A 48,094-nucleotide genomic window follows, 5' to 3' on the forward strand; every position below is an offset into this window, starting at 1 on the left:
ACCCCCCGCCCACACCCCCGCGGGGCCCGCCCCGCCGAAACAGCACACACCGGCGAACCCGCCGCCCCACCCGTGGGCGGGCCGTGTGACTGTGGTGGTGGGGGGTTGTCCCGGACCCCACCACCCCCCCCAACTCCCAATTACCTAGACGCTTCGACCATCTGCTTCATCAACTCGACCGGGTTCTTCTCCGGCTCCGGCTGGGCCAACCGGTTCGCCGCGATCCGCGACTGAGGTGCCTCAGCGGTTTGTAGTGCTGCTGTGTAGCCCGTCAGCGGAAGTGTTAGTGACGAGCGGGTTGGGTCGAGGGTGATCGTCGCGCCCGTGAACGGGACCGACGGGTTGTCGGGCTCGACCGTGAGGACGAGGCCCAGGCGGTGGCCGGCGGCGAACACCACGTCGTCCGCGTTCAGCTCGAACGATAGGTCGTACCAACGATCCGATCGCAGCGATTCCTTGGTGTACAGGGATTTGTAGTGCCCGACATCCGCCAGTGTCCGTACGGCGACGGACGTGTCGGAGACCGCGGTGTTGATCTGGGTCTTCGCGTAGCACCCGGTGTCGAGCGCGTTCCCGTCACCCCAGCACACCCGCGTGTCCGGCACGTTGGTGACGTTCGCGTACCGGTTCGCCGTACCGTAGTCGACCAGCCGGGCTTTGATGCCTGCGGCAATCTTGTCGACCTTGACCCGGACCGACACCTTCCCGGTACCGCTCACCCGGACCGCCTTCGACAACGCATCACTCAGGAACACGGCCCGATCGGATCGCGGTGTCGTCGGGTCGAGTACGACGGTGTCCTCGGACTCCTTCGACGTACCGGTGAAGCTGATCGGGTCGCTCGACGCGGCCGCGATCGACAACCCACCGGCCTTCGCGCCGGACGCCTTGCTCAGCTTCAGCGTCGTCTGCCGAGCACCCGCGGCCGGCCAGCGCGCCTCGTCCACGAACGACCCGTCCTCCCGCTGGATCGTTGCCTGCGGCGTCTTCATCACGTCGTTGTCCAGACCCTGCAGCCAGTAGTCGAACCACGGGTGCAGCTTGTTCACCCACTCGTCGCGGAAGCTGAACCCGTCCAGGTGCACGCCCTGGTGCAGGAAGATCTTCCGCGGCACGTCTCGTTTCGCGAGCTCGTCCCACCACTCGCCGAACTGCCGGGTCTTGACGTTCTCGTCGCCCAGACCGTGCACGACGTACACACTCGCCCGGACCTTCGAGGCGTCGAGGCGGTAGTTCCGGGGATTCCACCAACTGCTGTACGAACCGGTCGGGGTGTCCGAGGCCTTCTCGATCTCGTCGGTCAGCGCGACGCAGCGCGGTGACGCGTCGTTGCTGACGTAGTCGTGCAGGAAGCCCATGTACTCGTCGTAGAACGGCACGCCGAAGCCGCGGGTGTAGTCGTACCAGCTGGAGATCGCGGCGATCGGCACGATCGTCTCCAGCCCGCGGACGCCCGTACTGGCGACCGAGTTCGCGATCGTCCCGTTCCAGGACACGCCGATCATGCCGGTCTTGCCGGTGGACCAGTCGGCCTTCGCCGGGCTGCCGTCCGGCGTGTGTCCGGCGGTTCGGTTGTTCAGCCAGTCGACGACCGCCTTCGTGCCGAGCACCTCGAGGTTTGCGCCGACGTCGCTGCACCCGGTGGAGCGGAAGGTCCCGGGCATGTCCACGAACGCGACGGCGTACCCGCGTGGGACGAAGTAGTTGTCCAGCCAGCTCCCGTACACCTGTCGGACCCCGGCCCCGTCGAAGGAGCTCGCCGGATCGCTCGCGTAGTACGGCGAGGCCTGGATGATCACCGGGACGTCGATGCCGGCCTGGGCTGCCTCACCCGGCCGGATGATGTCGACCGTGACCTGGTCGGTGACACCGTTCGCGTCCCCGTCCAGCTTCGGTACGTCGACCTGCACCTTCTCGTGGATCGCGTTGTCATAGTCGTACGCCGGCACTGTGGTGGTGCCCTGGACGAACGGTTTCTGAGGCGGGCCGGCGGTCGGGCCCGCGGTGGCTGTCAGGGTGGCGGCCGGCGCCAGGACGGCGGCGGCCAGGAGCGTGAGCCCGGCCCGTAACCGAGTTGTGCGCATACGTGTCTCCCCTAGGGCGGTAGGTGAACGACTATTTTGTACACAGAACTCACTCGCCCGCTCACTTTCGTGAAGTGCACGGGTAATACTTCACTCGCAACTTTCCGTGTCCGCCCCGTATCAAGAGTTCTGAAAGGGGGCCGACATGAACCTACGACTCACCGCCCTTGCCGGAAGCGCCGTCCTCGCACTGACCGCGCTGCTGCCTGCGGCCGCGCACGCCCAGGGGGCGGCCAAGCCCGACCCGACCAAGCCGGGGGCCACGGTGCCCGGGACCAGCAAGAAGATCACGGCCGCGCAGGCCGCCGCCTGCTTCGTGTGGAACGGCGGGGTCACCGCCGCGGGAGCGCATCGCTTCGCGGACCCGACCGCCACCACTCCGCCGACGGTGCCGGACGACTGGAGCACCGCCGGCGTGTACAAGCCCGGCCAGGTCCGGTTGAGCGCCCGGCAGACCACCGAGCCGGACATCTCCGGCACCGACCGCTCCGGGTACGTCGTGATCGGCGACGCGCTGTACTACAGCTACTACCAGGGCTACGAGGACGGCACCATCGACAACCGGAGTCTGAGCCGGGTCGGCGGCGGCTGGGGCAGCTTCACCTACCTCGAGACCTCGGACTACGAGAGCCCGGACAACGGCAAGCCCAAGGTCTACCGCTCGGCGGCGTACGCGCTGCGCAACGACGGGGTGCTGTTCCGCTGGAACACCGGCAGTAAGGGCTGGAAGGCATCCGGTTCGTACCCCGGCTTCTCGGCCGTCAAGACGATGACGCTGATCGCGAAGACGCCGACGTACGACACCTTCCTGGCGAACACCAAGGGCGGTGCGCTCTACACGATCCGGATCCCGGCCGCGGCGTCGGCGAAGCCGGTCGTGAAGCAGGTCCGGACCCGCACCTGGCAGGGCTTCGAGACGCTGTCCGCGATGGGCTGCGGCCAATACGGCACGCTGCTGTTCGCGATCGACAAGGACACCAAGAAGGGCTACCTGTACGCCATCGGGCACGCCAACGGCCTGTCCACGGTGATCCAGTCGCGCGGTGAGGTGCCGGGCACGTACGGGGACCCGGTCGACTTCCGCTGGGTGCCGATCCCGGTGTACGACACAGCCAACGGGGAATGAGGTTCTCGATGTTCCGTCAGGCCATCGGTCTGGCCGCTGCCGCCGGACTCACCCTCGCGGTGGGTCCGGCGCCGCAGCCGGCCGCCGCAGCACCCACAGCAGTCAACTCGCCCACGGCCGTCGCCGCGGCATGTGCGCTCGGGCTCGGTTCGTTCTCCGACAGCTGGGGTGTCAACAGTCGCGTCCTGTCGGCGACGTCACCACCGACCACGAGTCCGGTGCTCAACACGCCGAACGTCTACCAGTCGCCGTACGCCGTCACTAACCCGACGGCGTTCACCGCGACGCCGGCCGGCAACGGGCGGACGACGCGGACCGGCAAGGTGGTCTGGGGTTCGGGTTACCTGATGGAGAGCTCGTACACCATCGGGCCGGACGGCAAAGTCGTCGGTACGCCGGTGTTCCGGCGGATCGGCAACGGGTGGGGCGGCCGGTTCCTGATCCAGTCGCAGTACAAGGCGTCCGCGAGCAGCAAGCCGACCCGGACGACGCTGTACTCGCAGGACATGTACGGGAAGTTCGGGCGCTGGACCGATGTCGGGAAGGGATTCCGGAACACCGGGTACGTGACCGGGATGAGCACGATGAAGTCGTTCGCGCTGATCGCCACGACCCCGACGTACGACATGTTCCTGGCGAACAACCGCGCCGGTGGGCTGTACACGGTGAAGATCCCGGCGAGTGTGCCGCTGAAGCCGATCATCACGCCGGTGCGGACGTCCAGCTGGCAGATCTTCGAGCAACTGGTCGCGGCGCCATGCGGCCGGACCGGGTCGCTCCTGCTCGGCATCGACAGGGACACCCACAACGGCTACCTGTACGCCGTCGGCCACGCGAACGGTGGCGCCACCGTGATCAAGTCCCTCGGCAAGGCGCCCACCACCTTCACCAACTGGGACTACTTCCGCTTCGCTCCCGCGTACGACCCGCTCAACGGCGGCTGACGTCCGACTGTCGCTGTCAGCGTCGGCCGGTGATCCTGGCGTAGTAGGCGCGGGCGTCCTGGGTGCGGCCGGCACCCAGGACGCGTAGCGCCTCGGCCAGCTCGGGGTAGTCGGCGTCCAGGAGTTCGGATGCTCCTTGGAGATCGCTTGCGGAGGCGATGTCGCGCAGCAGGGACTGAATGGCTGCGACGGGGTCCGGGGCGACCGCTGGTGCAGCCGCGGGCCCTGTGCCGTGGTCGACGGTGAGGGTCGATCGTTGAGCGCCACGAATCTCGTCGAGTCTGCGGGCCTGCTCGGCGGGCGGCAGGCGACTCCAGCCGGGATCGTTCACCGTCGCTTCCAGTTGGAGCAGGCGGGACAGGACGGCTGGGTTGCTGATCTTGGCGCGCTGTCCGGACATCAACTGCGACAGCATCGGCGCGGACAGGCCCAGCAAGCCGGCGAACTGGGCCTGGGAGAGGTTGAGAAGATCGAGTAACCGGCGGAACCGCTCACCGAGGGGCTCGCCGTACCACTCGAGCTGCAGCTTCAGGTTCCGGTCGTACAGGTCGTTCACAGAATCACCTCGATTTCTGTTTGCAAATTGCAAATGCAAACGGTAGGTTTCTCCATGTTCGCTCCCCTGAAACCTCTGGAGACGCCATGATACGACGCCTCGCCGCCCTGGCAGCGTTGCCCGTCCTGACGCTGACGTTCGCGTTCGGAAACGCCTCGACGGCCGCCGCCGAGGGCGAGTTGTCGCCGGTCATGGTCGTGCTCGACTCGTCCGGCTCGATGACCGCGAAGGATGTCGGCGGGACCAGTTCCCGGATGGACGCCGCCAAGCGCGCTGTCGGGTCGATGATCGACGGACTGCCGGCCCAGGCGCCGGTCGGTCTCGCGATCTACGGCGCGGGGACCGGATCGAGCGGCGCCGAGAAGGCCGCGGGCTGTCGCGACGTGAAGGTCGTCCAGCCGGTGAAGGCGGTCGACAAGGTCGCCCTCAAGAGCGCGGTGAGCGCGGCGAAGGCCAGCGGCTACACGCCCATCGGCCAGGCGCTGCGCGTCGCGGCCGCCCAGTTGCCGAAGGAGGGGCAGCGCTCGATCGTGCTGGTCTCCGACGGCGAGGACACCTGCGCGCCGCCGCAGCCGTGCGCGGTGGCCAAGGAGCTCCACAAGCAGGGCGTCGACCTGCACGTGCACGCGATCGGCTTCCGGGTCGACGCGAAGGCGCGCGCTCAACTCGCCTGCATCGCGCAGAACACGGGTGGGACGTACCACGACGCGGCCGATGCGGACTCACTGCTCGGCGTGCTGGGCCGGGTGACCGACCGGGCGCTGCGACACTACGAGCCGACCGGGCAGCCGATCACCGGCACCGCCGATCCGTTCACCGCGCCGACGGTGGTGCCCGGGCAGTACCTGGACACACTGAATCCGGTCGAGGAGCGCTTCTACGCGGCCGATCTGAAGGCCGGTGACACGGCGTACTTCGCCGCGACGGCAGTGTTCCCGCGCGGCAACCCGCGCGACGTCGAGGCCCTCGACATCAAGATCACCGGACCGGGCGGGGCGGACTGCTTCTTCCGCGATCGCCAGTTGCACACCCGGGCGAAGAGCGACGGCGGTGCGCTGACGTCGGTGCTCACCTGGGACGGCACGGTGTCCGGTTCGACGAAGCCCAAGGGGTGCAGCGTTCCCGGCAAGTACGTCTTCCGGGTCACCCGGGACGCCAAGGACGGTGTGGACCGCGTGCCGCTGGAGCTTCAGCTGCGGATCGAGCCGCCGGTGACGGGAAACCGCGGTGAGCCCACCACGGCCGCTCTCGTCCAGTTCGCGAAGGAGCCGGCCGGCGCGGTTCGGCCGGTGCACGGCGGCGGTTCCTTCAACGAGGCAACGACCTTGGCGGGGTCCGGCCGGTACGGCGAGACGATCTACAACGGCGAAGAGCTGTTCTATCGCGTGAAGCTCGAATGGGGGCAGGGGCTGGCCTACCGGGTCACCTTCGGCGGTGCGCCGGACGCGGAAACCACCAACATCAGGACCGGTCTGTTCAATCCGGTGCGGTCGGAGCTCAAGTTCGACACGACGGCGTACACCGGCGTGACGAAGATCCTGCCGCTCAGCGGCACCGCGATCGGGACACCGCGGGCGGCGTACCTGAATCGCACCGCGAGCGACCCGCTGGTCCGCAAGGCGAGTATCGACGGCTGGTACTACGTGGTGGTCAAGCTGGGCGCCCCGTTCGGCGGGCAGCAGACGGGCGGCGTACCGATGCGAATCGACCTGGCGGTCGCCGGAGACAAGGTCGCCGGTCCGGAGTACGGCGCTTCGGTCGAGGAGACCCCGAGCACGCCGTCGGCCACTCCGTCCGCCAGCGAGCCGACGCCGTCCGAGTCGGCCACCCCGGCTGCTCAGGGATCGGGCGATGACGACGCCAAGCCGGCGGCCGCGGAGACCACCGTGCCGATGCCCTGGATCATCGGCGGTGCGGTCGCGGTACTCGCGGTGGCGATCGTGGTCGCGGCGCTGATCCTCCGCCGCCGGAAGCCCGCGGTTCCGCCGACGTACCCGAACGGGCCTGGCTGGACTAACCGGCCTTGATCCACCGATAGGACGATCCTTGCTGACGGCACACGCTCCGGGTGCCGTCAGCAGCCGTTTCCAGATTGCCCGCTTCCTGCCAACCGCAGACTGCGCCCAGTTTCACGGCGGTGTTCGTGGGTGGCGTGACGGTCGCGCTGCCGACAGTCTCCGGTCCGGGCGACAGTGTCGTCGGCCGGCGGTTCTCGTCGGCCGGCTGCCCGTTGAAAGTCAGCGCGGTGACCACAGCAGCCGTCGCCGCCAGTGCGACACCGGACGCGGCCATCACGGCGGTACGGCGCCTGCGCGGCGTCCGGGTGCCCTCGGGCGGCGCGGACGACTCGGGCGGCACTAGTGGCGCGGGTGGCTCGGGTGACTTGGGTGACTCGGGTGACTTGGGTGACTTGGGTGACTCGGGCGGCGCTGGTGGCGCGGATGACTCGGGTGGCTTGGGGGACTCGGGGGATTCGGGCGACTCGGGTCTTGGGGTCGTGGGGGTGACGAGGGCGGCGCACGGGGTGGGGAGGGGCGGGAGGTGGTCGAAGACCTCGATCGTCTCGCCGTCCGGTGTGAAGGCGGGGAGCTCCAGTGGTTCCGCCAGGAGCGGTGCCAGCGCTGCCAGCGCGGCCTTTGCCGACGGAGTTCTCTCGGCGGCCTCGGGCTGGACGAGGTCTTCGACAACGCGCCAGAGGATGCCGTGCCCGCCAACGCCTGAAGGGCTGCTGAGGTCGAGGCCGGTGGTCGGGGGCTCTTCGCCGGTGAGGAGTTGCCAGCCGGTGACGCCGGCGGCGTACAGGTCCTGGCCGATGGACGGTGGCTCGCCGGCGAGCGCCTCGGGAGCGACGTAGCCCGGCGTACCGACCACCGCCCCGTCCTGGGTGAGACGTGGTTCACCCAGCGACAAGGCGATGCCGAAGTCGCTCAAACGCAGTACTGGCTCTTCGGTACCGGTGACCTCCAGCAGGAGGTTCGCCGGCTTGACGTCGCGGTGGACCAGACCGGCCGCGTGGACATGGTCGAGCGCGGCCAGCAACTGCGCCAGCAGCCCGGCGGCATAGCGATGCGGCAACGGACCGAAGTCGGCGACCAGGTTGCTCACCGAACCGCCGCCGACCAGATCCATCGCCAGTAACGCCTGATCGTCCTCGGCGGCCCAGCTGTAAGGACTCAGCACTTGCGGGTGATCCAGTCGAACCCGCTGCTCACGAACGAACCGCAGCAGAGCTCCGGCATGGCGCTGCCGAAGCACCTTCGCGGCGCAGAACCGTTCGAGCCGTCGGTCCCAGGCCCGCCACACCATGCTGTTGCCGCCGGAACCCACCGGGTCGATGAGCTCGAACCGTCCCGCGAAGGCATCGACCACAACGACCCCCTCTCGCCTGACCCGGAGCCCCCGACGATAGCCGGAGTAGCGTCAACCCCTGGCAGCAGAGGCTCGCCACAACCGGTGTCCTGGGACAGGAAATGGTGTGTGAACACCTGAAATACCGGGTCTCAACTCACCACAACCTGTGCTGACCCCCAGTCGTCGAGGGAGATCTAACGTTTGTTCACGAAGGCTTCGTAGCCTCGCGGGCATGATCACGACGCGACGTACGCTGTTGAAGGCCGGGGCTCTGGGGATCGGGCTCGCCGCGACGCCGGGATTGTCCGTGGCGGCGCGGCCGCGGCGGACTCGGGTGCTGTTGGCAACCAACGAGCCGTGGGGGACGTACCACGCGCAGCCGTTGCTGGCTGAGGCGCAGCGGCGCGGGTGGGAGCTGGTGCAGGTCGTTCCGGACCTGACGCAGATCAAGCCCGGCGACCCGGTGCCGGTCGCGACGTTGAACGACGTGCCGCGGGCCGATCTGCTGGTGGTGAACGGTGCCGAGGCGTGGCCGGCCGATGTGGCGGCAGCGCTGAAGCGGTTGCCGATGGCGGCGAGCTCGTTGGCCTACCTGAAGCCGGTGGAGGCACCACGGGCCAAGGAGTTCCGGTCGCGGTTGGAGCTCGTCACGGCCGCGTCGCCGGCCGAGTCCGACGTGTTCGCGACGTACCTCGGGTGGAAGCGGCACGTGCGGATGGTGGGTTCGGCGCAGACAGACAACCTGCCGAAGTACGCGCCGCAGAAGGATCGGGTGCTCGTGCTGACCAGCGTGACGCACCCGGACCAGACCGGGAACGCGGCGCCGGGTACGCAACTGCTGCTCGACGCGGCAGCGAAGCTGGAGGCGGCGGGCAAGCACATCGTGGTCGGTCTGCACCCGCGGGAGGACCGCACGTTGTGGGACCGGTACGAGATCAGCGCGCTCGGTTCGGTGCCGGAGTCGGCGACGGTCGAGTGTGCGATCGGAATCCCGGGCACGGTGTTCCCGATCGTCGCGGCGGTCGGCGTACCGCTGGTCGGGTGCGTGGACCCGAAGCTGCAGGTGCCGGACTACATCCTCAGTGTCTGCTCCTCGACGATCGACACCCCGGAGCAGGCCGTCGCCGCGATCGAGAAGGCGAAGCCGGCCAGCCGCGGCGCGGTGTTCGACGCGGTCGGCCCGATCGGAGGCTCGGCCCGGCGGCTGTACTCCGCCTGGCACGCGACGATTCAGACCACCAAGCGCAACGTCACCGCGGCGACGCCGATCTCGACCCGCTGACCCCAGCCGATGCTCAGGGTGTCGGACTCCATCCCGTCGCCGAAGACCACCAGGTCGGACTCGGCGGTGATCGTCAGTGAATCCGGCGCCTTGAGCAGCCCTTCGGTGTTGTCGGTCCCGGTCGCCGGTGACGGCCACGCCTCGCGGACGAACCAGCACAACACCGGATCGGTCGGTCCGGGCAGGGCGAGCTGACTCCGCCGTTCCTGCCAGGCGGAGCGACACCAGCCGGTCGATCCGGTGCCGGTGCCGACCAGGATCCCGGACGACGACTGCCGCTCGGGCAGTCCGTCGGGGGAGCTCAGCCGGTAGCGCGCGGACTGGTGGCTGTGGTGACCGACGTACACCTCGTTCAGCGCGATCAGCTGCTGACCGTCATCGGTGCTCGCGGCAACCATCGTGCGCTCGGCGACGTCCCGCGTGGCCAACAGGCCGGCGATCGCGGACGGTTCGTGCGGCACCAGTACGCCGGGATTGCGCGACGGCTCGGGATTGATCCCGATCACCGGCTGTCCGTCGAGGTACTTCGCGACGTTCGCGACCAGCCCGTCCTGGCCGACCGCGATCACCACGTCCTCCGGGCCGAACCCGAACCGGTCGAGATCGTTGCGCTCAGCAACCGTACGCCGCCAGTCCAGCGGGATCGCGGCGGAGACCGTGGCGAGCGCGTCCTGCTGGGCCTGGTGCCGCGCGTCGAGCTCGGCCAGGTCGCGGCCCCGCCCGGCGAGGAAGAAGCCGGCCTGCTGCCGGGTCCCGTGCCGGGCGACGAGCTCGGTCAGCTCGGTCGCCCGGTGCACGATCACCGCCCGCGGCGGGAGGCTCACGACGGGGTCCCGGAGGTGAGCTTGGCCAGCAGTGGGGTGAGCAGGTCGGGCGTCACGTTCAGTGTGCCGATCTCCGGCAGCGCGCCCTGCTTGATCGCTAGCGCGAGGATCGTCGACTGGTCCAGCTCGGCGTACGCGTCCAGCAGCGCGTGCTCGGCCGCAGCCTCCGCCGCGCCGATCACCCGCTTCGAGTCCGCCTCCGCCTCGGCCAGTGCGCGCTGCCGTCCAGCGGCGGCTTGCGTCTCGATCTGACCCGCGGCAGCAGCCTCGGTCGCCCGCATCCGCTCGTTCTGACCGCGCTGGTTCACCAGCTGCTCCTCGCGGCGCGCGAGCTCGATCTGGTTCTGCAGCTCGTTCTCCGCAATCGACCGCTCCCGCTCGACCGCCAGCGCCCGCCGCTCGTACGTCGCCTTGTCGGCCGCCTGCTGCACCATCTCCCGCGTCGGCGTCTGCAGCGCCTTCTCGACGTCTCGCTCGGCCCGTACTGCGACCACCCGGACGTCCTCGACGCCGATCCCGAGCCCGGTCAGCCGCTGATCCTCCCGCAGTCCGGTGCCGACCGCCTGGCGGAGCGCGGGCATGCCCTCGGACAGCGCTTCGGTGAGCGTCATCCGGGCGAGCAGGTCCAGCGCGGTCTGCTGGGCCAGCTCGGTCAGCAGCCCGCCGAGTTGCTCCAGTGGAGTCGACCGCCACAGCCCGGTGTTCGGGTCGATCCCGAAGTCCAGCCGGCTGGCGGCCAGCGCGGGATCGGTCACGCGGTACGTCACGGTCGCCTGGACCGCCACGTCCTGGAAGTCCTGCGTCCGGCCGTGGAACAGCAGCGGCTGCTCGCGGTCGTCGATCGGGATCTCGCTCAGCGACGAGTTCAGGGCCCGGAACCAGAACGCCTGGCCGGCGCCGTCGTGCGCGACCCGGCCGTTGCGCAGGTGCAGCACGTGGGTGGTCGGGTTGGCCCGCGGGTGGCTGATGAAGCGGAACCGGCTGATGTCTGCCATCTCTTCGATCTCCTTGTCGTCACTATGACGATAAGACCCGGGATGACTTCTCGTCAAGGTGACGATTAGAGTGGTGGCATGGACTTCGAGCCGCTCGGCCTGGCCACCGACCTGGTCATCCTGACCGTCCGCGACGGTCGCCTCCAGGTGCTGCTGATCCGCCGCGGCATCCCGCCGTACGAGGGCCGCTGGGCGCTGCCAGGTGGGTTCGTGCGCGGCGGCGAGGATCTGGAGACCACCGCGCGGCGCGAGCTGGCCGAGGAGACGGGCCTGTCGTCCGACCGCCTGCACCTCGAACAGGTCGCGACGTACGGCGCTCCCGATCGCGACCCGCGCGGCCGGGTGGTCAGCGTGGCGTACCTCGCCCTGGTCCCGGACCTGCCCGCGCCGGTCGCAGGCTCCGATGCCGCGTCCGCGAGCTGGGTCGACGCCACCGAGGTACTGCGGGATTCGGGCCGGCTGGCGTTCGACCATCACCGGATCCTGTCCGACGGCGTCGAGCGGGCCCGCGCGAAGCTCGAGTACTCACCGCTCGCGACCGCGTTCTGCCCGCCGGAGTTCACGATCTCCGAGCTCCGCGGCGTCTATGAAGCGGTCTGGGGTACGCCGCTCGACCCGCGGAACTTCCATCGCAAGGTCACCAAGACCCCGGACTTCGTCGCCCCGGTCGGTACGACGACCACTCGCGACGGCGGCCGTCCCGCCCAGCTCTTCCACCGCGGCACCGCCACCACCCTGCACCCACCGATGGCCCGCACTTGACCTCCAGGCGACTTGAGGTGCTTGCCTGTCGCCCATGACTTTCGCCGGACGGAACGTCCTCGTCACCGGCGCCGGCCGCGACACCGGCCGCCGCCTCGCCCTCGCCTTCGCCGCTCGCGGCGCCGACGTGCTCGCGACCGCGCGTCAGCGGTCCGCCGCCGAGGAAACCGTCGAACTGATCCGAGCCGCGGGTCGCCGCGCGACTGCCGCCGTACTCGACCTGGCCGACCCGGCGTCGATCGAGCGGTTGCCGGTCGAGCGTCTCGACGTTCTGGTGAACAGCGGGGCGCAGTACCTGGGTGACTCGCCGAGGGCTGCCGACATCACGGATGCGATCGCCGGCGCCGCGACCGGGACCGTGCTGCTCACCGAGCGGCTCCTGCCGCTGCTCAGGGCGTCCGAGCGCGCGGACATCGTCAACCTGATCTCGGCGGCCGGTGAGGTCGGCCAGCACCGCTCAGAGGCACACGCAGCGTTCTACGCCGCCAAGCACGCGCAAGCCGGGTACGCCGAGATTCTGTCCGAGCGCCTGCGCCCGGAGGGGATCCGGGTGATCTCGCTCTTCCCGCCGGACTTCGTCCAGGACGGCCCGCGGGAAACGGGCGCCGAGCTGACCGCGGACTCGGTCGTCGACTGCGTGCTGTTCGCCGTCGGTCAGCCGCGGGACTGCTTCATCCGAGCTTTCTACTTCGAACAGCGAGCTCCTCGGCCGTGATCAGGTTCGTGTGAGTCCCGGGGGAGCCGCACGCCCAGGACGCGGCGACGGTGCCGGCCAGGGCCGAGTCCTGCCACGGGGCGCCGTCGAGGTAGCGGGCCAGGAACGCGGCGACGTACGCGTCACCGGCGCCGTTGGTGTCGACGACCGGGCGGTCCGGGAAGTCGATCGCCGGGAAGTGCCGGACTGCTTGGCCGCGGACGTGCAGGTAGCTGCCGTCGGCGCCGGCCATCGCGACCACGGCCTCGGCCCGGCCGTTGGCGAGGATCCAGTCGACCGCATCGGGCGGCAGCGCGCTGGTCGATACGAAGACGATGTCCGACGCGGTCGCGAAGTCCTTGTGGTGGTCGTTCTTCCCGTCCCAGTCGTGCAGGTCGGTGGAGATCGAGCGGTCCGCGGCGATCGCGTCGCCGAGTGCGTCGCGGGCGAAGTCCATGATCGAGACGTGCACGTGCTGGGCGCGCCGCAGCGCGGGCCGCCACAGGCCCGGGTCGACGCGCAGACCGGCCGGGTGCCGCCCGTCGTACATCGACAGCCGTCGCCCGTCGGGACTCACCAGGTTCACCGAGCGTCTGGTCCCGCTCGGGTGCAGCACCACCCGCAGCGGGATCCCCAACTCCTGGTACTCCCGCTGAATCCGGATCCCCTCGGGGTCGCGACCGATCACGTCCACCAGCCCGGCGTTCAGCCCGAGCAGGTGGCAACCCAGCGCGACACCGTGCCCGGTGTGCGCCAAGTACGTCTCGATCGGTTCGACCGGGACCGTATCGACATCCGCCAACGGCAGGCTCGGCACCCGCACGATCGTGTCGATCCCCACTCCACCGATCACCAGCACATCCAACTCCACGGGTCCCGTCATACCCGACTTTCGCCAGGGAACACAGGTGTCTTTCGGAAGCTGAACGCACTGTTAGTAACCGGGCACAGTCGACCCATGCTCACCCGACGCCTTCTGATCGCCTCCGCAGGTGCGACGCTGCTCGCGCCTTTCACGCAAACCGCTTGGGCGACTACACGGAGTACGCAGATTCCGATTCGCATTCCCCGGCCGACCGGTCCGTTGCCGATCGGCACGACCGAGCTGCATCTCGTCGACCACGGCCGTGACGACCCGTACGTGCCCGGTCGTGCGCGGGAGTTGATGATCAGCATCTGGTACCCGGCGAGCCGGCCCACCGAGCCCGCGCCGTACCTGCAGCCGCTGACCGCCCAGGTGTACGGCGAGGGGGCGGCTGTCGCGCTCGAGCAGCCGCTGGGGACCATCGACTGGGCGGGCGCCAAGAGCCACGCCGGCCTGCTCGCGCCGGTCCTCCCAGGCCGCCGTCCGGTGGTGCTCTTCTCGCCGGGTTTCGGCGTACCGCGGGGGCTGGCCTCGATCACCGTCTCGGAGCTCGCCAGTCGCGGGTACGTCGTCGTCACGGTCGACCACACGTACGAGGTCGCCGGTGTCGAGTTTCCCGGGGGTCGGCTCGAGGTACAGACGCTGCCACCGGCGCCGTACGCGCTCCTCGCCCGCAACGCGCGGTACGCCGATCTGCGGTTCGTTCTGGACAGCCTCGCGGTGCTGGCGCGCGGCGAGAACCCGGACGCTGAGCAGCGCCGCCTGCCGGCCGGCCTCGGTAAGCTGCTCGACCTCGGCCGGATCGGCTCGTACGGTCACTCGGCCGGCGGTCTGACCTCGATCGACCTGCTGGTCGCCGATCCGCGGGTCCGCGCCGCGATCGACATCGACGCCGAGCTCGGCTATGGGTACGACGACCCGGCGGACGCACCGACTGTCGCCCGGGGGACTGACCGCCCGTTCCTGCTGATGGGCTCCGGTACCACCGGCCCGGGTCCGCACAATCATCACGTCGAACCGTCCTGGGACCTGTTCTGGGAGCACTCGTCAGGCTGGAAACGCGACCTCAACCTGCCGAACGGCCGGCACTACAGCTTCGTCGACTACCAAGCCCTGATCCCGTGGTTCCAGCGGTTCTTCACCGTCCCGCCGGAGCTGATCGCGAACACCATCGGTACGGCGGACGCGGGCCGGGTGCTGCGCGCGATGGGTACGTACATCCCGGCGTTCTTCGACCAGCATCTCCTGCAGCGCCCGCGCCCGGCCCTCTGGCGGCACGCCCTGCCGGAGACGGTGTTCGTTCCCTGAGCAGCTCAGGACGTACTCCTTGCTCTCCGCGTACGGCCCGTCGGTGAGCACCGGCGGCGAGCAGTTGCCGGCCGCCGGTGCGATGCGCAGTGCGTAGCCGATGTAGTCCGCCATGCTGTGCGGCCTCCTCGAACTCGATGGGAGTTCGAGCGTCGCCGCAGAGCATGGTCCGGCACGTCCCCAGAACTGATGACGTACGACCCGGACGACGGGTGATTACTGCTTGATCGGGGCCCCGGTCTTCTCCTGGAGCTCGTCGAAGGTGACGCCCTCGGCGAGCTCGACCAGGCGCAGCCCGTCGTCGGTGACGTCCAGGACGGCGAGGTCGGTGATGATCCGGTTCACCACGCCGCGGCCGGTGTAGGGCAGGTCGCACTCCTCGAGGATCTTGTGCGAGCCGTCCTTGGCGACGTGCTCCATCAGCACGATCACCTTCTTCGCGCCGTGCACCAGGTCCATCGCGCCGCCCATCCCCTTGACCATCTTGCCGGGGATCATCCAGTTCGACAGGTCGCCCTTGGCCGAGACCTGCATGGCGCCCAGGATCGCCGCGTCGATCGCGCCGCCGCGGATCATCCCGAAGGACAGCGCCGAGTCGAAGAACGAGGCGCCCGGCAACGTCGTGACGGTCTCCTTGCCGGCGTTGATCAGGTCCGGGTCCTCGGCGCCTTCGACCGGGTACGGCCCTACGCCGAGGATGCCGTTCTCGGACTGCAGGACGACCGTGACGCCGTCCGGGATGTAGTTCGGCACCAGGGTCGGCAGGCCGATCCCGAGGTTCACGTACTGCCCGTCCTCGAGCTCCGCCGCGGCCCGGGCCGCCATCTGCTCACGCGTCAACGGCATCTCAGGCGTCCTTCCGGGGCTGAACGGTGCGCTTCTCGATCCGCTTCTCGATGTCCTTGCCAACAGCAACGACACGCTGGACGTAGACGCCCGGCAGGTGGATCTCGTCCGGGTCCAGCTCACCAGGCTGGACCAGCTCCTCCACCGAGGCGATCGTCACCCGGCCGGCCATCGCGGCCAGCGGGTTGAAGTTCCGCGCGCTGCGGTCGAAGACCAGGTTCCCGTGGGTGTCGCCCTTGAGCGCGTGCACCAGCCCGAAGTCGGTGGTGATCGAGTCCTCCAGCACGTACGTCGTGCCGTTGATCTCCCGGGTTTCCTTGGGCTCCGAGGCCTTCGCGACCGAGCCGTCCTCGTGGTACCTCTGCGGCAGCCCGCCGTCCGCGACCTGGGTGCCGACGCCGGCCAGCGTGTAGAACGCGGCGATCCCGCAGCCGCCGGCCCGGAGCTTCTCGGCCAGCGTGCCCTGTGGGGTCAGCTCGACCTCGAGCTCGCCGGAGAGGAACTGCCGGGCGAACTCCTTGTTCTCCCCGACGTACGACGAGGTCATCTTCGCGATCCGCTTGTCGGCGAGCAGGATGCCGAGGCCCCAGTCGTCGACGCCGCAGTTGTTCGACACGACGCTGAGCCCGCTCACCCCCTTGTCGTGCAGCGCGCTGATCAGCTGCATCGGGTTGCCGCACAACCCGAAACCGCCGACGGCGAGACTGGCGCCGTCCCCGATGTCCGCCACCGCTTCCTGCGGCGACCCGTACGTCATGTCCATCAGCTGCTCCGTTGCAGTTCTGTGCTGGCTCCGGCCTGGTTGTTCCCGACTCTAACCAGCCGCACAGCCCGCCGCGATGTGGCTGACCCCACAGTTCGCCGGGGGATATCCCCCGGCCACACCCTGGGGTGTGCCCGCGTCCCACTGACTCAGGCGGAGGCTTCGGAGGCGTTCAGCGCCGCAAGCTCGTGATGAGCCTCGAAGTGTGCGTCCTCGAGCCCGTTCATCGTGAGCACGACCGACAGGTGCGACCGGGCCGCCGGGAGGTTGCCCGAGTGCCGAGCGGTCCGTGCGAGACCGATTCGAGCCGCGGCGACGGTCTCCAGCAGCTCGGCATGCTCGCCGATGGACAGCGCCTGGGCGTAGTCCGCCTGGGCGTCCTCCAGCTTGCCCGCGCGCCGGTAGAACTCGGCCCGCTCGCACAGCAGGAGTGCGGTCTCCTCCACGAGGCACAGGTGCTCCGCGAGCCGCAGCGCCTCCGTGGTGATGTCCAGCGGTTCGTCGACGACGTGCCGGAGCGCGCTCAGCGCGAGGAACATGCCCCACCGGTCCTCGAGCATCCGGAACCGGCCCAGCGCCGTCCGCAGCGCCTGCACCGTGTCAGCGGGGGCGGCGTTCGTCAGGCCCGGGTACCCGCGGATCAGCTCGACGGCGGCGCGGGTCCAGGCGTCACCGCTCTCATTCCGCTCCAGGACGTCCTCGACCACCTCGGCCGACTCGAACGGGCCGAACACGAACGACCACAGCAGCACCGTCACGGAGTACCGGAACGGGCCGGTCGTGGTCAGCACGATCTGCTGGGCCAGCTCGATCTGCTCCTGCTCGGCTGACGCGGCACCGTCGATCACGGCGAGCAGGTACTCCTCGTCGAGCCCGACCGGGACGGTGCGACCGAGCATGCTCAACACCCGCTCGGCCGCCGCCGCGGCCTCGTCCTGGAGCCCGCGGGACCACCAGTACGCGGAGTACCGCGCAACGAGCCGGAGGGCGGTCCGCAGGTCGCTCTCACACGCGCGTTCGATCGCGCTGACGACCTGGTCCGCCTCCAGACCGTGTGGATCGCCGGAGCCCCCCAAGTTCACGTGCCTTATTGTCTCGCGGCCGTGTTAACGCCAGGTCACAGGGGTCACTCGCCGTCAGAACCAGTCGGAACCCGTCAGAAGCGCAGGACGCCCCAGTGGGCCGGCAGGTGCATGTCCTCGACACCCTGCGGCGACCAGACCCAGAACTCGATCTGCTCACCCTTCACGTACGCTCCGTCCACCACCTCGTGCGGCCACTCGCACCGCATCAGGTTCATCCGCCACTCGTCACCCGCGTTCGGCGGCGTGGCGCGCCCCTGGTTGTACGCCGCCAGATCGGCCCACGGTACGGCGATTTCGACCGTCCACCCGGTGTCGGTGTCGGACGGGTCGTTGACCGTGCCGTCGACGTGGATCGCGGTCCGCAGCCCGGGCAGGTTCGTCGGGTCGATCGGGACGCCGCCGTCGACGTACGGCTTCGGCAGCGTCAACTCCCAGATCGTGCCGAGCGGGTTGATCTCGAACTCGTAGTAGTTCAGCCCGTCGCCGTCCGGGTCCAGGAACAGCTCGAAGTTGTTCTCGTGGAAGAGCTTGCTGTTGTGCTCGGTCATCGTCGACCAGACGTGCGGCTCCTCGAGCTGACCGCCGACGTACAGGTACTCGTCGTCGTACATCAGCTTCGCCCGGGTCCGGAACCGTGGCGCCGGGCCGGCGGCGATCGGGACGAAGCCGGTCGTCCAGGGCGCGACCTCCCAGGCGGGGTCGGTCAGGGTGCCGTCGAGACTCGGCGCGGTGGCGGTCCGCGGGCACTCGTAGACGGGCAGGTCAGGCATCGGCACGCTCCAGCAGTCGGGCGACGAGATTGGCGAGCAGGAAGGTGATGGCGGTCAGCGCCGGGACGACGGCGAGGATCCAGGGCGAGTCCAGGTGGCCGGTCAGGAACGCGATCACCAGCGCCACCATGAAGGCGACGCCGAGGAACGGGATCAGCCGCGGGTGCGGCATCGCCAGCCGGCCGAGCGCGAGCCCGCCGAGCACCATCGTCACGACCACGATGACCACCAGCAGCGGGAGCCCGAGGGCGCCGCAGTTCGTGGTGTCCCGGAACCGCTCGCAGCTGCGCTCACTCAGCCACACCAGCGCGATGGTCGCGAACCCGCAGAGCAGACCGACGACGACCAGGATCAGCGCCGGCGGCAACGGCGGACCGTCGTACCGGTGCCGGCCGGCTTCCTCCTCCGCCTCCTCGGCGGCGTCCAGAACGGCCTCCAGATCCGCAGGCATCCGCTCGTCGTCGTCCTCCTGGCTCATTGCGGCAGGCTATCGGGCTCCCAGGCTGCGCGCGACGGCGTCGCGTACGTCGGTGTCGGTGGGCGTGGCCCGCCCCTGCTCGGCGGCCAGCTCGGCCAGCGAGACCATCGTCACGTCGTGCAGCCCGCAACTGGTGAAGGTGTGGAAAACGGTCATGTCCGGGTCGACGTTCACCGAGAACCCGTGGCTGGTCACGCCGCGCCGGATCCGCATCCCGATCGAGCACAGCTTCCGCCCGTCCTCGGTCCAGACCCCGACCAGGCTGCTCGCGCCCTTCGGCGTGTCCCGTCGTACCAGCGGGAACCCGAGCGTGCCGAGCGCATCGATCAGGCCGTTCTCCACCCAGCGCACGATGTCGACCGGTCCGCGCTGGTGCAGGTCGACGACCAGGTAACCGACCAGCTGCCCCGGCCCGTGGTACGTCGCGAAGCCGCCACGATCCACCGCGACCGCGGGAGTGCCGGCCGGCAGATCCTCCGGCGAGGTCCGCGGTCCGTAGGTGATCACCGGTGGATGACTGAGCAGAAAGAGTCGATCCTCCGCCGTACCCTCGATCCGCTCCTCGACCCAGCCGCGCATCTCCTTCGCGGCGACCTCGTACTCGACCTCGCCCAGATCCATCCGCTGCATGCGGTCCAGCTTAGGTTCAGCCCTGAGCGAGGGGTGCGTCGTAGAGGACGCCGTACAGGAGGCGGCGGTCGACGATGTTGCCTTCCGGCTGCAGCCAGGCGGTGATCTCGGCCACCGCGGCCTGCGGCGACAGGCAGGCGACGGCTGCATCGGGCGCCGAGACCGTGGTGATGCCCGACTGGCCGTCGGACACCGGTAGTACGACGAGGAAGCCGCGGACCTGGGTGCCTTTCAGAAACCGTTCCCACGCGCTCATCCCGTCGGTCAAGGCGGGCGCGCCGCCGAACGGCTGACCGTTGCGGAGAACCGAACCGTAGGCGTCGACTGAGTACGCGCCTGGCGGTCCGACGACCGACGCCACGACGGCGACCCTGGACCCCGCCAGCAGCAGGTGGTCGACGGTCAGGCCGCCGATCCGGGGCGCGTGGATCAGCTTCGCGGACGGCACCGTCAGCACGCGTTCGAGCAGGAGTGCCGTCCGTCGCGTGCGGAGGACCTCGGACGGCGGCAGCGGGGTCGAGTACCCGTCGTCGACCAGCGGCTCGCCCGGTCGGCCCCAGATGTTGGCCTCGTAGGCGGCGTACTTGTCGACCGCCCGGTCGAGGTCGAGCGCGATCGACCGGCGCCAGCCGACCAGGCGGACCAGCAGGAAGCCACCGAGCAGGGCGAAGAGCAAGACCCGCGTGGTGGTGTCCAGGTGCGAGTAGGCGATCACGAGCGTCGCGAGGAATGCGACCGCGACGAGGATGCCGAACCTGTTCATGAGGCGGCCGAAGGGGATCCGGAAGCGCCACTGGCGTGGCAGGCCTGCCACACCCAGACAGAGCAGTGGGAGGGTGTAGAGGAGGTACTCCGGGTTTGTTACGGCCGCGATCACCAGCGGGCCGGTCACGACGATCAGCCAGGCGAGCGGCAGGACGATCGCAACCACGCGCCAGCGTCCGAAACGCGGTACCGCACTAAGCAGACCCACCGGCTCGAACGGCACCTCGGGCGCGGTTGTGTCTTCCTGAGGCTCAGCGCGCGGCGGCTCGTATGACGGCGGGTCGTGCCGCGGTGGCTCGTAGCGCGGCGGTTCGTACGGCGGTGGTTCGGAGGCGGCGCCGCTCTTCCCGGCGAGCTCGCGGTCGTACGCCGCGCGCCGGTGGTCGTCGCCGAGCGTGGTCCAAGCCTCCTGCACGACGCGGAACAGCGCCGCGCTCCCGCCCTGGTCCGGGTGCACCTGGCGGACCAGCTTTCGATACGCGCTCTTGATCTCGGCGGTGGTGGCGGTGCGTTCGACGTTCAGCACCTCGTAGTGGTCGGAACCGCTCACACCCCAGCACCTCCACGACGGAGCTTCTCACCACGACGGAGCCTCTAACGCAGTCAGGGCCAGTCACGATGTGACTGGCCCTGACTGTTGGTCGGGCTGACAGGATTTGAACCTGCGACCTCTTCGTCCCGAACGAAGCGCGCTACCAAGCTGCGCCACAGCCCGAATTCGCGAGTAGCTTACATGGGCTCAGCGTCCGGACGAAATCGGGTTAATTCGCGGGACGAGAGTGAGCAGTGTCGCCTCCGGCCGGCAGGCGAATCGGACCGGTGCGTACGGCGACGTACCGAGGCCTGCCGAGACGTGCAGAGCGGCCTGACGGCCCTCGTAACCCCAGGTGGAGAGCCCCTTCACGCGGGACGTGTCGAGGTCGCAGTTGGTCACCAGAGCGCCGTACAGCGGGATCGCGAGCTGACCACCGTGCGTGTGCCCGGCGAGGACCAGCGGATACCCGTCGCCGACGAACCCGTTCAGCACCCGCTGGTACGGCGCGTGCGTGACCCCGATCGACAGGTCGGCCGTCGGGTCGATCTCGCCGGCGACCTCGGCGTACCGGTCGCGCTTGATGTGTGGGTCGTCGGTGCCGGCGAAGTCCAGGCGCAGGCCGCTGACCTTGAGCGTGGCCTTGGCGTTGTTCAGGTCGGTCCAACCGGCGCCGGTGAAGGCGCGGCGCATTTCCTCGTACGGCAGGTCGGGGCCGTGCGGCTTGTGCCGCTGCTTGTGGGCGGGCAGCAGGTACTTGCCCGGGTTCTTGAAGTGCGGCTTCCAGTAGTCGTTGGAGCCGAACACGAACACGCCGGGCAGATCCAGCAGATCGCCGTACGCGCGGAGCAGTGGGCGGACCGACTGCGCGCTGGAGATGTTGTCGCCGGTGTTGACGATCAGGTCCGGCTCGAGCGCGGCCAGGTCGTTCACCCAGCGGATCTTCCGCTCCTGGGTGGGCATCAGGTGCAGGTCGGACAGGTGCAGCACCTTCAGCGGCGCGGAACCCTCCGGCAGCACCGGCACCGTCACTCTGCGCAGGGTGAACCAGCGCACCTCGATCCCGGCCGCATACGCGACACAGGCGGCGCCCACAGCGCCGACCACAGCCGTGGTCTTGAGGGTGGTGGAGGCGATGCCGCGCAAACTCATTTCTCCAGCCTGCCACAATCTCTGCTATGTCCAACTCCGGAATGAAGCAGCGCCTGCACGACGACATGACCGCCGCACTGAAGGCGCGCGACGAGATCCGCAAGTCGACCCTGCGGATGGCGCTGACCGCGATCACCAAGGCGGAGGTGTCCGGCAAGGAGGCGCGGGAGCTCAGCGACTCCGAGATCGTCGACGTGCTCAGCTCCGAGGCGAAGAAGCGCCGCGAGTCGGTCGTTGCCTACCGCGACGCCGGCCGCGCCGAGCTCGCGGACAAGGAGCAGGCCGAGGCGGACATCCTCGCCGAGTACCTCCCCGAGCAACTGACCGAGGACGAGATCAAGGCCCTGGTCACCGAAACCATCGCCGCCACCGGCGCCGCCGAACTCGGCCCCCGCGGCATCGGCAAGGTCATGGGAGCCCTCCAACCCAAAGTCAAAGGCAAAGCAGACGGCGGGGTCGTCTCCGCCGAGGTAAAGCGCCAACTCGGCGCCTGACAAACGGTGACGTGGGGATCTGGCGGGCGCTCTTGCCCCCCCGCCTGTTACCTGAAGCGGTTGTTCTTTGAGCGTCTGATGTGAAAGGGCCTCGTCCGTTGTGGACGAGGCCCTTTCAATTAGCCGTCGTTTAGCCGCCGTGGCCGCGGCCGCCGCAGTTGGGGTACTTCGGGTTCCACGGGGGGCAGTTCGGGTTGATGGTGGTTGTTGGTTTGCCCGGGGGTTTGGTGGTTTGGGTCGGGGGCTTCGGCTGGTTCTTCTGGCTGCCGTTGGAGATGTACATCGTGACGACCGAGCCTTCGGGGGCGCCGTCGCGTTGCCTCGGGTCCGTGTAGGCGACGGTGCCCGCGGTTTCCTCGGAGTTGACGGTGCCGGAGGCGGTCGCGACCTCGAAGCCTGCCTGGCGCAGCTTGTTCGCGGCGTCGGTGGGGTTCATGCCGTTCACGAACGGCAAGCTCTTCACGTCGCCGCGCTGGATCTTGCTCGACGGCGCGACGAAGTGCGTGGTCGGGTACCCCTGCAGCGCGGCCTTCATCGCGGCTTCCCAGATCGGCCCGGCGGTGCCCGAACCTGTCGGGTCGTCGATGTTCTTGCCGTTCAGGGTCTGGCCCCGCAGCGGGTCGTACGGCAGCGACGCGTCGGCCACCGTGGCGGCGGCGGCGAGCTTCGACGAGTACCCGGCGTACCAGACGGCCTTCGCCTTCTGGATGGTTCCGGTCTTGCCGGCCAGGTCGCTGGGACCGAACTTCAGCTTGCCGCCGGTGCCGTTGGGCTCCATCACCTGGTGCAGGACCGCGTTGACGCCGTCAGCTACCTCTGGGGCCAGCGCCTGCTTGCAGTTCGCGCCGGGAGTGTTGACCGGCTTGCCGGCCGAGTCCTTGACCGAGGTGACGACCCACGGTGCGCAGTACATGCCACGAGCGGCGAACGCGGCGTACGCGCCGGACAGCTGCAGCGGCGTGATGTAGCCGACGCCCAGCGTCATCGACGCGACCTGGTCGAGCGCGCCGAGGCTCTGCGCGTCGTACATGCCCAGTGAGGCCGCGATCTTGGCGATCGGGCAGAGGCCGGTCCGCAGCGAGAGCTGCAGGAAGTAGGTGTTCGTCGACTTCTGTGCCGCCTGGATCATGTTCGGGTCCGCGACGTTCGTCGTCGAGTTCTGCGGCGCGTATCCCTTGGGAATCTCCCGGGTGCCGTCGCAGGTGCTGTACTTCATACCGCCCATGTTCAGCGGGCTGGGCGAGTTGATCTTGTAGGTGAGCGGGATGCCCTTCTGGATCGCGGCGGCGATGGTGAAGGCCTTCATCGTCGAACCGTTCTGAAACCCGCCGTACCCGCCCGGGTAGGTCTTCGGGGCGTTGAAGTTGTACGCCGTCTGGCCCCGTTTGTTGCCGTACTTACGACTCTGTGCCATCGCCTTCACCAGGCCGGTGCCCGGCTCCACCATGGTGATCGCAGCGATCGCGTCGTCGGTCGGCTTGGAGTGCGTGTCGATCGAGCGCTGCGCGTCGGCCTGGATCTTCGGGTCCAGCGAGGTGGTGATCTTCAGACCGGCGGTCTTCAGGTAGTTGGCTCGGTCGGTTTTGGTTTTGCCGAAGGCTGGGTTGTTCTCCAGTTCGGAGACGACGTACTCGCAGTAGAAGGGGTACGGGCCGTTGCCGCAGCCGAGTTTGTTCGGGCGGACCTTGGCCGGGTCGATGACCGGGGTCTTCAGGGCCGAGTTGGCCTGGGCGACCGAGATGACCTTCAGCTCGAGCATTCGCCGGATCACCACGTCGCGGCGGTCCTTGGCGCGCTTGGCGTTGTTGGTCGGGTCGTAACCGGTCGGGTTCTTAACCAGGCCGGCCAGCATCGCGGCCTGCGGGAGCGTCAGCTGGTTCGCGTTCACCGAGAAGTAGTGCTGCGCGGCGGCCTGGATCCCCCAGGCGCCGTCGCCGAAGTTCGCGAGATTGAGGTACTTCTCCAGGATCTCGTTCTTCGAGTACTGCTTCTCGACCGCGATCGCGTACCGCAGCTCGGCGACCTTGCGTTGGTAGGAGTCGGCGGTCGCGGCCGCGACCTCCTCGGGCGTCTTCGCCTTCTCGACCAGGCTGATCTTCACGTACTGCTGGGTGATGCTCGAACCACCCTGCTGCACCGAACCGGCGGACTGGTTCTGCAGCAGCGCGCGGAGCGTGCCCTTCATGTCCAGCGCGCCGTGCTCGTAGAACCGGTCGTCCTCGATCGCGACGATCGCCTTCTGCATGATCGGCGCGACCTGGGCGAGCTTCACCGGTACCCGGTTCTGCTCGGCCAGCGTCGCGATCAGCGTGCCGTCGGCTGCGAAGATCTGGCTCTTCTGCTTCAGCGGCACCTCGTCGAACTGCTGTGGCAGGTCCTGCAACGTGTCGGAGGTTTTCTGGGTGGTGAAGCCGGCGAGGCCGGCGAACGGGATGGCGAGACCGGCGGCCAAGGCCCCCGACAACACGCTCACCCCAAGGAACAGAACCACAGATTGGGCGACTCCCCGGTCGCCCTTCTCCCTCGCGCGCATGGTTATAGAGACTACGGGATGGGCTGTTTGGGTTACCGCCTGGAATATGAGCTCAGTCACACCCTGTGGACAAAGTTCATCCAAAAGGACGAGGGCCCCGGGACAGTTGCCCGAGGCCCTCCAGCGGTACGTCGATCAGGCGGCGTACTGGTGCGCGGCCACCTCGGCCGGCTCCAGTGCCAGATCCAGTACCTCGCGGACGTCGCTCACCGGGTGCACGGTCAGCTCCGCGAGCACGGACGCCGGTACGTCCTCCAGGTCCGGCTCGTTCCGCTTCGGGATCAGGATCGTGGTGAGCCCGGCCCGGTGCGCGGCGAGCAGCTTCTGCTTCACGCCACCGATCGGGAGCACCCGTCCGGTCAGTGACACCTCACCGGTCATCGCGACCTCCGAACGGACCGGCCGTCCGGACAGCAGCGACGCCAGCGCCGTTGTCATCGTCACACCTGCCGACGGTCCATCCTTCGGGACGGCACCGGCCGGTACGTGGATGTGGGCGTTCCGCTCGGCCAGGTCGCCGACCGGCAGCCCCAGCTCCGCGCCGTGCGACCGCAGGTACGACAGGGCGATCTGCGCCGACTCCTTCATCACGTCACCGAGCTGTCCGGTCAGCGTGACTCCGGTCGGGCCGGTCTCCTTGTCGGCCAGCGACGCCTCCACGAAGAGCACGTCACCACCCGCGCCGGTGACCGCCAGTCCGGTCGCCACCCCCGGAAGCGCCGTACGCTCGGCCGACTCCGGAGTGAACTTCGGCGACCCCAGGTACTCCTTCAGGTCTCCACCGCCGATGGTCAGTGCACCGAGCTCGTCGCCCAGGGCCAACCGAGCCGTCACCTTCCGCAGGACACGGGAGATCGACCGCTCGAGCTGCCGTACGCCGGCCTCGCGGGTGTACTCACCCGCGAGCACCCGCAGCGCCGAGTCCTCGATAGCCACCTCGTCCGTCGTCAGACCCGCCCGCTCCAGCTGACGCGGGAGCAGGTGGTCACGGGCGATCGTGACTTTCTCGTCCTCGGTGTACCCGTCCAGCTGCACCAGTTCCATCCGGTCCAGCAACGGCGCCGGGATGGAGTCCAGCACGTTCGCCGTGGCCAGGAAGACCACGTCGGACAGGTCCAGCTCGACCTCCAGGTAGTGGTCCCGGAAGGTGTGGTTCTGCGCCGGGTCCAAGACCTCCAGCAGGGCAGCCGTCGGGTCGCCCCGGTAGTCCGCGCCCACCTTGTCGATCTCGTCCAGCAGTACGACGGGGTTCATCGAACCCGCCTCGGTGATGGCCCGGACGACCCGGCCCGGCAGCGCACCGACGTACGTCCGCCGGTGACCGCGGATCTCGGCCTCGTCCCGGACGCCACCCAGGGCGACCCGGACGAACTTCCGGCCCATGGCCCGCGCCACGGACTCACCCAGCGAGGTCTTACCCACACCAGGCGGCCCGACCAGCGCCAGTACGGCGCCACTGCGGCGACCGCCGACCACACCGAGACCACGGTCCGCGCGGCGACGCCGTACGGCCAGGTACTCCGTGATGCGCTGCTTCACGTCATCCAGACCGGCGTGGTCCGCGTCCAGCACGGCCCGCGCCTCGCGGATGTCGTAGCTGTCCTCGGTCCGCTCGTTCCACGGCAGCTCGAGCACGGTGTCCAGCCAGGTGCGGATCCAGCCGACCTCGGGGGACTGCTCGGCGGTCCGCTCCAGCTTGTCGACCTCGGCGAGCGCGGCCTTGCGGACGTGCTCCGGCAGGTCGGCCGCTTCGACGCGGGCCCGGTAGTCCTCTTCCTCGGACTCGGCCTTGCCGTCCAGCTCGGCCAGCTCCTTGCGGATCGCGGCCATCTGCTGGCGCAGCAGGAACTCGCGCTGCTGCTTCTCCATGCCCTCCTGGACGTCCTTCTGGATCGTCTCGGAGACCTCGAGCTCGGCGAGGTGGTCCTTCACCCAGCCGATCAGCTTCTCCAGCCGCTCGGAGACGTTGGCGTTCTCCAGCAGCTCGGACTTCTGCTCGTCGCTCAGGTACGACGCGTAGCCGGCCAGGTCGGACAGCTCCGCGGGGTCGTTCACCTGCTTCACGGAGTCGATGACCTGCCACGCACCGCGCCGCTCGAGCACCGAGGTGGTCAGGGACTTGTACTCGCGGCCCAGCTCGGCCGACCGCTCATCGGTGATCTCGTGGAGCACCGTGGCGGTCACCCAGAGCGCGGCACCCGGACCGGTGGTCCCGGAGCCGATCAGAACCCGCTGGGTCCCACGGATCACGGCCGCCGGGGCACCGCCCGGCAGCCGGCCGATCTGCTCGATCTCACCGAGCGTCCCGGCCTTGGCATATTTTCCGTCCAGCCGCGGCACGAGGAGGACCTTGTCCTCGCCCGATGCCTGCGCGGCATCGATCGCCGCCCGGGCCTCGCTGTCGGCGAGCCGGACCGGCACGACCATCCCGGGCAGGACCACGACGTCGTCCAGCGGCAGGACAGGAAGATTCAACGTATCGGTCACGCTGTCACACCCTTTTCAAGATTGAGTCTGACAGGCTCAACCATGGGTGTAAGCAAGTAATTCCCGGGCCCCTGACCGTTCGCTCACGGTGAAATCAGGCCGTGAAATCAGGCAGTGAGTAGGTCGCCGATCTGGCGGAGGCCGCTGAGGTCGTGGACGTCGTCCGGCAGCGCCGGGACCTCGACGGTGCGGATCGAGCGGTGACCGCGGCGGAACCGTTCGGCCCGCTTGTGGTCGCCTACTACCTGTTGCATCTTGTCCGCGTGCAACCGCAGTACGGCGGCCGTCAGCAGCGACTTGTCCGCCTCCTCGAGCTTCTCGGCTGCGGCGAGTGACCGCTCGGCCGAGAGCTCCGGGGCCTGCGTGTTCGTCACCCGGTTCAGCACGACGCCGGCCAGCGGCATTCCCTCGGCACGCAGCCGCTCGGCGAAGAACGACGCCTCGCGCAGCGCATCGTTCTGCGGCGCGGCCACCACGAGGAACGCGGTATGCGGCTCCCGCAGCAACGCGACCGTCTGCTCGGCACGCTGCCGGAATCCGCCGAAGAGCGTGTCGAACGCCGCGACGAACGTCTGTACGTCGGTCAGCACCTGCGCGCCGAGCACCTTGTTCAGCACCGACATCGCCATGTTCACGCCCGCCGACATCAGCTTGAACGGCCCGCGCGCCGGCGCCAGCAGCAACCGGAGGAACCGTCCTTCCAGCAGCGAGGCCAACCGCTCCGGCGCGTCCAGGAAGTCCAGGGCGGACCGTGACGGCGGGGTGTCGACGACGATCAGGTCCCAGTCGCCGGTCCGCTCGGCCTGGTGGTGCAGCTGCCCGAGCTTCTCCATCGCCATGTACTCCTGCGTCCCCGCGAACGACGACGACAGCGCTTGGTAGAACGGGTTCGCGAGGATCTGCTCGGCCTTCTCCGGCGTCGCGTGCTGCAGCACGACGTCGTCGAACGTCCGCTTCATGTCCAGCATCATCGCGTCCAGCCGGCCGCCGTTCTTCGGGTTCACGTCGGCGACCGCGCGCGGGGTGTTGTCCAGTTCGGTCAGCCCGAGCGACTGCGCCAGCCGCCGGGCCGGGTCGATCGTCAGTACGACGACCTTCCGGCCACGCTCCGCGGCGCGCAGGCCGAGCGCGGCGGCGGTCGTGGTCTTGCCCACGCCGCCGGATCCACAGGTGACGACGATCCGGGTCCCGGCGTCATCGATCAACGCGTCGAGGTCGAGCTGGGTCATGCGCGGAACTCCTCGGCCAGGTCGAGCAGGGTGCCTTGGTCGATGCCGTCCGGCTGCAGCGTCAGCTCGGTCACCTGCTTGCCCAGGGCATCGATACGGTCCCGGTTCTCGCGTTCCAGACCGACCCGGATGGCGTGGTCGCGGGCCTCCGTCGCGAGCGTCCCGACCAGGTCGCCGCCGATCGTGATGCCGGCTGCCTTCAACCCCCTGGTCAGCTCGGCGGCGGGCAGTTTCTCCTTCACCGCAAGGGCGAGCGCGTCGTCGTCGAGCGGGCTGTTGCGCACCATGTTCACCACGATCGACCCGATCCGCAGGTCCAGCTTCTGCAGCTGGTCGACCGCGTCCAGGGTCTCCTGGACCGGCATCTCCTCGAGCAGCGTGACCAGGTGGACCCGCGTCACGTCCGAGCGCAGCATGCCCATGATCGCGTCGGCCTGGTTCCGGATCGGTCCGACCTTGGCGAGCCCGGCGACCTCGGTGTTCACGTTCAGGAACGGTGCGATCCGGCCCGTCGGCGGGGCGTCCAGCACCACGGCGTCGTACGCGAGCTTCCCGTTCACCTTCCGCCGGGTCGCCTCGTAGACCTTGCCGGTGAGCAGTACGTCGCGGAGCCCGGGGGCGATCGTGGTGACGAAGTCGATCGCGCCGACCTTCTCCAGCGCCTTCCCGGCGCGACCGAGGTGGTAGTACATGTCGAGGTACTCGAGCAGCGCGGCCTCGGCGTCGACGGCGAGCGCGAACACCTCACCCCCACCGGGACCGTGCGCGATCCGGCGCTCGACGTACGGGAGCGGGGGTACGTCGAAGAGCTGGGCGAGCCCCTGGCGGCCTTCGACCTCGCAGAGCAGGACCCGCTTGCCTTCGGTCGCCAGCGCGAGAGCCATGGCGGCCGCGACGGTTGTCTTCCCGGTGCCCCCCTTACCGGTGACCACGTGCAGTCGCGCCATAGTCCCCAGGGTAGGGCGTGCCCCAGGACACACCGTTAGAGTCCCCTTCATGAAGAAGTTCGAGTACTTCACCGCGCCGCTGCTGGTCCACTCGACCAAGGAGATCCTGGACAACTTCGGCCAGGACGGCTGGGAGCTGGTCCAGGTCGTCCCGGGGATGAACCCGGAGAACCTGGTCGCGTACTTCAAGCGGGAGATCGAGGACAAATGAGCCACCCCGAGGAGAAGCTGGCCGAGCTCGGCCTGAAGCTGCCCGAGGTCGCCAAGCCGGTCGCCGCGTACGTCCCGGCCGTCCGGACCGGTGACCTGGTCTACACGTCCGGCCAGCTGCCGCTGCGCCAGGGCACGCTGATCGCCGCCGGCAAGGTCGGGGACGCCGTCACGCCCGAGGTCGCCAGCGAGTGCGCGCAGCAGTGCGCGCTGAACGCGCTGGCCGCGGTCAAGGCCGAGATCGGTGACCTGGCGAACGTGAAGCGGATCGTCAAGGCGGTCGCGTTCATCGCGTCCACGCCGGACTTCACCGGTCAGCCGCAGGTCGCGAACGGCGCGTCCGAGCTGTTCGGCCAGGTCTTCGGCGACGCCGGGCAGCACGCCCGCAGCGCCGTCGGCGTCCCGGTCCTGCCGCTGGACGCCCCGGTCGAGGTCGAACTGATCGTCGAGGTCGGCTGATCTGCTCGGTAGTGCTGGACGGCCGCAGCCAACCCCGCGACGGGGCGGCGAACGCGGGGGTCCCGGCGGCGCCGTCCCCGAGGACACGTCGGCCGCTCGGCCCCCGGCGCCGGCCACGCGCCGGCCGGAGGCCCGGCCGGTGATGCGCGACCTCCGGTCCGAGCTCATGACCGGCCGGATGGCCGAGGTCGCGCTCGAGTACACCCGCGGCTCCCGCACCCCGGCCACCCCCCGCCCCGCCGCCACCGTCATCCTCCTCCGCGACACCACCAGCGGCGCCGCCAACCCCACACCACCGCCGACCCCGGGCAACGCAAAAGCGGGCACGGCCGGTGGGCCTGAGGTCTATTTGTTGCGGCGGCAGCGGACGATGGCGTTTGCCGCGGGGATGACGGTGTTCCCGGGCGGGCGGGTCGACGCGACCGATTCCACGGTGGCCGACTCATGGTCCGGTCCGGCGCCCGGGTGGTTCGCCGAGCGACTGGGGTGTTCGCCCGAGACGGCGGCCGCGTACGTCGCTGCCGCCGTACGGGAGACGTTCGAGGAGTCCGGCGTACTGCTTGCCGGCCCCTCCGCGGACTCGGTCGTCGATGACACCACGGGTGCCGATTGGGAGGCCGATCGGGTGGCGTTGGAGAGCCGCGAGCTGGGGTTCTCCGAGTTCCTGCACCGTCGCGGGCTCGTGCTGCGCGCTGATCTGCTCGGGCCGTGGGCGCACTGGATCACCCCGGAGTTCGAGCCCAAGCGGTACGACACCGCGTTCTTCGTCGCCGCGCTGCCGCCCGGGCAGGTGACCCGGGATGTCACGAGCGAGTCCGACCAGGTCACCTGGATCCGCCCGGACGACGCGGTCGCGGCAGTCGATGCGGGCGAGGTGCTGATGCTGCCCCCGACGTACGTGTGCTGCCGCGAGCTCTCGCAGTACGGCGAGGTGACGGCGATCCTGGACGCGGCCGGCGAGCGGGAGATCCGGGCGATCATGCCCACCGTCCGCGTCGACGGCGACCGGGCCTATCTGGAGACCACATGAGAGTCACGGAGTACGCAACCCTGGTCCGGGCGGACAACCCCGGCCCGATGACGCTGGAGGGGACCAACACCTGGATCCTCCGCGCGCCGGACGCCGAACAGTCGGTGGTCGTCGACCCGGGCCCGATGCTGGAGGACCACCTGCGCGCGGTCCTCGCCGAGGCCGGCCAGGTCGCGGTCGTCCTGCTGACCCACAAGCACCCCGACCATTCCGAGGGCGCGGCGTGGTTCGCGAACCAGGCCGGCTGCGGCGTCCGCGCGGTGGACCCGGCGTTCCGCATCCCCACCGACCACGCGCACGGCCTGTCCGAAGGCGACGTGGTCACGGCGGACGGCCTCCGCATCGAGGTCCTGCCGACGCCCGGCCACACCCTCGACTCGGTCTGCTTCTGGGTCCCGCAGGACGGCTCGCTGCTCACCGGCGACACCGTCCTCGGCCGCGGTACGTCGGTGGTCGCCCACCCGGACGGCGCCCTCGGCCCCTACCTCAACTCCCTCGAACACCTGAGAGCCTTCGCCAACTCCCCAGCCGGCGTCACCCGCCTGCTCCCCGGCCACGGCCCCGTCATCGACGACCCCGCCGGCGTCCTCACGTACTACCTCAAGCACCGCCAGGAACGCCTCGACCAGGTCCGAGCCGCCCTCGCGGAAGGCCACACCACACCCGAAGCCATCGTCGAACACGTCTACGCCGACGTGGACAAATCCCTCTGGCCCGCCGCCGAACGCTCGGTACGGGCCCAGCTGGACTACTTGAACAGCTAGCGGGCGCGGCGCTGGAGGCGGTCTACGTCGAGGAGTACGACGGAGCGGGGTTCGAGGCGGACCCAGCCTCGGGAGGCGAAGTCGGCGAGGGCCTTGTTGACGGTTTCGCGGGAGGCGCCGACCAGTTGGGCGAGCTCCTCCTGGGTGAGGTCGTGGTGGACGTGGACGCCGTCGTCGGCGGTGCGGCCGAAGCGGCTCGCCAGGTCCAGCAGCGCCTTGGCGACACGGCCCGGTACGTCGGAGAACACCAGGTCGGCCACGACGTCGGAGACCTTGCGCAGCCGGGACGCCAGCTGCAGGAGCAGGCCGCGGGCGACGGCCGGACGGCCCTCGAGCCAGCGGAGCAGCTCGTCGTGGGTCAGCGACATCATCGAGGCGTCGGTGACGGCGGTGACGGTCGCGGAGCGCGGTCCGGGGTCGAACAGAGACAGCTCACCGAACATCTGGCCGGGGCCGAGGACCGCGATCAGGTTCTCCCGGCCGTCGGCCGACGTACGGCCGAGCTTGACCTTGCCCTCGGTGACGATGAACAGCCGGTCGCCCGAGTCGCCCTCGTGGAACAGCACCTGGCCGCGGCGCAGCCGGCTCTCGGTCATCGACGCGGCCAGCGCGTCGGCCGCCTCGTCGTCGAGCTGACTGAACAGCGGTGCCTGTCGGAGCACTGCGGCATCCACTTTGGGCCTCCTAGGACCTTTGACCACGACTCCGGACGTGGGATCGGCCACGCCCGTCGACCGATATGTGTACACCCGGTCGCCACAAAACCGTAGCCCCTCGGGTGTCGGGACCGCCACGTAGGCTGGCCTGCATGCCATCCCCGCGTGTCGCGGAACCGCTCTCACAGGTCCCGCTGAAGCTTCCCCGTAAGGCTCCGGTCTTTGTTGACGAGACCCACACCCAGCTGGTCCGCCGGGCCCGCAAGATGCACAAGGTGCTGACCGAGACGTACCCGGACGCGCACTGCGAGCTGGATTTCAGCACCCCGCTCGAGTTGCTGGTGGCCACCATCCTGTCCGCCCAGACCACCGACGTCACGGTGAACAAGGTGACCCCCACCCTGTTCGCCAAGTACCCGACGGCGCAGGCGTACGCCGAGGCGGACCGTGACGAGATGGAGGCGATCCTCAAGCCGACCGGGTTCTTCCGCGCGAAGACGAACAGCGTGATGAAGCTCGGCCAGGCCCTCGTCGACGACTACGACGGCATCGTGCCGAACAAGCTCGACGAGCTGGTGAAGCTCCCGGGCACCGGCCGGAAGACCGCGAACGTGGTGCTCGGCAACGCGTTCGGCGTCCCGGGGATCACGGTCGACACGCACTTCGGCCGCCTGGTCCGGCGCTTCGGGTGGACCGCCGAGGAGGACCCGGTCAAGGTCGAGCACATCATCGGCGACCTGTTCCCGAAGAAGGACTGGACGATGCTGTCGCACCGGCTGATCTTCCACGGCCGCCGCCGCTGCCACGCGAAGAAGCCCGCCTGCGGTGCCTGCCCGATCGCCCAGTGGTGCCCGTCGTACGGGACCGGGCCGACCGATCCCGAGGCCGCCGCGAAGCTGGTGAAGGTCCCCGCGTGAACCGTCGTACGACGCTGTGCGTGATCGGCTGGCTGGTCGCCGGACTGGTCCTGGCGTCGTGCGGTACCGACAAACCCGGAGCGGCCCCGTCCGACGCCCGCAGCGTGGTCGCAGGCGCCGACAAGCTGGCGGCCTGCCCGTCGACCCCGTCGAAGCCGCCGGCCACCAAGGGCCTGCCCGACGTCAGCCTCCCGTGCCTCGGTAGCGGGCCGGACATCCGGCTTGCCGACCTGCGCGGACCGCTGGTGGTCAACGTCTGGGCCCAATGGTGTACGCCGTGCCGCGCCGAAGCGCCGTACCTCGCGAAGCTCGCGAAGTCTGACTCGGTGAAGATGCTCGGGATCGACTACGACGACCCGCGGCCGGAGCTCGCGGTGAAGTTCGCGGCCGCGGAGGGCCTGGCGTACCCGCATCTCGTCGACACCGAGAAGGCGATCAAGCAGGCGCTCCGCGTCGGCGGCCCGCCACTGACCGCCTTCATCGACGCGGACGGCACGGTTGCCTACGTGCACCGCGGGGTACTCACCTCGCAACAACAACTCGACCAGTTGGTCAAGGACAAACTCGGAGTGACGCCATGACTCTGTCCTTGGCCGGGCCTCCGGCGCCGGCGTGGTCATGGGGCTGTAACTCCCGGCCTTCCCTCGTCGCTCCAGTCGCTGCGCTCCCTGCGCTCCTCAGTCCAGGCCGGGAGGCCCCATGACCTTCGAAGGCGTGGAGATCCCCGAGTGGCTGCAGACCTTGGCGAAGGCGTCGGATGACGTCGATCCGAGCCAGTTGTCGCGGTTCCTGCCGCCGGACGATCCGGCGGTGCGGAAGTCCGCGGTCCTGATCTTGCTTGCTGATGGCAACGACGGCCCCGAGGTGCTGCTCACCGAGCGGGCCTGGACGTTGCGCACGCACGCCGGGCAGATGGCGTTCCCGGGTGGGGGCGCGGATCCCGAGGACGGCGCCGGTGACACCGGTCTGGTCCGGACGGCGCTGCGTGAGGCCGAGGAGGAGACCGGGCTCGACCCGACCGGCGTCGTACCGTTCGCGGTCTGGCCGGCGCTCTGGGTCCCGGTCAGCAACTTCGGCGTGTCGCCGGTGCTGGCCTGGTGGCGGGAGCCGTCGCCGGTCGCGGTGATCGATCCGGCCGAGGTCGCGTCGGTGCACCGGGTGCCGCTCGCCGCGCTGACCGACCCCGCGAACCGGATCAGCTGCCTGCACCCGAGCGGCTTCACCGGCCCGGCGTTCACTGTTGGCGACCTCTACATCTGGGGGTTCACGGCCGGCCTGCTGGACAAATTGCTCCTGCTCGGTGGGTGGTACCGCGACTGGGACCCCTCGAACGTCGTACCGTTGCCCGACCGACTGGTCGAGGCGGCCTGGCGGAGCGACGGGCGACGGCCGGAGGACGTGCGGCGGATGACCGCCATCGAGCATGATCTAGGTCAGGCGCGCGGTGACAAGCCGGAAGGCGTGGAATGAGCTGGCTCGACTGGGCGGTGCTGGGTACGGCGGCACTCGTGGCGATCTCGGGGTACGTCGAAGGGTTCGTGCTCGGCGCGTGCGCCACGCTCGGCCTGCTCGGCGGCGCGGCCGTCGGCGTCTGGGGCGTGCCGCGGATCCTGGATCATTTCTCACCGAGCGTGACGGTGTCGTTCGCCGCGCTGGTGCTGGTGGTCGGACTGGCCGCGCTCGGCCGAATGCTCGGGGCGCTGATCGGCACCAGAGTGCGGAACAGGTTGTCCTGGAAGCCGATCCGATTCCTCGACGCGCTCGGCGGTGCCGCGCTGGCGGCCGCGTCGGTGCTGATCGTCGCCTGGGTGCTCGGTGTCGCGGTGAGCGGCGCGCGGATCCCGAGTGTGACGTCGGCGGTCCGCGGTTCGGAGGTGCTGGCGAAGGTCGACCAGTTCCTGCCGGAGAGTGCCGACCGGGCGTTGCAATCGTTCAACGACGTCGTCAACACGGACCTGTTCCCCCGGTTCCTGGACCCGTTCGTCCCGGAGCGGATCCGCGAGACGCAGCCGCCGGACAGCGCGATCGCGCGGCAGCCGAACGTGCGCTCGGCGTACACCCGGATCGCGAAGGTGACCGGGGTGGCGAGCTGCTCGCGCGGTCTCGAGGGCAGCGGGTTCGTGTACGCGCCGCAGCGGGTGATGACGAATGCGCACGTCGTCGCCGGGGTCAGCGAACCGAAGATCGAGGTCAACGGGAAGAAGTACGACGCCCGCGTCGTGGTGTTCGACCCGGAGACCGACATCGCGGTGCTGTACGTGCCGAAGCTGACCGAGCAGCCACTGTCCTTCGACTTCACCGGTAAGGCCGACGACCCGGCGGTCGTGCTCGGCTACCCGGAGAACGGCCCGTTCGACTCCGAGCCGGCCCGGATCCGGTCCGAGGAACGGCTCCGCGGCCCGGACATCTACGGCGACAGGACAGTCACCCGCGAGGCGTTCTCGATCTGGGCGTCGGTCCGCCCGGGCAACTCCGGCGGCCCGCTGCTGTCCTCCAAGGGCACGGTGTACGGCGTGGTCTTCGCGGCCTCTGTCGAGGACAACCGCACCGGCTACGTCCTGACCGCCCAGCAGGTCTCGGACGACGCCCGCGACGGCACCACCGCGACCCAAGAGGTCTCCACCCAGTCCTGCACCTGATGCAGCAGGCCCGCAGCATCGTCGCGTTGAAAGGGCATGACGGTGACGACGAGCGGGGTGAGACCGGCGCTCCTGTACGACGACGTGGTGCGGGCGAACGAGCGCCGGCTGCTGCGGCTCGGGCTGATGCTGACCGGAAACGTGCACACCGCCGAGGACCTCGTCCAGACGGTGCTGGAACGGGCGCATCGCAAGTGGGCGCGGATCGGCGAACTGGAGCGCCCTGAGGCGTACCTGCGGACCATGGTGCTCAATGAGTTCCTGAGCTGGCGGCGGCTGCTCAAGAACCGCGAAGTACCGCTCGCCGAGCCGATCGAGCAGCCTGCCGACGACGACGTCAGCACTCGCCATGCGCTGCGCGACGCCGCGTGGCGGCTGCTCGCTCAGCTGCCCCGCAAGCAACGCGCCGTCCTGGTCCTGCGGTACTACGAAGATCTCGCCGACGCCGAGATCGCCGAACTGCTCGGGGTCGCGCCCGCTACCGTCCGCTCGAACGCCGCCCGCGCGCTGGCCACTCTGCGCGCCTGCCTGTCCCCCGAGGAGGCGATCTGACATGCCCAACCTGACCGACGACGAGCTCGGCACTCTGCTCCGGGAGACGTTCGCCGACCGCGAGCAACTGGCCGACAAGTTGCCCGAGACAACCGAACCGGTGAGACGCCGCACCGCGGTCCCGATCCTGCTTGCGGCCGCCGCCGTCCTCGCGGTCCTCGCGGGAGTCCTGTACGGCGTCAGCCGGGTCGGAGCCGCGGCACCGCCCGAGCCCGCCGCGTCCACGCCGGCACCGGCCCGCACGTCCACGGACGATGCCCGGATCTGGGCCGCCGGTCTCAGCACGATGCTCCGGACCGTGCGGCCGATCGACGGCTGGCGATCGGTGGTCGTGCTGGACCTGTCCGACGTCGGGAAGAACCATGTCCGGAAGGGCCCGCCGATCTCTCCGGAACAGCGCGCGCTGCTCCGCCGGCTGGTCCGCGAGACCGCTCCGATCCAGTACCACGCAGAGATGTCGCCCGCTCCGGCGACCTGCGGCGACAACCGCATCGGCGTGGTTCAGCTCAGCGATGTGGTCGACAAGGGCGACCACGCCGAGGTCGATGTGAGCCTGTTCTACAACTGCGGGCGTTGGATGACTGCGAAGTATCGCGTGGAGCGGCGGGGGGCCGGCTGGGTCGTTACTGCGACTCTGGAGCAGCGCCGGGATGGCTGACGGTGGCCAGCCAGTTCAGCAAAAGCTTGTTGAACACGTCCGGTGCTTCCTCATGCGGGAAGTGACCGGCGCCGGTGATGAGTTCGTGCCGCAGTGGCGCCGCGACCAGATCCGGAGGAGTGGTCGCGGTGGGGCTCACCGCTGAGTCCTGAGCGCCCTGCAGTTGCAGAACGGGTACGGCGACCGGCGTGCGCATCGTCGCGGAGTACTTGCGGCCGTCCGGACGGAAACGCGACCGGGCGAACCACCGGTGGTACTCGAGCGCGCAATGCGGCGCCGGCCAGACCTGCAGCGCGGCGCGGTACCGGCGTGACGCCTCGGCGTCCGGGAACGTGCCGCCCGGGGCCGCCCAAGCGCGGAGCAAACGTTCGATGTGGAGCCCGTCCTGCGCCAGCAGCCGCCGCTCGGGCAGGATCGGCAGCTGGAACCACGCGCTCCGCGTCATCGCCTTCGTCTGCCCGGACCGCGTCAGCAGCAGCGGATGCGGGGCCGACACCGCTGCGAGTCCACGGACCTGCCGCGGCGTCAGTACGGCGGCCGACCACCCGATGAACCCGCCCCACCCGTGTCCGACCACGACCGCGTCGGTCGCGCCGAGCGATCGGATCACGCCGGAGACGTCGGCGGCCGCGGTGTACGGGTCATAACCACGCGGGGTCTTGTCGCTGGCGCCGTACCCGCGCAGGTCCATCGCGACGGCGCGGTACCCGGCGGCCGCGACCACCGGCAGCTGGTGCCGCCACGCCCACCAGAACTCCGGGAAGCCGTGCAGGAACAGGACGAGTGGATCGTCCGCTGCACCACATTCGGCGACATGGAACCGGGCCCCGTTGGCCGCGACCAGTGAGTGCGACCAGGGGCCGTCGACCAGGAGGTCGACGACACCCGCCGGGCTCAGCGCCGGACGCCCGGCTCGGGCAGGGCCACGCGCTCGTCGGTGCCCTTGCCGATCGCCTTCAGCACCTCGACCGACTCCTTCGAGGACTCGATGGTCCGCTGCGGACCCTTTGCGCTCTTCAGCGCCCGCCTCCCGATGAACACCAGGATCGCGCCGACCACCAGGTACACGCCCGCGACGATCAGGAACGCGATCGCTGGGTCCAGACCCGCCGCGACCAGCCCGTACGCCGCGGCGATCGACAGCAGGACGATCGCGAGCAGCGCCAGGAACGCGGCGCCGGCGAACATGCCCGCTCCGGTGCCGGCCGCGACCGCGGTCTTCTTCAGCTCGGTCTTCGCGAGTTCGACCTCGCCGCGGACCAGGCTGGACAGGTCCTTGCTGACGTTCGCGACCAACTGGCCGACTGTGGGCTCGTCCCCGTTCTGCCCCATCGACATCGCAACTCCTTCCGACAGGTCCGTGCTCCGACACTACCGTCCGCAGCCGAGTCAATCGGCGTACGCGCGGTTTCGGCGAGCCAGGAATGCCGAGGCGATCAGTGCGGCCAGCACCGAGGCGATCAGGACGGCGGCCTTGGCGCGCTCGACCTGGGCCTCGTCGGAGCCGAACGCCAGCTGGGCGATCAGCAGCGCGACGGTGAATCCGATACCGGCGAGGACTGACACCGCGCCGACGTCCCGCCAGGCCAGGTCGGAGTTCAGCTCGGCTCGCGTGAACCGCGCGGTCAGCCACGATCCGCCGAACACCCCGATCGCCTTCCCGAACAGCAGGCCGGCCGCCACACCGATCGCGACCGGGTCGGTCAGCATCTGCCGTACGGCGCCCCCGCTCAGCGTCACCCCGGCGGCGAACAAGGCGAAGAACGGTACGGCGACGCCTGCCGACCACGGCCGCAGCCGGTGCTCGATCCGCTCGGCCGGCGCGTGCTCCTCACCCGGATCCGCGACCACGCGGGTGACGAGCCCGAGCGCGACGCCGGCGATCGTGGCGTGGATCCCGGACTCGTGCATGAACCACCAGGCCGCCACCGCGATCGGCACGTAGAGGAACGGGGTCCGGACGCGGCGCCGCTGCAGGACGTACCAGAGCGCGATCAGGGCCAGCGCGGCGAGCAGCGAGAGCAGGTGGAAACCGTGCGAGAAGAAGACCGCGATCACCAGGATGGCGCCGAAGTCGTCGACGACAGCGAGCGTGAGCAGGAACGCCCGCAGCGCGCTCGGCAGGGAGGACCCGACGATCGCCAGCACCGCGAGGGCGAACGCGATGTCGGTCGCGGTCGGCACCGCCCACCCGTGCGGATTGCCGTTCCGGGCCACCACATTCACGATCAGGTAGATGATTGCCGGAAGCACCATTCCGGAGATCGCCGCGATCACCGGGACGACCGCCTCGCTGAGCTTCGACAGCGTGCCGACCACCAGCTCGCGCTTCAGCTCGACGCCGGCCAGGTAGAAGAACAGCGTCAGCGCGCCGTCGGACGCCCAGCCCTCGACGGTCAGCGGACCGACCTGGGTGTCGCTCAGGTGGTGGTACGCGTCCTGCCAGGGCGAGTTCGCCCAGACCAACGCGATGATTGAGGCCGCGAGCAACAACAGCCCGCCGGTGGTCTCTGCACGCAACGTGTCGGCGAGGAACGCGCGTTCGCGCCCGAGGATGCGGGGGAACGCGCGCTTCTTCCGGCGGATCCGAGGGTGCTGGCTCATGAACGGCCCTTCGTTCGGGGTCGGTCGGACGACGCCGACCAGACTTCCCGGCACACCCTGCGACGCAGTTTACCCGCTGATCGCGGACGCCAGGCCCTCGAAATCCGGTACGACGAGATCCGGGGCGAGGAACGCGCGCGGGTACGGCGTACTCCGCCGGTCGATGTAGAACCCCTGCAGCCCGGCGCGGCGCGCGCCGTCGATGTCCCACGGGTGGACCGCGGCGAGGCCCATCCGGTCGACCGGTACGCCACAGACCTCGGCGGCGTACCGGTAGGCGTCCGGGTGCGGTTTCCAGCGCTGGGGCACCGAGACGTCGAGCCGGTGCTCGAGCAGCGGCATGATCCCGCCGTCGGTGAACACGCCCGTCGACATCGCCGCCGATCCGTTGGTCAGTGTGACGATCCGCACACCGGCCTCGTGGACCCTCCGCAGTCCCGGAGCGACGTCGGCGTGCAACGGCAGCCTGGTGAACCCGGACAGCACGCCGTCGACCCGCTCGGTGGTCGGCTCGATCCCGGCCGCGACGAGCTGTGCCTCCAGGAGTTCGGCGGCCAGTTCGCGGAAGTTCGCGTACGCGCCGGCCGCGGTCAGCGCCAGGCCGTCCCGCAGCGTTGCCGCGAACCACGCGTCGAGCTCGTGCCGCGGCAACCCCGCCGCCTCGAACCCGTCCCGCAGCGGCTCCATATCGGTCAGCGTCTCGTTGACGTCCAGCACCAGTACGTCGATCATCACGGCTCCTCGAATCTTGGATCGGTCGTTCCAAGATATGATGCTGGGTATGCCGGATGTCAAACACTTCGACGAGGCCGCGGCGCTGGCCGTCGTCGAGCAGCTGTTCTGGCGGCGCGGAAGCGCGGCGACCGGGATCCAGGACGTGGTCGCGGCGACCGGGCTCAGCCGGTCGAGCCTCTACAACGCGTTCGGCGGCAAGGACGCCCTGTACGCGGCGGCCGCCCGCCGGTACCTCGAGCACCGGTCCCGGCCGATGTTCGACGAGCTCGCCGCCGACCGCCGGGGGCTGGTGGCGGTGCGCGCGTTCTTCGACGAGCTGCTGCGGCTACGGCTCTCCGGCGAGTACGCCGGCTGGGGCTGCATGATGTCGAACGCGAACGCCGAGAACCCGCCGGACGCCGTACGGGCGGTGCTGACCGAGCATCACGACGTACTGCGGGATTCGCTGGCCGCGGCCTTGAAGGTTGCTCAGAGCAACGGGGAGTTGCGCTCCGGGGTCGAGGTCGAGGGAGCGGCGGAGATGCTGACCCTGCTCGCGTATGCCGTGAACCTGCGCTCGCGGTCCGGGGCGACGCGAGCGCAACTGCGGTCGGCCGTGACTGCCGCGCTGACCGCTCTGGCTAACTGAGCCAGACCGACGGGTCCGGGCCCTTCGGGACGATGCCCGTCGGGTTGATGGTGTCGTGGGTGACGTAGTAGTGCCGCTTGATCTGGTCGAAGTCGACGGTCTCGCCGAAGCCGGGGAGCTGGTAGAGCCGGCGCGCGTACGCCCAGAGGTTCGGGAACTCGGTCACCTTCTGCCGGTTGCACTTGAAATGCCCGTGGTACACCGCGTCGAAGCGGACCAGCGTCGTGAACAAACGGATGTCCACCTCGCGCAGGGTGTCGCCGAGCAGGTACTCCCGGTCCGCGAGCCGCTCCTCCAGTACGTCGAGCCGCGCGAACAGAGCGTCGTACGCCGCCTCGTACGCCTCCTGACCCGTGGCGAACCCGCAGCGGTAGACGCCGTTGTTCACGTCCCGGTAGATCTCTTCGATCAGCTGATCCATCTCAGCCCTCGCGGCGTCGTCCGCCGGGATGAGTTGCGGCGCGTCCGGGCGGTGGAAGTCGGTCCACTCCGTGGAGAGATCGAGAGTGATCTGCGGGTAGTCGTTCGTGACCACTTCGCCGGTCAAGGTGTCGATGATCGCGGGCACGGTCACGCGGCCGTCGTACGCCGGGTCGGTGCGGTGGTAGGCGTCGGAGAGGAACTCGATCCCGAGCACCGGGTCGCGGCCGGCCGGGTCCAGCGTGAAGCGCCAGCCGCGCTCGTCGCGGATCGGGTCGACCACCCCGAGGCTGATCGCGTCCTCCAGGCCGAGCAGCCGGCGGACGATCACCGACCGGTGCGCCCACGGGCAGGCGAGGCTCACGATCAGCCGGTACCGCCCCGACTCGACCGGCCAGCGGCCCTGGTCGTCCGGTCCCGCGCCGGGAGCCGCGGTGGACTCCCGGCTGATCCGGCCGGTGAATCTGTTGCCCTGCCGTTTCCACTCGCCGGTCGTCGACGTCTCCTGTGCGAACTGTGCCGGGGTCATAGCGTTAAAACTACCCGCGCTGTGAATTGGCTGGGCCTGTGGATCGTCACTGGCCGTGAGACGGCCGTGGACGTTACAGTCGGCTGAGAAGGTCGTTCGCGACGTTGTGGTCGCGAGCGGCTTGCGCGGTACGACACACCGCGGCCCGCGTCCCCCGGCAACCGGTTTGCCGGGCAAATTCCCAGGGATACTGACCTCATGGCCCGCCCACGGAACAACCCAGGCGATCTCGCCGAGCTCCCCACCGAGCTGCGGACCGATCGCCCGAAGGGTGACCAGATTCGCGAGATTCTGGAGAACCTCACCCGCTCGCTGGCCGTCGGCACCGTGCTGCCGTCCGAACGGGTCCTGGCCGAGCGCTTCGGTGTCGCTCGGATGACGGTCCGCCAGGAGGTGGACCGGGTGGTCGCCGAGGGCCTGGCCAATCGCCGCCCCGGTGGCGGCACGTTCGTCGCCGAGCCGCGCCCGTCCCGGATGCTTGCCTCTTCGTTCAGCCAGGACATGGCGAACCGTGGCATTCAGCCCGGCGCCAAGGTCCTCGAGCACCGCGTCGGCGCGGCCGACGAAGACCTCGCCCGCGAGCTCGAGGAGCCGATCGGTACCCCCGTCCTGCACCTCGTCCGCCTCCGCACCGCGGACGGTGAGCCGATGGCGGTCGAGCGCACGGCCCTGTCCCTGCAGCGCTACCCGGGTCTCGACGAGATCGACTTCGCCGAGAAGAGCCTCTACACCGAGCTCTCCACGCGGTACGGCGTGAGCCTCGGCATGGTCTCCGCCTCCATCGTCGCCGCCCCGCCGGAGCCGGGCGACGCTGAGCTCCTCGAGATCGACCGCACCACCCCGTGCCTGATCATCACCTCGGCGCCGCGCACCGCGAGCGACCAGGTGATCGAGTTCGGCCGGTCGGTCTACCGCTCCGACCGCTACGACATCACCGTCGCCTACCGCGCCACCTGATCGCTACACGCTCAGGCTGCATCGCTACACGTTCAGGCTGCGGAGGATGTTCGGGGTCTGACCGCGTTCGGTCAGGCGAGTGACGATCTCCACGGTGAGGGCCTGCAGGAGCAGGGCGCCGATCATCGTGGAGGTGGCGCCGGTGGGTTCGCCTGCGCCGGGGACCTCGATCAGGGCGTCGCCGGGGACGCCGCAGTTGTCGATGACCACGTCGGCGGTCTCGAAGAGGCGCTGACCGCCGGGCGCGCGGGACGTGGTCGCATTGGAGTGGGCCAGCGAGGTCAGCGCGATGATCTGGGCGCCGCGTTCGCGAGCGCCGAGGGCGAACTCGACGGGTACGGCGTTGCGTCCGGAGTTCGACGCGATCAGGACGACGTCGCCGGCCTCGAGGTCGTTGATCTCGAGCAGGACCGCGGCGAGACCCGGCAGGCGTTCGAGCAGCGAGCTCTTCTGCAGGCCCTCGTGCAGCATCAGTCCGGGTTCGAGGATCGCCCGTACGTCGGCCAGCCCGCCGGCTCGTCCGTAGACCTCCTCGGCCAGCGCGTGGCTGTGCCCGGTGCCGAACACCCAGAACCGTTTCCCGCCGGCGAGCGCGTCGGCGACCAGGCCCGCCGCGACCCGGATCGCTCCCAGTTGCGTCTCGGCCGCGTGCTGCGCGATCGCCAACGCCTTGCCCAAGTACTCCTCCGCCCCAGCCATACGCCGAACCTATCGTCCGCCCGCCGGCCGCCGCGAGCAGCCCGACTAGACCACTACCCCGATCGCCGTCCGATGGTGGGCCGGGTGGTCCACCTCGTCGACGAGCGCGACCGCGAGGTCGGCGTACGAGATCAGGTCGCCGGCGTTCGCCGGGGCGACCCGGTAGCCGCCCTTGAGGGACGGATCGGCGTGGTCGAAGTCGCCGGTCGGTGCGATCGAGACCCAGTCGAGGGACGAGGCCGCGAAGACGTCGAGGGCCGCCTGGTGGGCGAGGAAGAACGATCGGTACTCGCCCGGGTAGTCCGCTGCGTCCATCAGCAGCGTGCCGTCGGCGGTTGGGAGGATCGAGGCGAGACCGACCCAGACGAGCCGTCGTGCCCCGGCCTTCTCCAGCCCGTCGACGAGCGCTCGCGCCGCCGCCGGGAAGAACACGGCCGGGTCGCTGCCGCCGTCGTAGACCGCCGCGATCACCGCGTCCCGGCCCGCCGCCAACTCCGCGATCCGCCCCGCGTCTGTCACGTCCCCGACGGCGACGCCCGCCTCCCGCGCATCCGCCGTACGGGCGACACCGACCACCTCGTGGCCTCGTCCGCGGGCCTCCTCGACCGCCGCCCGGCCGGTTCGTCCGCGGGCGCCGATCACCAGAACCTTGCTCACCGCAACCTCCTTGGAATGGGTACGGCGACGGTAGGCGGGAGGGTGGTTTCCGATTGGATACCTTGGCTACCGTGGTGGGTATGGAGGCGCTCCGAGCGGACATGTTCGAGGAGATCTGCCCGTCGACGCTGCTGCCGTTCCGGGTCGGCGGCGACAAGTGGGCGGCGCTGGTGCTGCGCTGTCTGGAGGACGGCCCGCGGCGGTACTCCGAGCTGCGGATCCCGCTGGCCCGGGTCAGCCCGAAGATGCTGACCCGGTCGTTGCGGTCGCTGGAGCGGGACGGATTCGTCCGCCGGATCGAGTACGCCGAGCCGGTCCGGCGGGTCACGTACGAGCTCACGGACCTCGGTCGGAGCCTGCTCGAGCCGCTCCGGGCGTTCTGTGGGTGGGCCGAGGAACACTGGGACGAGCTCCTGGACGCGCGCGAATCGTAGGTGGCGCCAACGCTGGGATCGCGGGGAAGGAACCCCTCAGCCCCTAGACTGCGCGGGTGGACGAGCAGACCCCGAACGCCCTGGCCCAGTTGCCGAGCTGGTTGCTGACCCAGAGTGCGGCCCAGGCACACCGGATCGTCACCGAGTCGTTCGCCTCAGGAGGTGCGCGGGCGTACCACTATCGGCTGCTCGCGACCCTGGTGGAGTTCGGTCCGGCCAGTCAGGCCACGCTCGGGCGGCGCAGTTTCATCGACCGCAGCGATGTGGTTGCCGCCCTCAACGAGCTGGAGGAGGAGGGCTACGTCGAGCGCAGCCCCGACCCGGCCGACGGTCGCCGCAACATCATCACGATCACCACGGCCGGCAAGCGCCAGTACCGGCGGCTGACGAACCTGATCGGCAAGGCGCAGGAGGAGATCTTCGCCCCGCTGTCCGCCACCGACCGGACCCGGCTGCGATCGATCCTCGGCAAACTCCTCGCCTATCACCAGGAGTAGCCGCACCCCGGTCGAGAGCTAGCCGGCCGGGAGTTACCAGGTCGAGAACTACCAGGTCGGCAGCTGGGCGCGGGCGTCCTTCTGGGTCCGCCGGACCCGCAGCTCGCGCGCGTGCACCCGGCGCCGGGCGGCCCGCGAGATCTTCCGGCCCTCGTCGGTCACGGCGGTCCGCATCGGCGTCGGCTGCGTCGGGTTCATACCACCTCCGATGCACACCGCACCCGTTTGGTTCCGCCGTCCGCCGGATTGCCTGAGATCCGGATTGCCTGAGAACCAGCCGCCGCTCGGCCCGGAATTGGTCCTGTTCGGCGCAGATTCGAAACGGCTCGTCGAGACACCGGTTCCGTGGCAAGGTCTGCGTTGGTAGAAAGGTAGCCGGGCGCTCCAGCGCGCCGAAGCCAGCGAGGAGGAGTCGTCGACGTGACGAATGCAGAGTCACCCCAGCCCGGTGCGCCGTCCGGGGCCCCGTCCGAGGCACTGTCGAACCTGATGCACGAGGAGCGCCGGTTCGAGCCGCCCGCCGAGCTCGCCGCGAACGCCAACCTGAAGGCCGACGCGTACGAGAAGGCCGCGGCCGACCTCGAGGGGTTCTGGGCCGAGCAGGCCAAGCGGCTGACGTGGGCCACCGAGCCGACCGAGACGCTGGACTGGAGCAACCCGCCGTTCGCCAAGTGGTACGCCGACGGCAAGCTCAACGCGGCGTACAACTGTGTCGACCGGCACGTCGAGAACGGCCTCGGTGACAAGGTCGCGTACTACTTCGAGGGTGAGCCCGGTGACACCCGCGAGATCACCTACGCGCAGCTCAAGGACGAGGTCAGCCAGGCCGCGAACGCGCTGCTCGAGCTGAACGTCAAGGCCGGCGACATCGTCGCCATCTACATGCCGATGATCCCCGAGACCGTGGTCGCGATGCTCGCCTGCGCCCGGATCGGCGCCCCGCACACGGTGATCTTCGGCGGCTTCTCGTCCGAGGCGCTGAAGGACCGGATCCTGGACTGCGACGCGCGCGTCGTGATCACCTCCGACGGCGGCTACCGCCGGGGCGCGGCGGCGGCGCTGAAGCCGGCCGTGGACGCCGCGCTGGTGGACTGCCCGGACGTCCGCAACGTGGTCGTGGTGAAGCGCACCGGCCAGGACACCGCGATGACCGAGGGCCGCGACCTCTGGTGGCAGGACTTCGTCGGCAAGCAGTCGACCGAGCACGCGCCGGAGGCGTTCGACGCCGAGCACCCGCTGTATGTGATGTACACCTCGGGCAGCACCGGCAAGCCGAAGGGCATCCTGCACACGACCGGCGGGTACCTGGTCGGCACGTCGTACACGCAGTGGGGTGTGTTCGACCTCAAGCCGGACACCGACGTCTACTGGACCGCCGCCGACATCGGGTGGGTCACCGGGCACAGCTACATCGTGTACGGCGCCCTCGCGAACGCGACCACCTCGGTGCTGTACGAAGGTACGCCGGACACGCCGCACCAGGGCCGCTGGTGGGAGATCGTGCAGAAGTACAAGGTGTCGATCCTGTACTGCGCGCCGACCGCGATCCGGACGTTCATGAAGTGGGGCGCCGAGGTCCCGGCGAAGTTCGACCTGTCGTCGCTGCGGGTGATCGGGTCCGTCGGTGAGCCGATCAACCCCGAGGCGTACGTCTGGTACCGCGAGCACATCGGCGGCAACAACGCGCCGGTCGTCGACACCTGGTGGCAGACCGAGACCGGCATGCACATGATCTCGCCGCTGCCCGGCGTGACGGCCGGCAAGCCGGGGGCCGCGATGCGGGCGATCCCGGGCGTGAATGTCGACGTCGTCGACGACGCGGGTCAGCCGGTGCCGGACGGCTCCGGCGGGTACCTCGTGATCACCAAGCCGTGGCCGGCGATGCTGCGGACCCTGTGGGGCGACGACCAGCGGTTCGTGGACACGTACTGGTCGCGGTTCCCGGGGATGTACTTCGCCGGTGACGGCGCCAAGAAGGATGAGGACGGCGACATCTGGCTGCTCGGCCGGGTCGACGACGTGATGAACGTGTCGGGGCACCGGCTGTCGACGACCGAGATCGAGTCGGCCCTGGTGTCGCACCCGAAGGTCGCCGAGGCGGCCGTCGTCGGCGCCTCCGACCCGACCACCGGGCAGGCGATCGCGGCGTTCGTGATCCTCCGCTCCGAGGCCGGCGACGGCGGACCGGACGTGGTCCAGGAACTCCGCAACCACGTCGCGAAGGAGATCGGCCCGATCGCGAAGCCGCGGCAGATCATGGTCGTGTCGGAACTCCCGAAGACCCGCTCCGGCAAGATCATGCGCCGCCTGCTCCGCGACGTCGCCGAGAACCGCGAGGTCGGCGACGTCACCACCCTCGCCGACTCCACCGTCATGGACCTGATCAAAACCAACCTCGAAGCCGGCAAGTCCGACGAGGACTGACCCCGCAGCACTCCAACAGGCCCCCGGTTCTGGCGGTTTCAAGGGGTCGTCGCAACACCGCCTTGGGTTCTAGGTGGTGAGTAGATCACGCAAACGCTCGGCTGGGGTGTCCCAGTCGAGCGT

General features: G+C 69.5%; 50 protein-coding genes and 1 tRNA gene. 23 read left to right on the forward strand and 28 right to left on the reverse strand.

Annotation, left to right across the window (positions count from 1 at the left end):
• Positions 1-140: 140 nt before the first annotated feature.
• A complete protein-coding gene (locus ACWGID_RS37105) occupies positions 141-2,084 on the reverse strand; it encodes a CocE/NonD family hydrolase (protein ID WP_452204043.1) in 1,944 nt (647 codons plus the stop codon).
• Positions 2,085-2,229: 145 nt separating this feature from the next.
• Between ACWGID_RS37105 and ACWGID_RS37110 the strand changes: the two genes are divergently transcribed.
• Positions 2,230-3,210 carry a hypothetical protein gene (locus ACWGID_RS37110; RefSeq protein ID WP_452204044.1) on the forward strand — a complete coding sequence of 327 codons (981 nt, stop codon included), beginning with the start codon at positions 2,230-2,232 and terminating at the stop codon, positions 3,208-3,210.
• An 8-nt stretch (positions 3,211-3,218) separates the two neighbouring features.
• On the forward strand, positions 3,219-4,154 hold the full coding sequence (locus ACWGID_RS37115) for a hypothetical protein (protein ID WP_452204045.1): 936 nt from the start codon (positions 3,219-3,221) through the stop codon (positions 4,152-4,154).
• 16 nt (positions 4,155-4,170) lie between these two features.
• On the opposite strand, the gene ACWGID_RS37120 is transcribed toward ACWGID_RS37115, so the two are convergent.
• A complete protein-coding gene (locus ACWGID_RS37120; RefSeq protein ID WP_452204046.1) occupies positions 4,171-4,710 on the reverse strand; it encodes a helix-turn-helix domain-containing protein in 540 nt (179 codons plus the stop codon).
• An 86-nt stretch (positions 4,711-4,796) separates the two neighbouring features.
• On the opposite strand from ACWGID_RS37120, the gene ACWGID_RS37125 reads away from it, so the two are divergent.
• Positions 4,797-6,737: a vWA domain-containing protein gene (locus tag ACWGID_RS37125; RefSeq protein WP_452204047.1), complete on the forward strand. Its 1,941-nt coding sequence runs from the start codon at positions 4,797-4,799 to the stop codon at positions 6,735-6,737.
• On the opposite strand, the gene ACWGID_RS37130 is transcribed toward ACWGID_RS37125, so the two are convergent.
• Positions 6,724-8,079, reverse strand: coding sequence for a serine/threonine-protein kinase (locus tag ACWGID_RS37130; protein ID WP_452204048.1), 1,356 nt, complete (start codon positions 8,077-8,079; stop codon positions 6,724-6,726). The two genes, ACWGID_RS37125 and ACWGID_RS37130, sit on opposite strands and share 14 nt — an antisense overlap.
• Before the next feature lie 214 nt (positions 8,080-8,293).
• Here ACWGID_RS37130 and ACWGID_RS37135 point away from each other — a divergent pair, with 214 nt between their 5' ends.
• Positions 8,294-9,343 carry a hypothetical protein gene (locus tag ACWGID_RS37135; protein ID WP_452204049.1) on the forward strand — a complete coding sequence of 350 codons (1,050 nt, stop codon included), beginning with the start codon at positions 8,294-8,296 and terminating at the stop codon, positions 9,341-9,343.
• Here ACWGID_RS37135 and ACWGID_RS37140 read toward each other — a convergent pair.
• On the reverse strand, positions 9,292-10,167 hold the full coding sequence (locus tag ACWGID_RS37140; protein WP_452204050.1) for a hypothetical protein: 876 nt from the start codon (positions 10,165-10,167) through the stop codon (positions 9,292-9,294). The two genes, ACWGID_RS37135 and ACWGID_RS37140, sit on opposite strands and share 52 nt — an antisense overlap.
• Positions 10,164-11,162, reverse strand: a complete 999-nt coding sequence (locus ACWGID_RS37145) for an SPFH domain-containing protein (RefSeq protein WP_452204051.1) — start codon at positions 11,160-11,162, stop codon at positions 10,164-10,166. Before ACWGID_RS37145 ends, ACWGID_RS37140 begins: the two co-directional genes overlap by 4 nt.
• Positions 11,163-11,240: 78 nt before the next feature.
• Here ACWGID_RS37145 and ACWGID_RS37150 point away from each other — a divergent pair, with 78 nt between their 5' ends.
• Entirely contained in the window at positions 11,241-11,924 is a 684-nt protein-coding gene (locus tag ACWGID_RS37150; RefSeq protein ID WP_452204052.1) for an NUDIX hydrolase, read from the forward strand.
• A gap of 34 nt (positions 11,925-11,958) precedes the next feature.
• Complete coding sequence (locus ACWGID_RS37155; RefSeq protein ID WP_452204053.1) at positions 11,959-12,639, forward strand: SDR family NAD(P)-dependent oxidoreductase; 681 nt, start codon at positions 11,959-11,961, stop codon at positions 12,637-12,639.
• Here ACWGID_RS37155 and ACWGID_RS37160 read toward each other — a convergent pair.
• Complete coding sequence (locus ACWGID_RS37160; RefSeq protein ID WP_452204054.1) at positions 12,596-13,501, reverse strand: carbohydrate kinase family protein; 906 nt, start codon at positions 13,499-13,501, stop codon at positions 12,596-12,598. The genes ACWGID_RS37155 and ACWGID_RS37160 overlap by 44 nt on opposite strands.
• A 75-nt stretch (positions 13,502-13,576) precedes the next feature.
• Between ACWGID_RS37160 and ACWGID_RS37165 the strand changes: the two genes are divergently transcribed.
• Positions 13,577-14,791 (forward strand): alpha/beta hydrolase family protein, encoded by a 1,215-nt coding sequence (locus ACWGID_RS37165; protein ID WP_452204055.1) that lies wholly within the window; start codon positions 13,577-13,579, stop codon positions 14,789-14,791.
• Positions 14,792-15,007: 216 nt separating this feature from the next.
• Here ACWGID_RS37165 and ACWGID_RS37170 read toward each other — a convergent pair whose 3' ends face one another.
• The 9 genes from ACWGID_RS37170 to ACWGID_RS37210 all read right to left on the reverse strand — a co-directional run bounded on the left by ACWGID_RS37170 (position 15,008) and on the right by ACWGID_RS37210 (position 21,806).
• Positions 15,008-15,637, reverse strand: coding sequence for a CoA transferase subunit B (locus tag ACWGID_RS37170; RefSeq protein ID WP_452204056.1), 630 nt, complete (start codon positions 15,635-15,637; stop codon positions 15,008-15,010).
• 1 nt (position 15,638) lies between these two features.
• Positions 15,639-16,400 carry a CoA transferase subunit A gene (locus ACWGID_RS37175; protein ID WP_452204057.1) on the reverse strand — a complete coding sequence of 254 codons (762 nt, stop codon included), beginning with the start codon at positions 16,398-16,400 and terminating at the stop codon, positions 15,639-15,641.
• 149 nt (positions 16,401-16,549) lie between these two features.
• Positions 16,550-17,482: a tetratricopeptide repeat protein gene (locus tag ACWGID_RS37180; RefSeq protein ID WP_452204058.1), complete on the reverse strand. Its 933-nt coding sequence runs from the start codon at positions 17,480-17,482 to the stop codon at positions 16,550-16,552.
• 74 nt (positions 17,483-17,556) lie between these two features.
• Positions 17,557-18,255, reverse strand: coding sequence for a carbohydrate-binding family 9-like protein (locus tag ACWGID_RS37185; RefSeq protein WP_452204059.1), 699 nt, complete (start codon positions 18,253-18,255; stop codon positions 17,557-17,559).
• Positions 18,248-18,733 carry a hypothetical protein gene (locus ACWGID_RS37190; RefSeq protein WP_452204060.1) on the reverse strand — a complete coding sequence of 162 codons (486 nt, stop codon included), beginning with the start codon at positions 18,731-18,733 and terminating at the stop codon, positions 18,248-18,250. Before ACWGID_RS37190 ends, ACWGID_RS37185 begins: the two co-directional genes overlap by 8 nt.
• A 9-nt stretch (positions 18,734-18,742) precedes the next feature.
• A complete protein-coding gene (lipB, locus tag ACWGID_RS37195) occupies positions 18,743-19,363 on the reverse strand; it encodes a lipoyl(octanoyl) transferase LipB (protein WP_452204061.1) in 621 nt (206 codons plus the stop codon).
• A gap of 16 nt (positions 19,364-19,379) precedes the next feature.
• Positions 19,380-20,678 (reverse strand): J domain-containing protein, encoded by a 1,299-nt coding sequence (locus ACWGID_RS37200; RefSeq protein WP_452204062.1) that lies wholly within the window; start codon positions 20,676-20,678, stop codon positions 19,380-19,382.
• A gap of 88 nt (positions 20,679-20,766) precedes the next feature.
• Positions 20,767-20,843 (reverse strand) — tRNA-Pro (locus tag ACWGID_RS37205).
• Positions 20,844-20,867: 24 nt separating this feature from the next.
• Positions 20,868-21,806 carry a metallophosphoesterase gene (locus ACWGID_RS37210; RefSeq protein WP_452204089.1) on the reverse strand — a complete coding sequence of 313 codons (939 nt, stop codon included), beginning with the start codon at positions 21,804-21,806 and terminating at the stop codon, positions 20,868-20,870.
• Positions 21,807-21,838: 32 nt separating this feature from the next.
• Between ACWGID_RS37210 and ACWGID_RS37215 the strand changes: the two genes are divergently transcribed.
• Entirely contained in the window at positions 21,839-22,306 is a 468-nt protein-coding gene (locus ACWGID_RS37215; RefSeq protein ID WP_452204063.1) for a GatB/YqeY domain-containing protein, read from the forward strand.
• A gap of 130 nt (positions 22,307-22,436) precedes the next feature.
• Here the strand turns inward: ACWGID_RS37215 and ACWGID_RS37220 are convergent, their stop codons facing one another.
• The 4 genes from ACWGID_RS37220 to ACWGID_RS37235 form a co-directional block, all read right to left on the reverse strand.
• Positions 22,437-24,779, reverse strand: a complete 2,343-nt coding sequence (locus tag ACWGID_RS37220) for a penicillin-binding protein (protein WP_452204064.1) — start codon at positions 24,777-24,779, stop codon at positions 22,437-22,439.
• A gap of 195 nt (positions 24,780-24,974) precedes the next feature.
• Positions 24,975-27,326 carry an endopeptidase La gene (gene lon / locus ACWGID_RS37225; protein ID WP_452204065.1) on the reverse strand — a complete coding sequence of 784 codons (2,352 nt, stop codon included), beginning with the start codon at positions 27,324-27,326 and terminating at the stop codon, positions 24,975-24,977.
• 107 nt (positions 27,327-27,433) lie between these two features.
• Entirely contained in the window at positions 27,434-28,555 is a 1,122-nt protein-coding gene (locus ACWGID_RS37230) for an ArsA family ATPase (protein ID WP_452204066.1), read from the reverse strand.
• Positions 28,552-29,502, reverse strand: a complete 951-nt coding sequence (locus ACWGID_RS37235) for an ArsA-related P-loop ATPase (protein ID WP_452204067.1) — start codon at positions 29,500-29,502, stop codon at positions 28,552-28,554. The genes ACWGID_RS37230 and ACWGID_RS37235 overlap by 4 nt, the downstream gene beginning before the upstream one ends.
• A 49-nt stretch (positions 29,503-29,551) precedes the next feature.
• Here ACWGID_RS37235 and ACWGID_RS37240 point away from each other — a divergent pair, with 49 nt between their 5' ends.
• From ACWGID_RS37240 to ACWGID_RS37255, 4 genes are all read left to right on the forward strand, one after another.
• Positions 29,552-29,713, forward strand: a complete 162-nt coding sequence (locus tag ACWGID_RS37240; protein WP_130386959.1) for a DUF4177 domain-containing protein — start codon at positions 29,552-29,554, stop codon at positions 29,711-29,713.
• On the forward strand, positions 29,710-30,171 hold the full coding sequence (locus ACWGID_RS37245; protein ID WP_452204068.1) for a RidA family protein: 462 nt from the start codon (positions 29,710-29,712) through the stop codon (positions 30,169-30,171). The genes ACWGID_RS37240 and ACWGID_RS37245 overlap by 4 nt, the downstream gene beginning before the upstream one ends.
• 142 nt (positions 30,172-30,313) lie before the next feature.
• Positions 30,314-31,201 (forward strand): NUDIX hydrolase, encoded by an 888-nt coding sequence (locus ACWGID_RS37250; protein ID WP_452204090.1) that lies wholly within the window; start codon positions 30,314-30,316, stop codon positions 31,199-31,201.
• Positions 31,198-31,965 carry an MBL fold metallo-hydrolase gene (locus ACWGID_RS37255; protein ID WP_452204069.1) on the forward strand — a complete coding sequence of 256 codons (768 nt, stop codon included), beginning with the start codon at positions 31,198-31,200 and terminating at the stop codon, positions 31,963-31,965. Before ACWGID_RS37250 ends, ACWGID_RS37255 begins: the two co-directional genes overlap by 4 nt.
• Here ACWGID_RS37255 and ACWGID_RS37260 read toward each other — a convergent pair.
• The gene (locus ACWGID_RS37260) at positions 31,962-32,639 is read right to left on the reverse strand and encodes a Crp/Fnr family transcriptional regulator (protein WP_184837908.1); all 678 of its coding nucleotides are present in this window, start codon (positions 32,637-32,639) and stop codon (positions 31,962-31,964) included. The genes ACWGID_RS37255 and ACWGID_RS37260 overlap by 4 nt on opposite strands.
• 134 nt (positions 32,640-32,773) lie before the next feature.
• Between ACWGID_RS37260 and nth the strand changes: the two genes are divergently transcribed.
• From nth to ACWGID_RS37290, 6 genes are all read left to right on the forward strand, one after another.
• Positions 32,774-33,538, forward strand: a complete 765-nt coding sequence (gene nth / locus ACWGID_RS37265; protein WP_452204070.1) for an endonuclease III — start codon at positions 32,774-32,776, stop codon at positions 33,536-33,538.
• Positions 33,535-34,119 (forward strand): TlpA family protein disulfide reductase, encoded by a 585-nt coding sequence (locus tag ACWGID_RS37270; protein WP_452204071.1) that lies wholly within the window; start codon positions 33,535-33,537, stop codon positions 34,117-34,119. The genes nth and ACWGID_RS37270 overlap by 4 nt, the downstream gene beginning before the upstream one ends.
• A gap of 118 nt (positions 34,120-34,237) precedes the next feature.
• Complete coding sequence (locus tag ACWGID_RS37275; RefSeq protein WP_452204072.1) at positions 34,238-35,008, forward strand: NUDIX hydrolase; 771 nt, start codon at positions 34,238-34,240, stop codon at positions 35,006-35,008.
• Entirely contained in the window at positions 35,005-36,177 is a 1,173-nt protein-coding gene (locus tag ACWGID_RS37280) for a MarP family serine protease (RefSeq protein ID WP_452204073.1), read from the forward strand. Before ACWGID_RS37275 ends, ACWGID_RS37280 begins: the two co-directional genes overlap by 4 nt.
• 36 nt (positions 36,178-36,213) lie before the next feature.
• Positions 36,214-36,729 (forward strand): SigE family RNA polymerase sigma factor, encoded by a 516-nt coding sequence (locus ACWGID_RS37285; protein WP_452204074.1) that lies wholly within the window; start codon positions 36,214-36,216, stop codon positions 36,727-36,729.
• A 1-nt stretch (position 36,730) separates the two neighbouring features.
• Positions 36,731-37,387 (forward strand): hypothetical protein, encoded by a 657-nt coding sequence (locus tag ACWGID_RS37290; RefSeq protein WP_452204075.1) that lies wholly within the window; start codon positions 36,731-36,733, stop codon positions 37,385-37,387.
• Here ACWGID_RS37290 and ACWGID_RS37295 read toward each other — a convergent pair.
• The 4 genes from ACWGID_RS37295 to ACWGID_RS37310 form a co-directional block, all read right to left on the reverse strand.
• The gene (locus ACWGID_RS37295; protein ID WP_452204091.1) at positions 37,353-38,285 is read right to left on the reverse strand and encodes an alpha/beta fold hydrolase; all 933 of its coding nucleotides are present in this window, start codon (positions 38,283-38,285) and stop codon (positions 37,353-37,355) included. The genes ACWGID_RS37290 and ACWGID_RS37295 overlap by 35 nt on opposite strands.
• Entirely contained in the window at positions 38,282-38,725 is a 444-nt protein-coding gene (locus tag ACWGID_RS37300) for a phage holin family protein (protein ID WP_452204076.1), read from the reverse strand. The genes ACWGID_RS37295 and ACWGID_RS37300 overlap by 4 nt, the downstream gene beginning before the upstream one ends.
• Before the next feature lie 51 nt (positions 38,726-38,776).
• Positions 38,777-39,991, reverse strand: coding sequence for a Na+/H+ antiporter NhaA (gene nhaA / locus ACWGID_RS37305; RefSeq protein ID WP_452204077.1), 1,215 nt, complete (start codon positions 39,989-39,991; stop codon positions 38,777-38,779).
• 69 nt (positions 39,992-40,060) lie between these two features.
• A complete protein-coding gene (locus tag ACWGID_RS37310; RefSeq protein ID WP_452204078.1) occupies positions 40,061-40,723 on the reverse strand; it encodes a haloacid dehalogenase type II in 663 nt (220 codons plus the stop codon).
• Positions 40,724-40,772: 49 nt separating this feature from the next.
• Here ACWGID_RS37310 and ACWGID_RS37315 point away from each other — a divergent pair, with 49 nt between their 5' ends.
• Positions 40,773-41,354, forward strand: a complete 582-nt coding sequence (locus tag ACWGID_RS37315) for a TetR/AcrR family transcriptional regulator (protein WP_452204079.1) — start codon at positions 40,773-40,775, stop codon at positions 41,352-41,354.
• Here ACWGID_RS37315 and ACWGID_RS37320 read toward each other — a convergent pair.
• The gene (locus ACWGID_RS37320) at positions 41,347-42,303 is read right to left on the reverse strand and encodes a glutathione S-transferase family protein (protein ID WP_452204080.1); all 957 of its coding nucleotides are present in this window, start codon (positions 42,301-42,303) and stop codon (positions 41,347-41,349) included. The genes ACWGID_RS37315 and ACWGID_RS37320 overlap by 8 nt on opposite strands.
• A 198-nt stretch (positions 42,304-42,501) precedes the next feature.
• Between ACWGID_RS37320 and ACWGID_RS37325 the strand changes: the two genes are divergently transcribed.
• Entirely contained in the window at positions 42,502-43,260 is a 759-nt protein-coding gene (locus ACWGID_RS37325; protein WP_452204081.1) for a GntR family transcriptional regulator, read from the forward strand.
• Between the two features lie 24 nt (positions 43,261-43,284).
• On the opposite strand, the gene ACWGID_RS37330 is transcribed toward ACWGID_RS37325, so the two are convergent.
• Complete coding sequence (locus ACWGID_RS37330) at positions 43,285-43,959, reverse strand: sugar isomerase domain-containing protein (RefSeq protein WP_452204082.1); 675 nt, start codon at positions 43,957-43,959, stop codon at positions 43,285-43,287.
• Positions 43,960-44,004: 45 nt separating this feature from the next.
• Entirely contained in the window at positions 44,005-44,616 is a 612-nt protein-coding gene (locus ACWGID_RS37335) for an NAD(P)-dependent oxidoreductase (protein ID WP_452204083.1), read from the reverse strand.
• Positions 44,617-44,696: 80 nt separating this feature from the next.
• On the opposite strand from ACWGID_RS37335, the gene ACWGID_RS37340 reads away from it, so the two are divergent.
• Positions 44,697-45,050: a winged helix-turn-helix transcriptional regulator gene (locus ACWGID_RS37340; RefSeq protein ID WP_452204084.1), complete on the forward strand. Its 354-nt coding sequence runs from the start codon at positions 44,697-44,699 to the stop codon at positions 45,048-45,050.
• Between the two features lie 56 nt (positions 45,051-45,106).
• Entirely contained in the window at positions 45,107-45,547 is a 441-nt protein-coding gene (locus tag ACWGID_RS37345; RefSeq protein WP_452204085.1) for a MarR family winged helix-turn-helix transcriptional regulator, read from the forward strand.
• A gap of 48 nt (positions 45,548-45,595) precedes the next feature.
• On the opposite strand, the gene ACWGID_RS37350 is transcribed toward ACWGID_RS37345, so the two are convergent.
• Positions 45,596-45,745 (reverse strand): hypothetical protein, encoded by a 150-nt coding sequence (locus tag ACWGID_RS37350; RefSeq protein WP_452204086.1) that lies wholly within the window; start codon positions 45,743-45,745, stop codon positions 45,596-45,598.
• Between the two features lie 222 nt (positions 45,746-45,967).
• On the opposite strand from ACWGID_RS37350, the gene acs reads away from it, so the two are divergent.
• Positions 45,968-47,971: an acetate--CoA ligase gene (gene acs / locus ACWGID_RS37355; protein WP_452204087.1), complete on the forward strand. Its 2,004-nt coding sequence runs from the start codon at positions 45,968-45,970 to the stop codon at positions 47,969-47,971.
• The last annotated feature ends 123 nt before the right edge of the window (positions 47,972-48,094 follow it).

The organism is Kribbella sp. NPDC054772 (assembly GCF_053611945.1).

Coding starts and splice junctions, on each gene's coding strand:
- ACWGID_RS37155 (WP_452204053.1), top strand. CDS start 11,959: ATGACTTTCGCCGGACGGAACGTCCTCGTCACCGGCGCCGGCCGCGAC.
- ACWGID_RS37300 (WP_452204076.1), bottom strand. CDS start 38,725: ATGTCGATGGGGCAGAACGGGGACGAGCCCACAGTCGGCCAGTTGGTC.
- nhaA (WP_452204077.1), bottom strand. CDS start 39,991: ATGAGCCAGCACCCTCGGATCCGCCGGAAGAAGCGCGCGTTCCCCCGC.
- ACWGID_RS37280 (WP_452204073.1), top strand. CDS start 35,005: ATGAGCTGGCTCGACTGGGCGGTGCTGGGTACGGCGGCACTCGTGGCG.
- ACWGID_RS37185 (WP_452204059.1), bottom strand. CDS start 18,255: ATGCCTGACCTGCCCGTCTACGAGTGCCCGCGGACCGCCACCGCGCCG.
- ACWGID_RS37175 (WP_452204057.1), bottom strand. CDS start 16,400: ATGGACATGACGTACGGGTCGCCGCAGGAAGCGGTGGCGGACATCGGG.
- ACWGID_RS37285 (WP_452204074.1), top strand. CDS start 36,214: ATGACGGTGACGACGAGCGGGGTGAGACCGGCGCTCCTGTACGACGAC.
- ACWGID_RS37105 (WP_452204043.1), bottom strand. CDS start 2,084: ATGCGCACAACTCGGTTACGGGCCGGGCTCACGCTCCTGGCCGCCGCC.
- ACWGID_RS37135 (WP_452204049.1), top strand. CDS start 8,294: ATGATCACGACGCGACGTACGCTGTTGAAGGCCGGGGCTCTGGGGATC.
- ACWGID_RS37325 (WP_452204081.1), top strand. CDS start 42,502: ATGGCCCGCCCACGGAACAACCCAGGCGATCTCGCCGAGCTCCCCACC.
- ACWGID_RS37340 (WP_452204084.1), top strand. CDS start 44,697: ATGGAGGCGCTCCGAGCGGACATGTTCGAGGAGATCTGCCCGTCGACG.
- ACWGID_RS37150 (WP_452204052.1), top strand. CDS start 11,241: ATGGACTTCGAGCCGCTCGGCCTGGCCACCGACCTGGTCATCCTGACC.
- ACWGID_RS37290 (WP_452204075.1), top strand. CDS start 36,731: ATGCCCAACCTGACCGACGACGAGCTCGGCACTCTGCTCCGGGAGACG.
- ACWGID_RS37165 (WP_452204055.1), top strand. CDS start 13,577: ATGCTCACCCGACGCCTTCTGATCGCCTCCGCAGGTGCGACGCTGCTC.
- ACWGID_RS37310 (WP_452204078.1), bottom strand. CDS start 40,723: ATGATCGACGTACTGGTGCTGGACGTCAACGAGACGCTGACCGATATG.
- ACWGID_RS37235 (WP_452204067.1), bottom strand. CDS start 29,502: ATGGCGCGACTGCACGTGGTCACCGGTAAGGGGGGCACCGGGAAGACA.
- ACWGID_RS37145 (WP_452204051.1), bottom strand. CDS start 11,162: ATGGCAGACATCAGCCGGTTCCGCTTCATCAGCCACCCGCGGGCCAAC.
- nth (WP_452204070.1), top strand. CDS start 32,774: ATGCCATCCCCGCGTGTCGCGGAACCGCTCTCACAGGTCCCGCTGAAG.
- ACWGID_RS37115 (WP_452204045.1), top strand. CDS start 3,219: ATGTTCCGTCAGGCCATCGGTCTGGCCGCTGCCGCCGGACTCACCCTC.
- ACWGID_RS37275 (WP_452204072.1), top strand. CDS start 34,238: ATGACCTTCGAAGGCGTGGAGATCCCCGAGTGGCTGCAGACCTTGGCG.
- ACWGID_RS37240 (WP_130386959.1), top strand. CDS start 29,552: ATGAAGAAGTTCGAGTACTTCACCGCGCCGCTGCTGGTCCACTCGACC.
- ACWGID_RS37315 (WP_452204079.1), top strand. CDS start 40,773: ATGCCGGATGTCAAACACTTCGACGAGGCCGCGGCGCTGGCCGTCGTC.
- ACWGID_RS37160 (WP_452204054.1), bottom strand. CDS start 13,501: ATGACGGGACCCGTGGAGTTGGATGTGCTGGTGATCGGTGGAGTGGGG.
- ACWGID_RS37255 (WP_452204069.1), top strand. CDS start 31,198: ATGAGAGTCACGGAGTACGCAACCCTGGTCCGGGCGGACAACCCCGGC.
- ACWGID_RS37125 (WP_452204047.1), top strand. CDS start 4,797: ATGATACGACGCCTCGCCGCCCTGGCAGCGTTGCCCGTCCTGACGCTG.
- ACWGID_RS37110 (WP_452204044.1), top strand. CDS start 2,230: ATGAACCTACGACTCACCGCCCTTGCCGGAAGCGCCGTCCTCGCACTG.
- ACWGID_RS37170 (WP_452204056.1), bottom strand. CDS start 15,637: ATGCCGTTGACGCGTGAGCAGATGGCGGCCCGGGCCGCGGCGGAGCTC.
- ACWGID_RS37320 (WP_452204080.1), bottom strand. CDS start 42,303: ATGACCCCGGCACAGTTCGCACAGGAGACGTCGACGACCGGCGAGTGG.
- ACWGID_RS37330 (WP_452204082.1), bottom strand. CDS start 43,959: ATGGCTGGGGCGGAGGAGTACTTGGGCAAGGCGTTGGCGATCGCGCAG.
- ACWGID_RS37215 (WP_452204063.1), top strand. CDS start 21,839: ATGTCCAACTCCGGAATGAAGCAGCGCCTGCACGACGACATGACCGCC.
- lipB (WP_452204061.1), bottom strand. CDS start 19,363: ATGCAGCGGATGGATCTGGGCGAGGTCGAGTACGAGGTCGCCGCGAAG.
- ACWGID_RS37250 (WP_452204090.1), top strand. CDS start 30,314: ATGCGCGACCTCCGGTCCGAGCTCATGACCGGCCGGATGGCCGAGGTC.
- ACWGID_RS37230 (WP_452204066.1), bottom strand. CDS start 28,555: ATGACCCAGCTCGACCTCGACGCGTTGATCGATGACGCCGGGACCCGG.
- ACWGID_RS37190 (WP_452204060.1), bottom strand. CDS start 18,733: ATGAGCCAGGAGGACGACGACGAGCGGATGCCTGCGGATCTGGAGGCC.
- ACWGID_RS37350 (WP_452204086.1), bottom strand. CDS start 45,745: ATGAACCCGACGCAGCCGACGCCGATGCGGACCGCCGTGACCGACGAG.
- ACWGID_RS37245 (WP_452204068.1), top strand. CDS start 29,710: ATGAGCCACCCCGAGGAGAAGCTGGCCGAGCTCGGCCTGAAGCTGCCC.